49 protein-coding genes, 2 tRNA genes and 1 pseudogene are annotated in these 51376 nt (G+C 61.3%); 31 read left to right on the plus strand and 21 right to left on the minus strand.

Going from position 1 to position 51376, the window contains the following annotated elements:
- Positions 1-156: 156 nt before the first annotated feature.
- Positions 157-1542 (plus strand): glycosyltransferase family 87 protein, encoded by a 1386-nt coding sequence (locus tag DVO78_RS06530; protein ID WP_157983898.1) that lies wholly within the window; start codon positions 157-159, stop codon positions 1540-1542.
- Here the strand turns inward: DVO78_RS06530 and DVO78_RS06535 are convergent.
- Complete coding sequence (locus tag DVO78_RS06535) at positions 1512-1835, minus strand: DUF4333 domain-containing protein (protein WP_120004019.1); 324 nt, start codon at positions 1833-1835, stop codon at positions 1512-1514. The genes DVO78_RS06530 and DVO78_RS06535 overlap by 31 nt on opposite strands.
- Before the next feature lie 145 nt (positions 1836-1980).
- A complete protein-coding gene (locus DVO78_RS06540; RefSeq protein ID WP_120004058.1) occupies positions 1981-3405 on the minus strand; it encodes a CCA tRNA nucleotidyltransferase in 1425 nt (474 codons plus the stop codon).
- 42 nt (positions 3406-3447) lie between these two features.
- Here DVO78_RS06540 and DVO78_RS06545 point away from each other — a divergent pair, with 42 nt between their 5' ends.
- The 5 genes from DVO78_RS06545 to trxA all read left to right on the plus strand — a co-directional run bounded on the left by DVO78_RS06545 (position 3448) and on the right by trxA (position 8720).
- Positions 3448-3993 carry an NUDIX hydrolase gene (locus DVO78_RS06545; RefSeq protein WP_420799063.1) on the plus strand — a complete coding sequence of 182 codons (546 nt, stop codon included), beginning with the start codon at positions 3448-3450 and terminating at the stop codon, positions 3991-3993.
- 25 nt (positions 3994-4018) lie between these two features.
- Positions 4019-5815, plus strand: a complete 1797-nt coding sequence (gene murJ / locus DVO78_RS06550; protein WP_120004020.1) for a murein biosynthesis integral membrane protein MurJ — start codon at positions 4019-4021, stop codon at positions 5813-5815.
- A gap of 74 nt (positions 5816-5889) precedes the next feature.
- Positions 5890-7257, plus strand: a complete 1368-nt coding sequence (locus tag DVO78_RS06555; protein WP_120004021.1) for a hypothetical protein — start codon at positions 5890-5892, stop codon at positions 7255-7257.
- A gap of 70 nt (positions 7258-7327) precedes the next feature.
- A complete protein-coding gene (gene trxB, locus DVO78_RS06560; RefSeq protein ID WP_120004022.1) occupies positions 7328-8347 on the plus strand; it encodes a thioredoxin-disulfide reductase in 1020 nt (339 codons plus the stop codon).
- A 46-nt stretch (positions 8348-8393) separates the two neighbouring features.
- Positions 8394-8720 carry a thioredoxin gene (gene trxA / locus DVO78_RS06565; RefSeq protein ID WP_120004023.1) on the plus strand — a complete coding sequence of 109 codons (327 nt, stop codon included), beginning with the start codon at positions 8394-8396 and terminating at the stop codon, positions 8718-8720.
- Between the two features lie 291 nt (positions 8721-9011).
- Here the strand turns inward: trxA and DVO78_RS06575 are convergent, their stop codons facing one another.
- The 8 genes from DVO78_RS06575 to rpmH form a co-directional block, all read right to left on the minus strand.
- Positions 9012-10256: a ParB/RepB/Spo0J family partition protein gene (locus tag DVO78_RS06575; RefSeq protein ID WP_120004025.1), complete on the minus strand. Its 1245-nt coding sequence runs from the start codon at positions 10254-10256 to the stop codon at positions 9012-9014.
- Positions 10257-10372: 116 nt separating this feature from the next.
- A complete protein-coding gene (locus DVO78_RS06580) occupies positions 10373-11260 on the minus strand; it encodes a ParA family protein (RefSeq protein WP_120004026.1) in 888 nt (295 codons plus the stop codon).
- A 91-nt stretch (positions 11261-11351) separates the two neighbouring features.
- Entirely contained in the window at positions 11352-12083 is a 732-nt protein-coding gene (rsmG, locus tag DVO78_RS06585; RefSeq protein ID WP_120004027.1) for a 16S rRNA (guanine(527)-N(7))-methyltransferase RsmG, read from the minus strand.
- 14 nt (positions 12084-12097) lie between these two features.
- Positions 12098-12673: a Jag family protein gene (locus DVO78_RS06590; protein WP_120004028.1), complete on the minus strand. Its 576-nt coding sequence runs from the start codon at positions 12671-12673 to the stop codon at positions 12098-12100.
- Entirely contained in the window at positions 12670-13683 is a 1014-nt protein-coding gene (gene yidC / locus DVO78_RS06595; RefSeq protein WP_120004029.1) for a membrane protein insertase YidC, read from the minus strand. Before yidC ends, DVO78_RS06590 begins: the two co-directional genes overlap by 4 nt.
- Positions 13684-13785: 102 nt before the next feature.
- Positions 13786-14235: a membrane protein insertion efficiency factor YidD gene (gene yidD, locus DVO78_RS18235; protein ID WP_120004030.1), complete on the minus strand. Its 450-nt coding sequence runs from the start codon at positions 14233-14235 to the stop codon at positions 13786-13788.
- The gene (rnpA, locus tag DVO78_RS06605) at positions 14232-14606 is read right to left on the minus strand and encodes a ribonuclease P protein component (RefSeq protein ID WP_120004031.1); all 375 of its coding nucleotides are present in this window, start codon (positions 14604-14606) and stop codon (positions 14232-14234) included. Before rnpA ends, yidD begins: the two co-directional genes overlap by 4 nt.
- Before the next feature lie 87 nt (positions 14607-14693).
- Positions 14694-14831 carry a 50S ribosomal protein L34 gene (gene rpmH, locus DVO78_RS06610; protein ID WP_120004032.1) on the minus strand — a complete coding sequence of 46 codons (138 nt, stop codon included), beginning with the start codon at positions 14829-14831 and terminating at the stop codon, positions 14694-14696.
- A gap of 227 nt (positions 14832-15058) precedes the next feature.
- On the opposite strand from rpmH, the gene dnaA reads away from it, so the two are divergent.
- The 10 genes from dnaA (at position 15059) to DVO78_RS06655 (ending at position 26331) form a co-directional block, all read left to right on the plus strand.
- Positions 15059-16558, plus strand: coding sequence for a chromosomal replication initiator protein DnaA (gene dnaA, locus DVO78_RS06615; protein WP_120004033.1), 1500 nt, complete (start codon positions 15059-15061; stop codon positions 16556-16558).
- 538 nt (positions 16559-17096) lie between these two features.
- Complete coding sequence (gene dnaN / locus DVO78_RS06620; protein ID WP_120004034.1) at positions 17097-18224, plus strand: DNA polymerase III subunit beta; 1128 nt, start codon at positions 17097-17099, stop codon at positions 18222-18224.
- 20 nt (positions 18225-18244) lie between these two features.
- Complete coding sequence (recF, locus tag DVO78_RS06625; RefSeq protein ID WP_120004035.1) at positions 18245-19465, plus strand: DNA replication/repair protein RecF; 1221 nt, start codon at positions 18245-18247, stop codon at positions 19463-19465.
- Positions 19462-20151 (plus strand): DciA family protein, encoded by a 690-nt coding sequence (locus tag DVO78_RS06630; protein WP_238385176.1) that lies wholly within the window; start codon positions 19462-19464, stop codon positions 20149-20151. Before recF ends, DVO78_RS06630 begins: the two co-directional genes overlap by 4 nt.
- A 205-nt stretch (positions 20152-20356) precedes the next feature.
- Entirely contained in the window at positions 20357-22441 is a 2085-nt protein-coding gene (gene gyrB / locus DVO78_RS06635; RefSeq protein ID WP_120004036.1) for a DNA topoisomerase (ATP-hydrolyzing) subunit B, read from the plus strand.
- A 70-nt stretch (positions 22442-22511) separates the two neighbouring features.
- Positions 22512-25151, plus strand: coding sequence for a DNA gyrase subunit A (gene gyrA, locus DVO78_RS06640; protein WP_420799064.1), 2640 nt, complete (start codon positions 22512-22514; stop codon positions 25149-25151).
- Positions 25152-25310: 159 nt separating this feature from the next.
- Positions 25311-25904, plus strand: coding sequence for a DUF3566 domain-containing protein (locus DVO78_RS06645; protein ID WP_120004062.1), 594 nt, complete (start codon positions 25311-25313; stop codon positions 25902-25904).
- A 147-nt stretch (positions 25905-26051) separates the two neighbouring features.
- Positions 26052-26125: transfer RNA gene (locus tag DVO78_RS06650), tRNA-Ile, on the plus strand.
- Between the two features lie 2 nt (positions 26126-26127).
- On the plus strand, positions 26128-26247 hold the full coding sequence (locus DVO78_RS17950) for a DLW-39 family protein (protein ID WP_238385181.1): 120 nt from the start codon (positions 26128-26130) through the stop codon (positions 26245-26247).
- An 11-nt stretch (positions 26248-26258) separates the two neighbouring features.
- A tRNA-Ala gene (locus DVO78_RS06655) sits at positions 26259-26331 on the plus strand.
- Positions 26332-26809: 478 nt separating this feature from the next.
- Here DVO78_RS06655 and DVO78_RS06660 read toward each other — a convergent pair.
- Entirely contained in the window at positions 26810-27571 is a 762-nt protein-coding gene (locus DVO78_RS06660; protein ID WP_157983899.1) for an alpha/beta fold hydrolase, read from the minus strand.
- A gap of 113 nt (positions 27572-27684) precedes the next feature.
- Between DVO78_RS06660 and DVO78_RS06665 the strand changes: the two genes are divergently transcribed.
- The 3 genes from DVO78_RS06665 (at position 27685) to DVO78_RS06675 (ending at position 30046) form a co-directional block, all read left to right on the plus strand.
- Entirely contained in the window at positions 27685-28344 is a 660-nt protein-coding gene (locus tag DVO78_RS06665; RefSeq protein ID WP_202912112.1) for a TetR/AcrR family transcriptional regulator, read from the plus strand.
- Between the two features lie 137 nt (positions 28345-28481).
- On the plus strand, positions 28482-29309 hold the full coding sequence (locus DVO78_RS06670) for an undecaprenyl-diphosphate phosphatase (protein WP_120004039.1): 828 nt from the start codon (positions 28482-28484) through the stop codon (positions 29307-29309).
- 74 nt (positions 29310-29383) lie between these two features.
- A complete protein-coding gene (locus DVO78_RS06675) occupies positions 29384-30046 on the plus strand; it encodes a hypothetical protein (protein WP_120004040.1) in 663 nt (220 codons plus the stop codon).
- Positions 30047-30161: 115 nt separating this feature from the next.
- Here DVO78_RS06675 and DVO78_RS06680 read toward each other — a convergent pair whose 3' ends face one another.
- Entirely contained in the window at positions 30162-30950 is a 789-nt protein-coding gene (locus DVO78_RS06680; protein ID WP_238385177.1) for a rhomboid family intramembrane serine protease, read from the minus strand.
- Between the two features lie 77 nt (positions 30951-31027).
- Complete coding sequence (locus DVO78_RS06685) at positions 31028-31573, minus strand: peptidylprolyl isomerase (protein WP_120004041.1); 546 nt, start codon at positions 31571-31573, stop codon at positions 31028-31030.
- A gap of 60 nt (positions 31574-31633) precedes the next feature.
- Between DVO78_RS06685 and DVO78_RS06690 the strand changes: the two genes are divergently transcribed.
- Entirely contained in the window at positions 31634-32404 is a 771-nt protein-coding gene (locus tag DVO78_RS06690) for a hypothetical protein (protein ID WP_120004042.1), read from the plus strand.
- A gap of 219 nt (positions 32405-32623) precedes the next feature.
- Positions 32624-35929, plus strand: a complete 3306-nt coding sequence (locus tag DVO78_RS06695) for a S41 family peptidase (protein WP_120004043.1) — start codon at positions 32624-32626, stop codon at positions 35927-35929.
- A 3-nt stretch (positions 35930-35932) separates the two neighbouring features.
- Here DVO78_RS06695 and DVO78_RS06700 read toward each other — a convergent pair whose 3' ends face one another.
- Entirely contained in the window at positions 35933-36232 is a 300-nt protein-coding gene (locus DVO78_RS06700) for a cell division protein CrgA (protein ID WP_120004044.1), read from the minus strand.
- An 81-nt stretch (positions 36233-36313) separates the two neighbouring features.
- On the opposite strand from DVO78_RS06700, the gene DVO78_RS06705 reads away from it, so the two are divergent.
- From DVO78_RS06705 to DVO78_RS06720, 5 genes are all read left to right on the plus strand, one after another.
- On the plus strand, positions 36314-37198 hold the full coding sequence (locus DVO78_RS06705) for a class E sortase (protein WP_120004045.1): 885 nt from the start codon (positions 36314-36316) through the stop codon (positions 37196-37198).
- 2 nt (positions 37199-37200) lie between these two features.
- Positions 37201-37365 (plus strand): hypothetical protein, encoded by a 165-nt coding sequence (locus DVO78_RS17725; RefSeq protein WP_202912113.1) that lies wholly within the window; start codon positions 37201-37203, stop codon positions 37363-37365.
- A 9-nt stretch (positions 37366-37374) separates the two neighbouring features.
- On the plus strand, positions 37375-38004 hold the full coding sequence (locus DVO78_RS06710; protein ID WP_120004046.1) for an anthranilate synthase component II: 630 nt from the start codon (positions 37375-37377) through the stop codon (positions 38002-38004).
- A gap of 519 nt (positions 38005-38523) precedes the next feature.
- Complete coding sequence (locus DVO78_RS06715) at positions 38524-39243, plus strand: SDR family NAD(P)-dependent oxidoreductase (RefSeq protein ID WP_120004064.1); 720 nt, start codon at positions 38524-38526, stop codon at positions 39241-39243.
- On the plus strand, positions 39236-40192 hold the full coding sequence (locus tag DVO78_RS06720) for a 3-hydroxyacyl-CoA dehydrogenase (RefSeq protein WP_120004047.1): 957 nt from the start codon (positions 39236-39238) through the stop codon (positions 40190-40192). The genes DVO78_RS06715 and DVO78_RS06720 overlap by 8 nt, the downstream gene beginning before the upstream one ends.
- A gap of 88 nt (positions 40193-40280) precedes the next feature.
- On the opposite strand, the gene DVO78_RS06725 is transcribed toward DVO78_RS06720, so the two are convergent.
- Genes DVO78_RS06725 through fabG form a run of 5 tightly spaced genes read right to left on the minus strand, consistent with a single transcriptional unit; the run spans position 40281 to position 45396 of the window.
- Positions 40281-41510 (minus strand): acetyl-CoA C-acetyltransferase, encoded by a 1230-nt coding sequence (locus DVO78_RS06725; protein WP_120004048.1) that lies wholly within the window; start codon positions 41508-41510, stop codon positions 40281-40283.
- On the minus strand, positions 41510-42010 hold the full coding sequence (locus DVO78_RS06730; protein ID WP_120004049.1) for a MaoC family dehydratase: 501 nt from the start codon (positions 42008-42010) through the stop codon (positions 41510-41512). Before DVO78_RS06730 ends, DVO78_RS06725 begins: the two co-directional genes overlap by 1 nt.
- Positions 42011-42015: 5 nt before the next feature.
- On the minus strand, positions 42016-42903 hold the full coding sequence (locus tag DVO78_RS06735) for a hotdog family protein (protein ID WP_202912114.1): 888 nt from the start codon (positions 42901-42903) through the stop codon (positions 42016-42018).
- Positions 42904-42917: 14 nt separating this feature from the next.
- Entirely contained in the window at positions 42918-44669 is a 1752-nt protein-coding gene (locus DVO78_RS06740) for an AMP-binding protein (protein WP_202912115.1), read from the minus strand.
- Positions 44653-45396: a 3-oxoacyl-ACP reductase FabG gene (gene fabG, locus DVO78_RS06745; RefSeq protein ID WP_120004051.1), complete on the minus strand. Its 744-nt coding sequence runs from the start codon at positions 45394-45396 to the stop codon at positions 44653-44655. Before fabG ends, DVO78_RS06740 begins: the two co-directional genes overlap by 17 nt.
- A gap of 265 nt (positions 45397-45661) precedes the next feature.
- On the opposite strand from fabG, the gene DVO78_RS06750 reads away from it, so the two are divergent.
- The 4 genes from DVO78_RS06750 (at position 45662) to DVO78_RS06765 (ending at position 49767) form a co-directional block, all read left to right on the plus strand.
- The gene (locus DVO78_RS06750; protein ID WP_120004052.1) at positions 45662-46354 is read left to right on the plus strand and encodes a GntR family transcriptional regulator; all 693 of its coding nucleotides are present in this window, start codon (positions 45662-45664) and stop codon (positions 46352-46354) included.
- A 334-nt stretch (positions 46355-46688) separates the two neighbouring features.
- The gene (locus tag DVO78_RS06755; protein ID WP_120004053.1) at positions 46689-47672 is read left to right on the plus strand and encodes a tripartite tricarboxylate transporter substrate binding protein; all 984 of its coding nucleotides are present in this window, start codon (positions 46689-46691) and stop codon (positions 47670-47672) included.
- A gap of 41 nt (positions 47673-47713) precedes the next feature.
- Positions 47714-48193, plus strand: coding sequence for a tripartite tricarboxylate transporter TctB family protein (locus DVO78_RS06760; RefSeq protein ID WP_120004054.1), 480 nt, complete (start codon positions 47714-47716; stop codon positions 48191-48193).
- Between the two features lie 50 nt (positions 48194-48243).
- On the plus strand, positions 48244-49767 hold the full coding sequence (locus DVO78_RS06765) for a tripartite tricarboxylate transporter permease (RefSeq protein WP_120004055.1): 1524 nt from the start codon (positions 48244-48246) through the stop codon (positions 49765-49767).
- A 2-nt stretch (positions 49768-49769) separates the two neighbouring features.
- On the opposite strand, the gene DVO78_RS18240 is transcribed toward DVO78_RS06765, so the two are convergent.
- Together DVO78_RS18240 and DVO78_RS06775 are read right to left on the minus strand one after the other, a co-directional pair.
- The gene (locus tag DVO78_RS18240; protein WP_120004056.1) at positions 49770-50333 is read right to left on the minus strand and encodes a transposase; all 564 of its coding nucleotides are present in this window, start codon (positions 50331-50333) and stop codon (positions 49770-49772) included.
- Positions 50334-50526: 193 nt separating this feature from the next.
- Entirely contained in the window at positions 50527-51114 is a 588-nt protein-coding gene (locus DVO78_RS06775; protein ID WP_202912116.1) for a group II intron maturase-specific domain-containing protein, read from the minus strand.
- 71 nt (positions 51115-51185) lie between these two features.
- Here DVO78_RS06775 and DVO78_RS17480 point away from each other — a divergent pair.
- Positions 51186-51376: pseudogene (locus DVO78_RS17480) on the plus strand (hypothetical protein); the annotation flags it as partial.

Raw genomic sequence — 51376 nt, forward strand, 5'->3', positions numbered from 1 at the left:
GACCTCCTGGTCCTCCGGGGCATCCTTGTAGTACTCGACCCCCTGAACCAGGGAAGCAGCACAATTGCCAACCCCCACCAAAGCCACACGGACTGGACTCTCTGCCACTGAACGTCTCCTTCAAAGAATGCAACCTATCCATCATAGAGTGGAAAGGTGACCGAGAACGACCGCCCCTGTACTGGTGGCATGCCTGGGGCAACCGATCCGTTGGTCCGTCATCTCTCAGATCGGTGGGGAGGCCCGGCCGGCAGCAGGCTGGCCACCCCGCGCCGAGGGTTCTGGACCATCCCCCGGATCTTGACCGCGCTGACAACCCTGGGGGTCCTGCTGGCGGTGCTGAGCTCGCAGTACTGCCGGATCAACGGCTGGGGCGGCACGGGCGTCTACCACTGGGGCTGCTACTCCGATGTCGCCGCGCTCTGGGGTTCCCGGGATTTCGCGCAGCACCCGTGGGCGCCCTTTCTGGAGAGCTATTCGAGTTTCGAGTATCCGGCACTGACCATGTTCCTGGCCTCCGCCCTGGCGGCCGCCACTTACGGGGCAGATGCTGTCTTCGGCGGTACTGCGCTGGACTACTGGGGTGAACGCACTGGGCTGCTGTACTGGGATCTGACCTTCCTGCTGGGTGCGCTGAGCTGGTTCGTGCTCACCCTGGCGGTGATGAAGGCCGCCGGGGCCTGCCCCTGGAGGGCGGCGATCGTCGCGCTGTCCCCGGCGATCATCCTGGGCGTCGGGATCAACTGGGATATCTTCGCCGCCGCAGCGCTCGGACTCGCCGTGCTGTTCTGTCTGCGCCGGCAGTGGTGGCTGGCCGGAGTGCTGGTCGGCGTCGGCGTCTCCGTCAAGCTCTATCCGCTCTTCCTGCTGGGCGCGGTGTTCACCCTGGCACTGCGCCAGCAGTGGAGGCCTGAATCCGGCCCGGGCCTCCGGTGGGCAGACTTCGCACGGCTCACCGCAGCCGGGGCACTGACCTGGGCGGCGCTGAACGTCCCGGTGATGCTGATCAGCTTCGACGCCTGGGCGGAGTTCTACGTGTTCTCCGCTGATCGCGGTGCCGGATGGTCCTCCATCTGGCAGGTCTGGGGTGTGCTGACCGGGTCCCCGTTGAGCGCTGAGACCGTCTCCACCTGGAGCTTCCTCATGTTCGCCGCCAGCTGCCTGGCTGTGCTGCTGATCGGGCTGACCGCTCCGCAGCGTCCTGGCCTGGTGCAGCTGCTGCTGCTGATCGTGGCGGCCTTCTTAGTGTTCAACAAGGTGTATTCGCCGCAGTTCATGATCTGGCTGGTGCCGCTGATCGCACTGGCCGGGCTGAAGATGCGCGATGTGCTGATCTGGCACGGGTTCCAGATTCTGCACTTCTGGGCGATCTGGATGCATCTGGCCGCGCAAATCAGCGCCTCGGAACCGCAGCACCTGTTCGACGAGAATCTCTATGTCGCCGCAGTGTTCGGCCACGTGGCCTCCACGCTCTATATCTGCGCCATGGTCATCCGGGACCTCTACCGGCCTCAGTCCGAGCCGTCAGCGGTGGGCTCGTAGTCCACTTCGACCGCCTCGTATTCGATATCGCTGCCGTCGACATCTATGATCCGCACCTCGACCGCACCCGCCCCATGGGCGTCAGTGAAATCACAGGTCATCTGCTCGTCCTGCTCGGCCTCCATGCTGCCGGGGCAGTCCACCTCATGGGGTGCGTCCTCCGGAAACTGCTCGTCGAAGGCGGATGCCACCTCATCCTCGACCTCTGACTGCGACCAGCTGCCTCCGCAGGCGGTCAGAGCCAGGCCGGAGAGGGCGGTCAACGTGATCGTGGCGCGGGTCCGGGTGTGCATCGTGTACTCCCTCTTTGTCTCAGCTGCCGTGCCGCTGTCTTTCAGCGACGTCACCACCTCATCGAATTATTCTGGAGGTCAACTGGGCATACACTGATCACTGCGTCGGTGGACAGTGCATAAGCAGGGCCGGGCGTTCAGTGCCTCACAGGTTCTCCGCGGCCCACTGCCTCAGGAGGGCGGCGGCGTCGTCGTACTCGACGGGACCATGCTGCATCCGGTGCTCCAGCAGGAACGAGTACGCCTTGCCCACCTGCGGACCTGGAGGGATCTCCAGGATCTCCATGATCTGCTGGCCGTCCAGATGCGGACGGATCTTGTTGAGCTCCTCCTGCTCCCGCAGTTCGGCGATCCGTGCCTCCAGATCGTCATAGGCCCGGGCCAGCCGCGCAGCCTTCTTCCGGTTGCGGGTGGTGACATCAGAGCGGGTCAGCCGGTGCAGCCGCTCCAGCTGGTCCCCGGCGTCGGTGACGTACCGACGGACCGCCGAATCCGTCCATCCCTGGTCCCCGTAGCCGTAGAACCGCATATGCAGCTCCACCAGGTGAGAGACGGCCCGGATACTCTCCTTGTCGAACTTCAGCGCCTGCATGCGCTTGCGGGTCAGCTTGGCCCCGACCACGTCATGGTGCCGGAAGCTGACCCCGCCGCCGGACTCGAAACGGCGAGTCTTCGGTTTGCCCACATCATGCATCAGTGCTGCAAACCGCAGGATGAAGTCTGGACCCGGCACCGGCCCCCCCGGATCGGTCTCCAGCCCGGCTGCCTGCTCCATGACCTGCAGCGAGTGCTGGTAGACATCCTTATGCCGGTGGTGCTCGTCATCGGTGAGCTTGAGCGCCGGCACCTCCGGCAGCACCATCTCGGCCAGGCCGGTCTCCACCATGATGTCGACCCCGGCACGCGGATCGGCCCCGCAGATCAGCTTCACCAGCTCTGCCTGAATGCGCTCCGCGGAGATGATCCGCAGCCTCTGCGCCATGCCGGTCATCGCCGCACGGACCTCATCGGCCACGGTGAGCTGCAGCTGAGAGGCGAACCGTGCCGCACGCATCATCCGCAGCGGATCGTCGCTGAAGCTCTCCTCAGGCGTAGCCGGGGTGCGCAGCAGGCCGCTGTGCAGGTCCCGCACTCCACCGTGGGGATCCACCAGTGTGAAGCCGGGCAGGCGCAGGGCCATGGCGTTGACCGTGAAATCCCGGCGGACCAGGTCTTCCTCCAATGAAATGCCGAACTGCACCTGCGGTTTTCGTGACGCGGGGTCATAGGCCTCGGACCGGTAGGTGGTCACCTCCAGGGTCTGGCCGCCCCGCCGGATACCGATAGTCCCGAACGCCCGGCCGATGTCCCAGTGCGCATCCGCCCAGCCGTCCACCGCCGCCACGATCTGATCCGGGGTGGCATCAGTGGTGAAGTCCAGGTCGGGAGAGACCCGCCCCAGGAACAGGTCACGCACCGGTCCGCCGACCAGCGAGAGGTCATATCCAGCGCGGGAAAACACCTCGCCGAGCTCGACGACGACCTCAGGCAGTTCGGCCCCGGCGGGGAATCCTTGGGGAAGTGAAACCATCACGCTGAACAGTTTTGCACAGACCACAGTTAAAGTAGGTACATGACCAATGCAGGAGCCGACGGCGAGCGGCGCACCCCGTTGACGGTGTCAATGGGTGCTCGCCGTGCCAGCGGCTCCTTCTCCGGGCGGGCCAATGGCCACCTGCCCACAGTGGAGGAGGTCAGTGCCGGCGGCGTCGTCATCACCCCCGCCTCCAAGGGCTTCGATGTGGCCATCATCGCCCGCTACAACCGGGGCGGTCGGCTGGAATGGTGCCTGCCCAAGGGACATCCCGAGGGGAATGAGACCTACCAGGAGGCTGCGGTCCGCGAGGTCGAGGAGGAGACCGGGATCGCCGGCTCCATCCTCACTGATCTGGGCAGCATCGAGTACTGGTTCACCGTACCCACTCACCGGGTGCACAAGACAGTCCACCACTTTCTGCTGGAAGCCGTGGGCGGTGAACTGACCATCGAGAAGGATCCCGACCATGAGGCGGTGGACGTGGCCTGGGTGAATCTGGATGAGCTCGACCGGATTCTCTCCTTCCCCAATGAACGGCGGATCGTCCAGACGGCACAACAGGTCATCCAGGACTCGCTGTAAGCCGGGCGCGATAAAGTCACCACCGATGACCCCTACACCTTCCCCCTACCGACCGCGTCACCGGGGCGCAGCCGCCACCCCGGCTCCCACCGTGGAGCAGGGGACGACGGCGCCGGCTGCAGAACCCGCCACACCCGCAGTCCCTGCCCATGTCCCCACCTCCGGCATGGCCGCGGCATCAGCGCTGATGGCCGCAGGCACCATGGTCTCCCGGGTGCTGGGATTCGTCCGGGCAGCCCTGCTGGGGGTGGCTCTGGCTGCGACCTCCACCATGGCCGATGTGTTCGAGAAGGCGAACTCGATCCCGAACATCATCTACGTGCTGCTGGCCGGGGGCATGTTCAACGTGGTGCTGGTCCCGCAGCTGATCAAGGCGGCGAAAGCCCCAGACCGCGGAGCCGAGTACACCTCCCGGCTGCTGACCCTGACCGTGGTGGTGCTGGGGGCGGCCACACTGGTGGTCACCGCAGCCGCGTACCCGATCATCGTGGCCCTGACCTACAACTGGTCGGAGGCTCAGCTGGCACTGGGCACCGCCTTCGCCCTGTGGACCCTGCCGCAGATCTTCTTCTACGGGCTCTATGCGGTCATCGGACAGATCCTCAACGCGAATGCGAAGTTCGGCTGGTACATGTGGGCCCCGGTGCTGAACAATGTGATCGCCATCGGCTTCATTCTGGTCTACATCATCACCTTCGGCGCGTACTCCGCAGACGAAAACCAGGCAGCGGAGTGGACCACCAGTCAGACGGTGATCCTTGCCGGCGGCCACACCCTGGGGGTCATCCTGCAGGCGGCTCTGCTGCTGTGGCCGCTGTCCAAGCTGGACATCCGGCTCAGGCCAGCGTTCGGCTTCCGCGGTCTGGGACTGGGTCAGACCGGCACCATCGCCCTGTGGACGCTGATCACCATGATGGCCGGGAACTTCTCCACTCTGCTGCATATGCGCCTGGTCTCAGGTGCCACTGCTGCCCGGGAGCAGATGGAGGAGGGTGCAGCTGTGCCCGGTGAGACCGCTGTAAACATCGCCGAGCTGGTCATTCTGCTGCCGCATTCGGTCTTCGTCCTCTCCCTGGCCACAGTGCTGTTCAATCAGCTCACCGCAGCCATGCAGGCTGATGACATCGTGACTGCGCGCTGGACCCTGAACCGGGGCCTGCGGATCTTCGCCATTCCCATCATGTTCTCCACCGTGGTGTTCGTGGTGCTGGCCGGGCCGATCGGCCGGCTGTTCAGCGGGACCTCTGCAGAGGCTATGCTCGGCGGTGCGGCCATCGGTCAGCTGGTCCTCATCTATGCGGTCGGGCTGCCCTTCCGCTCCGCCCAGTTCTACCTGATGCGGACCTTCTACGCAGCAGAGGATGCCAAGACTCCCATGGTGGTGACCCTGCTTCTGGCGCCGATCGGGCTGGCCATCACCTATACCTCTGCGGTGTTTCTGCCTGATCACTACCTGGCCTATGTGGTGGTCACCCTGTTCAGCGCCTTGAACATCGCCCGCAGCGTGATCTTCCATCTCATCGCTGTACGCCGATGGGGCGATTACGGACTCTCCAGCGTGCTGCACGCCTATATCAGCTCCGGGTACGCCGCAGTGGCCGCCGGCTGTGCCGGGTTCCTGGTCCTGGCACTGCTGGGCGGGTTCACCTGGGGCTTCGCCTGGAACTCCATCGGCACTGCGGCGGTGAGCTGCCTCGGCGTGGTCACGGTGATGGGCCTGGTGTACCTGGTGGTGCTGCGGGCGGCCAAGGTCCGTGAGTTCGGTGAGTTCATGGAGCCGGTCTCCCGCCGGATCCCCGCACTGGCCAGGCTCGCCCCGTAGGCACTGCGCAGTCCTCAGGTCTGGCCGGTAGGCTTAGCCGTCAGAGACTCATAGCATTTTGGGAGGAACAGCTCGTGCCCCAGCCGTTCGGCATCGGTGATGTGGTCGGCGGCCGCTATCGGATCACCCACCACGTGGTGACCTCGGCGGATCAGGACATCGTCTTCCAGGCCACCGATCAGGTCCTCGGACGTCAGGTGTCGGTCCTGCTGGCCTCCCGGGCCAATGCCAAGCAGGTCGCCACCTCCGCCAAAGAGTTGGCCGCCGGCGCCCGCCACTCACAGGTCGAGGTGCTGGACCTCGGCCTGGCAGAGGACCGCACCTTCCTGATCTCCACCATGGTCGACCCCAATCAGCTGCTGGATCTGGTGGTCCCGGACACCGCGCCCTACGTGGAGCCCTATTACACCGACTCTCTGGGCTCGGAGCTCTTCGGTCAGTCCCGTGAGATAGCGCCCCAGACCTATGACGACGACGCCGAGTACTACGCCCGGCTCGGCGGACTGGCCGGAGGGGAACCCCAGCAGCGACGACGCGCCCGCCGCCCGGCCTTCTTGGACAAAGTAACACCCGGCCACCGGCGGACCGCGTCCACCGATGAGCCCTCCTATACCCAGGAGGAGCTCGAGTCTGAGCTGGAGTCGGCGGGCAACGCCCACGGACTCAGCATCTCTCAGGAGATTGCTCATGTCAGTTTCTCTCTGCGCAGCGACTTCGATGAGGTGGAGGCCAACCCCGCCGCAGACAGCGAAGAAGACCCGATTGAAGCGATCAGCTTTCGTCCCGGCGGCGGGGGAACCCCGCTGGCACCTGGACCAGCCGCCGGCGAACCACTGGCGTCCGGGACCCGTGTTGACGCCGAGCGCTCACGCCGGCCACGTCAGGAAGCGCCGGGCTTCACCCCTGAGGCAGCTCCACCCCGGACCTCAGAGGAACCGGCAGCCGATGTCTTCGGAGCCTCACTGCCCGGAGGTCCCTTGGTGGAGAGTGCGCCGTCTGCTCCGCTCCCCACTGTGACCGTAGGCGGCGGACCTCGTTCCCATGCCCCGGTGAAGAGCGATGAACTGCTGGCCGAGGGCGAAGAGGTGGTCGATGATCCACCGTCTGAACCTGATGCGTTCTATGACCGGGCCGCTGTCCCGGAGACCTCGGCTCCGGAGGCCGCCGGGCACCCACCGACTCCTCAGGTTGAGCCGCTAGACTCCGGAGCAGGTGCGGCCATGTGGCAGGAACCAAGCAGCTTCACCAGTCTGATCAGTGCGGTTCCCTCACGAACACCGACGGCGTTCCCCGCCGCTGATGACTCTCACACATCCAGCGGCACTGGTGCTGAGCGTGATCAGCACACCAGCGTGACCTTGGGCCGTTGGATTGCCATCAGCACTCTTGGGGTGCTGATCCTCGCAGCTGCCATTGTCGTCTTCGTTGTCCTCACCGGCTGAACGGAATATCCGGTGCCCCCACAATGTTCGACACATCGAAAGCCATCGATACCCTGAGGAAGAACTTACTGTGACTGACCAGACCCCAGACCAGGTTCACGACGTCATCATCATTGGCTCGGGTCCAGCCGGATACACTGCTGCGATCTACACCGCCCGGGCGAACCTGAACCCTATTGTGCTGGCCGGTTCGGTCACCGCCGGCGGCGAGTTGATGAACACCACCGAGGTGGAGAACTTCCCCGGGTTCCCTGAGGGGATCCAAGGTCCAGATCTGATGATGAACATGGAGGCTCAGGCCAGACGGTTCGGCGCTGACATTCGGCATGAGGACGCCACTGAGCTGACCCTCGATTCTCCCATCAAGGAGATCACTCTTGGCTCAGGGGGTGTTCTGCATGCCCGGGCGGTGATCCTGGCGACCGGCTCTGCCTACCGTGAGCTGGGCGTGCCTGGTGAGAAGGCACTCTCCGGGCATGGGGTCTCCTGGTGTGCCACCTGTGATGGTTTCTTCTTCCGTGATCAGGTCATTGCCGTGGTCGGCGGTGGCGACTCTGCGATGGAGGAGGCACTCTTCCTCACCAAGTTCGCCGCCAAGGTCTATGTGGTTCACCGCCGTGATGAGCTGCGTGCCTCCCAGATCATGGCTGACCGGGCAAAAGCGCACGAGAAGATCGACTTCATCTGGAACACCGAGGTCACCAGTGTCCACGGTGCGGATAAGGTCAGTCAGCTGGGCCTGCGCAGCACGGTGGACGGCACGGAGTCCACTCTTGAGGTGACAGGTCTGTTTGTTGCTATTGGTCATGACCCGCGCGTGGAGCTCTTCCGCGATCAGCTTCAGCTGACCAGCGACGACACCGTGCAGGTTCAGGGCAGGACATCCAAGACAAGCCTGCCGGGGGTCTTCGCAGCCGGTGATGTCCTCGACCCCCACTACCGGCAAGCCGTCACAGCCGCCGGATCCGGTTGTGTGGCCGCCCTCGATGTCGAAGAGTACTTGGCCGATACCGCCGACTCCGATGCCAAGGAGACCACCGCGGCGCAGCACCGGTCCACCGATCCGACACCACAACCGGCAGCAGTCTGAACAACGTCAGCACTAACCTCAACAGTTTCCGAAAGGAGCGGGCGCCATGTCCGATCTCAAAGCAGTCACCGATGCAAGCTTCGAAGCCGATGTGCTCAATGCCAGCAAACCTGTCCTGGTCGATTTCTGGGCCGAGTGGTGCGGGCCGTGCCGCGCACTGACTCCAGAGCTGGAAAAGCTTGCCGCAGAATATGCGGACAAGATCGAGGTCGTGAAGGTCAACGTCGATGAGAACCCCGGGACCGCCGCAAAGTACGGCATCACCTCCATCCCCGCAGTTTTCGCCTTCAAAGGCGGAGAGAAGGTTCAAACATCCATCGGCGCCAAGCCCAAGCCAGCCCTCGAACAGGAATTCTCCGACCTGCTGGCCTAATCTGAGTCCCGTTTCACGTGAAACGCCCCTGTGGCCGATGATCTGGTCACAGGGGCGTTCTGCATCTGGGGCGAGCACCCAACGGCAGAGCCGCTGACCATCACACCTGAAAGAACCACCTCACCGCTGCACATACGCACCCATCTGTGCTCTGCACTCCCGCTGGCGGGGAAACCCGCCCAGTCCCTGACCTGGCCCGCCCACACGCTGCGCGTCTGCACGGGTCCCCGAGGTCAGGGGTCCGCCTCGGCCGGCTGCAGAGGCGCCGGCCATCACACCTAAAGACCCACCTCAACGCCCCACATACGCACCCATCTGTTCCAAGATCCGCTCGAGGTCGTCGAGGGAGGCGAAGTCGATGGCGATCCGGCCCTTCTTCGCGCCAAGACTGATCTTCACCTGCGTGTCCAAGCGATCGGTGAGCGCTTCGGCGTACTCGTCCAGTTCCTGAACCCGGCTCGCTGAGGGAAGGCGATTCGTTTCACGTGAAACGCTGGTCTTCTCCTCTCCCCTCTTGATCAGTGTGGCCTGCTCCTCGGCACCGCGCACCGACAGGCCTTCTGCGACAATCCGCTGAGCAAGGTCTTCCATCTGAGACTCACTCTCCAGACCCAGCAATGCACGAGCGTGCCCGGAGGACAGCACCCCTGCCGCCACCCTGCGCTGCACGGCCGCCGGGAGCCTCATCAAGCGCAAGGTATTGGAGATCTGCGGGCGAGAACGGCCGATGCGTTGTGCCAGCTGCTCCTGGCTGATGCCGAAATCGTCCAGCAGCTGCTGGTATGCCGCAGCCTCTTCCAAAGGATTCAACTGTGACCGGTGGATGTTTTCTAGAAGGGCGTCTCTCAGCAGATTCGTATCTGCAGTATGTCGGACCACGGCGGGGATGGTCTCACGCCCTGCCGCCTTCGAGGCTCTCCACCGTCGCTCACCCATGATGAGCTCGAACTGGTTGGACTCCACAGGGCGCACGACAATGGGCTGCAGGACACCTATCTCCCGGACAGAATGGACGAGTTCGGCCATATCGTCCTCGTCAAAGACCTCACGGGGTTGTTTCGGGTTAGGCCGAATCAGTCCTACGGGAACATCCAGGAATTCAGCACCTGGGGATGATGCCGGGGGTGTTTCACGTGAAACCACTTGATCCTCAGCAACGGTGCCTGAGCTTCTGCGCCCGACCTGCCTCGGCTCCCGTACGCCCAGAACATCTGGCATCTCTGCCCGCCGAGTTCCGTGACCGCGCCTGGGAGTCGTCGAGCTTCTTGGTGCTCTTCCAGCGGTCGCCGCGGAGTCGGCTGTGGTTTCACGTGAAACGCGCTGGGTGGCCAAGTGTGATTTAGCGGAAAAGAAGACATCGATCGGTCGCTCGATACCTCCCGTTTCACGTGAAACGTCCACCGGTTCGGCCTCAACCGCTGGTTCGACAGGCGGAACCGCGTGAACTGCAGCTCCCGCGACAGGGTTTTCCTCGGCGTCGCTGTTGATCAATGCTCCCAGGCCGCGGCCAAGTCCACGCTTCTTACGCTCCGACACAGCAGTCCTTCCACGGTTCACAACACATTGTCATCAATTGTAGAGCCGAGAGCTGAGAACACTGTCCGGTCCCGAGGTTTCACGTGAAACCGCGAAGACGGAGAGCACCGCAGAGTCTAAGATCGCCGGACCAACTCAGCGGCCGCCTCCAGATAAGATAGCGCCCCGGTCGAGGAGCGATCATAGGTGATGACCGACTGCTGATAGCTCGGGGCCTCCGCAATACGGACGCTGCGCGGAATCTTTGACTCCAGCACCTCATCGGGGAAGTGCTGTTTGACCTCTTCGACGACCTGAGCAGCCAGATTCGTGCGGGCGTCGTACATCGTCAGCAGGATCGTCGAGACCCTCAGGACCGGATTGAGATGCTTCTGGATCATGTTGATGTTGTTGAGCAGCTGACTCAGTCCCTCCAAGGCGTAATACTCACACTGAATGGGAATGAGAACCTCCTTGGCCGCCACAAAAGCATTGACGGTCAGCAGGCCGAGGCTTGGGGGACAGTCAATGAAGACATAGTCCAGACGCTCCATCTCCTGATGCTCCCGGTACCGCATATACTCTTCAAGCGCACGCTGGAGCCGCTGTTCCCTGGCCACCAGCGAAACCAGCTCAATCTCCGCACCAGCAAGGTGGATGGTCGCCGGAATCACGGAGAGCCCGTCAATGTCCGGACAGTCAGCCACCACATCTGCGAGTGTCAGATCATCGATCAGCACGTCGTAGATGGAGTCCGTCTCTGCCGAATGGGGGACACCCAGGCCGGTGGAGGCATTGCCCTGCGGATCGATGTCCACCACCAACACGTTGAATCCGTGGTCTGCCAACGCCGCGGCCAGATTGACCGTCGACGTCGTCTTACCCACTCCGCCCTTTTGATTAGAGACAGTGATGATCCGTGTCTCCGGGGGCCTCTCCAAGGACAGTTCAGAGAGCTTCTTCCGGCGCTGCTGCTCGTCCTTCACCTGAGCGGCCAGCGGGGAGTCAGACAGAGATTCAGTCATAGGACAACACTAACCCTTAGTCGGAGATTCTTGAGTCACGCGCAGAGAGGTCTCCCGAAGCGGGCGCACGTTCAGCGGCGGCCGCACACTCTCACTGGCGGCGAATCCGCACCACAGTGGTGGGCTCTTCCAGAATCTCCTCCCCGAGCAGCTGAATCTCCGGCGGGTTCAGCCTAAAACGCCTGAGGACCTTCTGCGCCGCCTCGATCTCCGCTCCAGCGGAACGTCCCTTGAGGAAGAGCAGCTCGCTCTCGTCGTCCAGAAGTGGAAATGTCATGGGTATCAGCTTCTTCAGAGCTGACACAGCCCGGGCAGTCACCACATCCGCCAACACCTCATCACCCACCTCTTCGGCACGGGCGCGGATCACTCTCACATTGCTGATCCCCACATCCCTGACCACGGTGTCCAGCCACTCCACCCGACGCTCCATGGGCTCGATCAGGGTGAACTCCACATCGTCGCGGACCAGGGCCAGAGCGAGCCCCGGCAGGCCGGCCCCAGAACCCACATCCGCCACTGTGCCGCCTGCGGGCAACTCCGGGCCCAGCACGGCGCAGTTGAGAACATGCCGTCCCCAGATCCGTGGCACCTCCCGGGGACCCAGCAGGCCATGGCTGATCCCTGTGGTGCAAAGGTGCTCAACGTACTTCACCGCCTGCCGCAGTCGATCTCCGAAAAGGACATCAGCTGCCTGACGCTCCGCGTCGTTCAGCGCAGGCACCGCCTCTCCCTCAACGACATCAGCGGTGACGGGCAGGCGCTGCTGATCATCAGGGTGACCGGCTTCCCCGGCCGCCGGATCTGGCACTGAGTCGCTCATGTCACGGCTGCCGTCTATTCGCCAGAGACGACGACGTGGCGGCGCTTGCCTTCGCCCTCCGATTCGGAGACAAGACCCACCTCGGCGACGAAATCGTGGACGATCTTACGCTCATAGGCCGTCATCGGATCCAGATGGACCTCTTCATCAGTCTCCCTGACCTTCGCCACGGCAGTCTGCGCCAGCTGCTTGAGCTCCTCATGACGGGCAGCACGGTGACCGTTGATATCCAGCACCAACCGAGTCCGGTCACCCGTGGCAGTCAGAACAGCAAGCCGGGTCAGCTCCTGGAGAGCATCCAGGACTTCACCCCGGGGCCCAACCAGTTCCTGCAGCTCCTCACCGCCGTCCTCTGCCTGGATGGAGATGAAGGTCCTCTCACCACGGATCTCAATCTCGATATCACCGTCGAGATCCACAATGTCCAATAACTCTTCAAGGTAGTCCGCCGCCACATCACCCTCATCGGCACCTGAGTCAGCGGCGGCGTCGTGCCCTTTCTCCTGCAGGTCAAGGTGCTGGTCAGCATCGGGATCCACGGTCTGCGCACCGTCTTCAACGATCTGTTCTGAGGTGGTCTGTTCGTTCATCGTTGTCCCTTTTTCTTCTTCTTTTTCTTCTTCTTGGGCTGGGAGGTCTGACCCTTGTGCTCGCCCTTGGGCTTCGCAGCCTCCTCGCGGGCCTTACGGGCATCCTCGCCCACCGGCGGAAGCCCCTTGGCCGCCCGGCGCAGGTTCAGCTCCTTCTCAGCCAGCGATCCCGGGGTGGGGTTGTTCCTGATGACCCACCACTGCTGACCCATGGTCCAGAAGTTGGTGGCGGTCCAGTAGATCAGCACCCCGACCGGGAAGTACACACCGCCGAAGACGAAGACCAGCGGCAGCACATAGAGCATCATCTTCTGAGTCTGGGCGAACTGCCCCTGCAGGGCGGCCTCGGACATGTTCTTCGACATCAGCTGCTTCTGGGTGAAGAACTGCGTGCTGACCATCAGAACGATCATGGTCGCCGTCAGTGCGATCACTGCGACGGTGCCGCCCATCAGGCCCGGATCTCCCTGGACCGCACCGAGGAAGGTATCGGGCATGCCCACACTGAGGAGCCGTGATTCGGCGAAGCTGACCACCTCGGACGGGGACAGGGCAAAATAACCCTCGGCCTGGTAGTCGGTGTCGGTGGTTCCCCATCCGATGCCGCCGCCGATCCGGTTCAGACACCAGAACAGCGCCAAGAAGATCGGCATCTGCGCCAGGATGGGCAGACAGGTCATGAACGGGTTGACCTTATGCTTCTTGAACAGCGCCTGCTGTTCAGAGACCATCGCCTGCCGTGAGACCGGATCCTTCTTGCCCTTGTACTTGGCCTGGAGCTTCTGCAGCTCAGGCTGGACAATCTGCATTCCGCGCTGGGACTTGATCTGACGGACGAACAGCGGGATCAGGATGATCCGGATCACCAGCACCAGCAGAACGATGGACAGAGCCCAGTTCAGGCCGGACTCTTCGGGCAGGCCCAGCAGGCCCAGCACGTTGTGCCACAGGCTGAGGATGAAGGACACCGCCCAGCTGAAGGGCCACATGATTGTGTCGAGGAAAGCCATTACTCTCTCAGGGGTCAGGTTCGGCGCCGAGCCCCTTGTCTGCAGGGAATGTTGTGTGCCGAACGCGTGGAGTGTGAGAAAACCAACCTTCAGGGTACTTGATCAGTCTGGATCACGCGGAATCGGCGGATGGTTCAGTTTCACGATCGGTGGCAGCTCCTGCTCCGGCCAGACCCGTGAGGAGGCGGGAATGTGATCAACTCCCCCGCCGGTGAAGGGGTTGCAGCGCAGGATGCGCCACCCGGTCAGCACGCTGCCCCTGACCAGTCCGTGGACGGTGACTGCTTCGAGCCCGTAGGCAGAACAGCTCGGGTAGAACCCGCAGACCTCCCCGTAGAGCGGGGAGATCATCTTCCGCCAGAAGAGGATGAACCAGATCAGCGGGTACGACGGCGCCCTCCGCCACCAGTGCCAGTAGTTCCGTGCTTGTTCCGGAGACGGGGAGACCCCGTGGCCTCCCCGGGTTCCTGAGGCGGCGGAGTCTTCCGGCGGTGGTGGAGATGCGCTGAGGAATTCCTCAAGGTAAAAATCGCTGTGGCGGATCCATGTCATGGGCGCACAGCCTTGGCCAACGCCCGGCGCAGAGATGATTCCACATCCGCATACAGCACGGTGTGGTCGGCTGCAGGCGCTTGGGGCAGGGCGCGTATCACCATATCCGCGGCGAAGCCCTCAGGCAGTTCTACGGCCCGACTGCGCATCAGGTCAGCCACAATATGACGCAGTCTGCGGGTGGTCCTGTGCCGCACCACGGCATTGCCCACAGCTTTGGACACGATGAATCCGCAGCGCCAGCGGGGTCCAGTCGAGTGCGAGACCAGGCGAACGTTGACCACCACGGTCGCACTGCCGGCACGCAGTCTCCGCCCCATCACAGCAGAGAAGTCCTGTGCCGAGGTCAGCCGGTGGGGTGCAGGCAGCATAGGGGTCACTCAAGCTCTCTGGGCGGAGCCGCAGAAACAACAATGGCCCGCAACCAAGGCTGCGGGCCGTCGTCGTACCTGCTGCGCTCAGGCAGACAGCTTCTTGCGTCCGCTGCGGCGGCGGGTGGAGATGATCGACCGGCCGGCGCGGGTGCGCATGCGTGATCGGAAGCCGTGCTTGCGGCTACGGCGGCGGTTGCTCGGCTGGAAAGTCCGCTTGCTCACTGTGTACTCCCAAGATAATGGTTGAAGTCTGGTTGGCCATTTTGGGCGCGCGTGGATGCGCCATGCCCTTGGCGACTGGTCAACGTTAGTCCCATTACCATACAGCGGTCAAATTGACGGCGGCACTGTAGGTGATTCCCCAGAATTCACAGAACTTATCCACAGTTCTTGTGGAATACTGTCTGGACAGGTTTGCCCGTCCACCAGCCACCAGAGGAAGCAGCAGCGTGTCCGCCGATTCCGAATCCTCCGTCTCCACCCAATGGCAGCAGGTTCTCACTGAGCTGAGAGAAAACCACGGGATCACCGGCCTGAAACTCGCCGATGTGGCCCGCGCAGTCCCCCAATCTGACCAGCTGATCGGCGACACCCTTCTGCTGGCCGTCCCCCATGAGCGAGTCAGACAGCTTCTGCACTCCACACTCCAGGCGGAACTCTCCCACGCACTGCACACCGTCTTCGGCAAAGACATCCTCTGCGCCTATGTGATCGACCCGGAGTTGGCGAAGGCACAGCGTGAGAAGGACGACGGCACCAGTCCGGTCTCCACCGACCCCGTCCGGGCGCACCACCCCACTCAGATGCCCACCGCCTACACCGCAGGGACACCTGAGACCTCCCCGCAGCCGGTGAGCCCGGCGGTGCCGATGGCCTTCACCCCTGATGGGACCACCTCACCGCATACCGGGAACTTCGAAACCTCGCGCCTGAATCCGCGCTACACCTTCGACACTTTCGTCATCGGCTCCTCGAACCGCTTTGCCCATGCCGCAGCCAACGCCGTGGCCGAGGCACCGGCGAAGGCATACAATCCACTCTTCATCTACGGCGATTCAGGACTGGGCAAGACCCACTTACTGCACGCCATCGGCCACTACGCCCAACGGCTCTACTCCGGCATCAGAGTCCGGTATGTGAACTCAGAGGAGTTCACCAATGACTTCATCAACTCCATCCGTGATGACGAGGGAGCCAGCTTCAAGCACCTCTACCGAAACGTCGACATCCTGCTGCTGGACGATATCCAGTTCCTGGCGGACAAAGAGCGGACCGTGGAGGAGTTCTTCCACACCTTCAACACGCTGTACAACAACAACAAGCAGGTGGTCATCACCTCCGATGAACCGCCCAAACAGCTCTCCGGGTTCGAAGAGCGGCTGCGTTCACGGTTTGAATGGGGGCTGATCACCGACATTCAGCCCCCAGACCTGGAGACCCGCATCGCAATCCTGCGCAAGAAGGCCAACGCCGAGAACTTCTCCTGCCCCGATGATGTCCTGGAGTACATCGGCTCCAAGATCTCCACCAACATCCGTGAGCTGGAGGGCGCGCTGATCAGAGTCACCGCCTACGCCGCGCTCAACAAGCAGGAAGTCAACCTTCTGCTGGCCGAACAGGTCATGCGCGACCTGATCTCCGATGATCACGCCAAGGAGATCACCGCTCAGCAGATCATCAACGCCACCGCCGACTACTACGACTTCACCGTCGAGGACCTGATGTCGAAGTCGCGCAGCCGAAACCTGGTCACCGCACGGCAGATCGCGATGTATCTGCTGCGTGAACTGACCGAGATGTCACTGCCGAAGATCGGCCAGGAGCTCGGCGGCCGCGACCACACCACCGTGATCTACGCCGAACGAAAAATCCGCGAACTCATGGCGGAACGCCGAGCGGTCTTCAACCAGGTCACCGAACTGACCAACAAGATCAAACAGGGCAGATAGACCCCACCGGTCACACCTGTGGAGAATGCCCTCATACACATCTCACACTGATGTAGTTCCGCAGGATCAGCGCCCACCGGACGAGTTGACACTAAGGTAATCCACAGTTTTACCCACATATCCACAGGCAGTGGTGCAGAACAGCGGATCACGGTCACACACCTGTGGATAAACCAGTGGAAAATCCGGTGAACAGACCACCATTCCTGTGCATAACTCCCGGATTCCTGGGGAAACCATTGCACAGCACCCGAAAATCCTCCCCGTGTAGTTCACAGCGGCACCGGGCGCACTTCACCGCTAACTACACAGGCAGATCGCCACAGGCACCGGGATCGGCATGGTTATCCACAGAATCCACACCTGTTACTACCACTTCTGTTCTTTAATCCATATGCTTCTTCCATAATCAACAGCTTGCCCCTCCAGCCCAAGATGTTGTGGTCCAGACAGAGACTTTCGGCATATCTGGTGAAGACGGTAAGCTCATCCCTCAGACACACCTGCCGAATCGCTTGACATGTGAGGGAGTCCCACAGTGCAGTTCACCGTAGACCGTGACGTTTTGTCCGAGGCGGTGTCTTGGGCTGCCCGCTCACTCTCACCACGCCCGCCTGCACCGGTGCTTTCCGGCCTGCTGATCACTGCAGACTCCCAGCAGGTCAGCATCTCCAGCTTCGACTATGAGGTCTCTGCCCAGCTGAGCGTCGAGGCAGAGGTCGCCGAGCAGGGCACAGTGCTGGTCTCCGGCAGGCTACTCAACGATATTGTGAAATCACTGCCCCATGCGCCGGTGACCTTTTCCCTGGAAGAGACCAAAGTGGTGGTGACGTGTAAGTCCTCCACCTTCACCCTCACCACCATGCCGGTGGACGAATACCCTGACTTACCTGCTCAGCCGGAGGTCTCCGGTGTGGTCGAGGGGTCGGTGTTCGCCCGAGCGGTCTCTCAGGTGATTTCGGCAGCCGCTCGAGATGACACCCTGCCGCTGCTGACAGCGGTCAAGCTGGAGATCGAAGGCGAGACCATCACCTTCTTCGCCACCGACCGGTACCGCCTGGCCATGCGGGAGATCACCTGGCGTCCTTCTGACCCCTCCATCTCCACCTCACTGCAGATCAAGGCCAAAACCCTCAACGAGGTGGCCAAGTCCCTGGCCGGGGCAGGGGACCTGGCCATCTCCATCTCCGACGACGACGCCCTGGTCGGCTTCTCCTCCGGGGGCCGGCGCACCACCAGCACCCTGGTCGACGGCGATTACCCCAAGATTCGGCAGCTCTTCCCGGAAGAGACTCCGATCCACGCGGTGGTCAACACCGCCGAACTGATCGAGGCCGCCCGCCGCGTCTCCCTGGTCTCAGAGCGCAACGGCTACATCCGACTGCAGTTCACCGAAGAGAACTACGTGACCCTGGACGCCGGAGTCGACGACAACGCCTCGGCATCCGAAGTGGTGGCAGCTCAGCTGACCGGCGAGCCGATCACTGTGGGATTCAACCCCGCCTACCTCAATGAGGGGCTGAGCGTCTTCGACACCGACTACCTGCGTTTCAGCTTCGTCTCAGCCCCCAAACCCGCCATGGTCACCGGACAGGCAGAGGAGGACGGGGAGAACTCCACCGACTTCCGCTACCTGCTGATGCCCGTTCGCCTGCAGGACCGATGACAGTCCGGCCCTGAACTGCTGTGCGGCTCTCCCACCTCGTTCTCCAGGATTTCCGCAGCTATGCGCAGACCGAACTGGTGCTGCAGCCGGGCCCCAATGTCCTGCTGGGGTTCAACGGTGTGGGAAAGACCAATATTGCCGAGGCCATCGGATATCTGAGCAGCCTCTCCTCCCACCGGGTCCCCCAGGACGCTCCACTGATCCGGCACGGGGAGTCCCAGGCCATCATCCGGGCACAGGCCCACCGCGGAACCCGGAGCGCCTTCTTGGAACTGGAGATCAACCCCGGGAAGTCCAACCGGGCCAGGATCAACCGGGGGTCCGCGGTCCGGGCCACCGAGATGCTGGGCATTCTGCGCAGTGTGCTCTTCGCCCCCGAGGACCTGGAGCTGGTCAAAGGCCCACCCACCCTGCGGCGGCGGCTCTTCGACGTGCTGGCCGTCCAGCTGCGCCCGGCCCTGGGGCAGCTGCGGCAGGACTACGACAAAGTGCTGCGGCAGCGCAACGCGCTGCTGAAGTCCATCCGTCACGAAGGATTCACCCCCACCCATGAATCCACCCTGGAGGTCTGGGATACCCAGCTCTCCCAGGCAGGCGGCCGGCTGCTGGGGGCCCGGCTGGATATGCTGGCAACGCTGCGGCCGCATCTCAGCCAGGCCTACCAGGACCTCTCAGACTCTGTGCGCACCGCACGAATGCGCTACCTGTCCTCACTGACCGGCCATGATGAGGATGACGACGACGGCGCAGACACCTCCTTGGACCCGGCCACTGACGTCTCCGCCTTGGAAGGGGCCACGACGGAGGAACTCACCGAACAGCTCCACCAGGGACTGCAGTCTGTGCGCAAGCGCGAGCGGGAGCGCGGAATGACCCTGATCGGCCCGCACCGCGACGACGTCCACTTCAGCCTGGACGCCACCCCGGTGAAGGGCTACGCCTCCCACGGGGAAACGTGGTCGTATGCGCTGGGACTCCGGCTGGCCAGCTACCGGGTGATGCTCGATGACGACCCCGAGCCTGGCGCTGAGCCGATCTTGATCCTCGATGATGTCTTCGCGGAGCTGGATGCGCGCCGCCGCCGCCGGCTCGCCGAGCTCGCCATCGGAGCTGAGCAGGTGGTGGTCACTGCTGCGGTGGATGACGATGTTCCCGAGGCCTTGCTCAGCAATGCCTACCGGGTGGAGTCTGTTGACCAGATCAGTCAGGCCACCCTGATGGAACCCGGTGAGACGCAGTGACCGACAATGAATCTTTAGGTGTGAAGGCCGGCGCCGCTGCAGCCGGCGGAGACGGACCCCTGAGGTCTGGGACCCGTGCAGACGCGCAGCGTGTGGGCGAGCCACGTCAGGGACCAAGCGGGGTTTCCCCGCCGGCGGGACAAGCAGCAGATCTTCCCGATGCCGCCGAGGTACTGTTCAACCGTTTCCGCAAGGCGGCTGAGGAACGCGGTGACCGGAGACTGCGCCGTCCGCCGAAGAACGCCTCACTGAGCGCCGATCCCCGGACGGTCTCACAGTCGGCCCGCCAGGAGAGCAGCAGGCGGGGCGGCAGCCCCGGCCCTGACCTGCGAGACCCCAAACCGCTCGGTGAGACGCTGAGAACGCTGGTGCGCAGCCGTGGATGGTCCGCCCCGGTGGCCGTCGGTTCGGTGATCACCCGCTGGGACCAACTGGTCGGCGAGGCCATCGCTGAGCACTGCAGGCCCTCCACCTTCGAAGACGGCACCGTCCAGGTGGTGTGCGACTCCACCGCCTGGGCCACTAATCTCAAGCTGATGAAACCCAAGATCATGGAGGTCTTCGATCAGGAACTGGGCAAGGGAATCGTCACCGAGATCGACATCTGCGGCCCGCAGGCTCCGAACTGGAAGAAGGGCCGCTATTCAGTCCGCGGCGGTCGCGGCCCCCGTGACACCTATGGATGACCGGACTTGCTGAGGAGGTGATGGCCGGTGGCGGGACCGGCTCAGTCGCCATATACCGCATCGTCAGCCGTGGAGATGATCCTTCCCCCATATGACGGTCTGCAAATCAGTCCCAGAGGCCCTCTGAAGTCTCCTAGCGGCAATGTCTGGGGTTCAAACCCCGCAAAAGTACGGAGAATGGCCGCTTTCGCTGTAGAATAGGGGAGTGAGCGAACAGGACACTACATACGGCAACTATGGCGCATCTGATATTACCGTCCTGGAGGGGCTCGAGGCGGTGCGTAAGCGTCCCGGGATGTACATCGGCTCCACCGGTGAGCGCGGACTGCACCACCTGGTCTACGAGGTTGTCGACAACTCTGTCGATGAGGCACTGGCCGGCTACTGCTCACAGATCAAGGTCACCCTGCAGAATGACGGCGGTGTCCGGGTCGAAGACGACGGCCGCGGCATCCCGGTGGACATGCACCCCACCGAAGGGATGCCCACGGTGGAGGTGGTCATGACCGTGCTGCATGCCGGCGGCAAGTTCGGCGGCGGCGGCTACGCCGTCTCCGGCGGCCTGCACGGTGTGGGCATCTCTGTGGTCAACGCGCTCTCCTCCAAGGTGGAGACCAGGGTGCGTCGGCAGGGACATGAATGGAGCATCTCCTTCGCTGAGGGCGGCACCACCGTCGCAGGACTGTCTAAGGGAGCCGAGACCTCCGAGACTGGCACCACACAGGTCTTCTACCCGGACCCGGAGATCTTCGACAGCGTGGAGTTCAGCTTTGAGACGCTCCGGGCCCGCTTCCAGCAGATGGCCTTTCTCAACAAAGGTCTGCGTATCACCCTGCGCGATGAGCGTCAGATCGACGAGAACCAGGTCGTTGAGGATGAGATCGTCGACCAGCACGAGCCCGCCGAGGCGCAGCTCTCTGAGGGGGAGGAGCCGGCGCCGGCCGAACCGGGTGAGCACCAGGAGGCCTTCGCTGAATCGCCCAAGGGCCGGGTGGTCACCTATCAGTACGACGACGGCCTGCTCGACTACGTCAAGCACCTGAACTCCACCAAGAAGTCCGAGAACGTCCACGATGACGTCATCGCCTTTGAGGCTGAGGACACCGGCCGCGGCATCGCCGCCGAGATCGCCATGCAGTGGACCCTGACCTACTCGGAGTCGGTGCACACCTACGCCAACACCATCAACACCCATGAGGGCGGCACTCATGAGGAGGGCTTCCGTTCAGCTCTGACTGCGCTGATCAACCGGTATGCGCGGGAGAAGAACTACATCAAGGACAAGGAGGAGAACCTCACCGGCGAGGATATCCGCGAAGGACTCACCGCGGTGATCTCGGTGAAACTCTCCGAACCGCAGTTCGAGGGTCAGACCAAGACCAAGCTGGGCAACTCGGAGGCCCGCGGATTCGTCCAGGGTGTGGTCCATGAGCATCTGGGCGACTGGCTGGAGCGCAACCCCGGCCCGGCCAAAGACATCATCCGCAAAGCCCAGTCCGCCGCCCAGGCCAGGCTGGCCGCCCGCAAGGCCCGGGAGCAGGCGCGTCGCAAATCCCCGCTGGAGACCTTTGGGATGCCCGGCAAACTGGCCGACTGCTCATCCAAGGACCCCTCCATCTCGGAGATCTACCTGGTGGAGGGCGACTCGGCCGGCGGTTCAGCCAAGCGCGGCCGCGACCCCAAGACCCAGGCGATCCTGCCGCTGCGCGGCAAGATCCTCAACGTGGAGCGCGCCCGGCTGGACAAGGCGCTGTCGAACAACGAGGTCCAGTCGATGATCACCGCCTTCGGCACCAACATCGGTGAAGAGTTCGACATCGGGAAGCTGCGCTACCACAAGATCGTGCTGATGGCCGATGCCGATGTGGACGGCCAGCACATCACTACGTTGATGCTCACCTTGCTGTTCAGGTACATGCGCCCGCTGATCGAGCACGGGCACGTCTTCCTGGCCCAGCCGCCGCTGTACAAGATCAAATGGTCCAACGGCGAACCCGACTATGTGTTCACCGACGCCCAACGCGAAAAGGCCCTCTCCACCGGACGGTCTGCGGGCAGGAAGCTGCCCAAGGAACTGGGCATCCAGCGCTACAAGGGCCTGGGCGAGATGGACTACTCCGAGCTGTGGGAGACCACCATGGACCCGCAGAACCGGACCCTGCTGCAGGTCTCCATGGAGGATGCCGCAGCCGCCGATGAGATCTTCTCCATCCTCATGGGCGAAGACGTCGAATCCCGCCGGAACTTCATCCAGCAGAACGCCAAGGACGTCCGTTTCCTCGATATCTGACCGCCCTGGCTGCCAAGGTGAGTATCAGGCGTCGTTGTGAAGCCGTTGAAACCTCGAAGGAAGAGATTACGTGAGCGATAACACCCCAGAGAACCCGGACGCTGCCGCACAGGGCGCTGGCGGAGCTGAGGCTCTCAGTTCTGCTGCTCCGCTGGCCGGCGTCGACGTGGACCGGGTGCAGCAGGTGGACCTGCAGACCGAGATGAAGCGGTCCTACCTGGACTACGCCATGGCGGTGATCGTCGGACGTGCCCTGCCCGATGTGCGCGACGGCCTCAAGCCGGTCCACCGAAGGGTGCTCTACGCCATGTATGACGGCGGTTACCGGCCGGACCGCTCTTTCAACAAATGCGCCCGCGTGGTCGGCGATGTGATGGGCTCCTATCATCCGCACGGCGACTCGGCGATCTACGACGCCCTGGTCCGGCTGATCCAGGACTGGGTGATGCGGTATCCGCTGGCCGCTGGGCAGGGGAACTTCGGCAACCCGGGGGACGACGGCGCGGCCGCCCCCCGGTACACCGAGACCAAGATGGCCGCCCTGGCCATGGAGATGGTCCGGGACATCAACGAGGACACCGTCGACTTCCAGGACAACTACGACGGCAAGCAGCAGGAGCCGGTGGTGCTGCCGGCACGGTTCCCCAATCTGCTGGTCAACGGCTCCTCCGGCATCGCGGTGGGCATGGCCACCAACATCCCGCCGCATAATCTGCGCGAGGTCGCCTCCGGTGTGCAGTGGTACCTGCAGAACCCGCAGGCCAGTCGTGAGGAGCTGCTGGAAGCCCTGCTGGCCCGGGTCAAGGGACCGGACTTCCCCACAGGAGCCCAGATCCTGGGCACCCGGGGGATCGAGGACACCTACCGCACCGGGCGGGGCTCCATCACCATGCGGGCGGTGGTCAACGTCGAGGAGATCCAGGGACGCACCTGCCTGGTGGTCACTGAGCTTCCGTACCATGTGAACCCCGACGCCCTGGCCCGGAAGATCGCCGCCCTGGTCAAGGACGGCAAGATCGGCGGCATCGCTGAGATCCGTGATGAGTCCTCGGGCCGGACCGGTCAGCGCCTGGTGATCGTGCTGCGTCGCGACGCGGTGGCCAAGGTGGTGCTGAACAACCTGTACAAGCACACCCAGCTGCAGGAGAACTTCTCGGCCAATATGCTTGCTCTGGTGGACGGCGTGCCGCGCACCCTGAGCCTGGACGCCTTTGTCCACCACTGGGTGGTCCACCAGATCGAGGTCATCGTCCGGCGCACCCGCTTCCGGCTGGCCAAGGCCGAGGCCGAGGCGCATATCAAAGTCGGGCTGCTCAAAGCACTCGATGACATCGACCGGGTCATCGAGACCATCCGCGGCTCAGCCAGTGTCGATGAGGCCCGCGAGGGGCTCAAGGCGCTGCTGGAGATCGACGACGACCAGGCCACCGCCATTGTGGATATGCAGCTGCGCCGCCTGGTCGGCCTGGAGCGGCAGAAACTCCAGGGCGAGTACGACGAGCTGATGCGCATGATCGCCGACTTCAAGGAGATCCTGGCCAGCGAGGACCGCCAGCGCACCATCGTCGGCGATGAGCTGGCCACCATCGTGGACAAGTTCGGCGATGAGCGCCGCACCCACGTGCTGCTGGGCTACGACGGTGACATGTCGATCGAAGATCTCATCCCCGAAGAGGATGTGGTGGTCTCCATCACCCGTGACGGGTACGTCAAGCGCACCCGGATCGACAACTACCGGGCCCAGCACCGCGGTGGCAAGGGAGTCCGTGGTGCCCAGCTGCGGGCCGACGACGTCGTCGAGCACTTCTTCGTCACCACCACCCACCACTGGATCCTGTTCTTCACCAACCATGGCCGGGTCTACCGCACCAAGTGCTATGACCTGATGGAGGCCGGCCGGGACTCCAAGGGCCAGCATGTGGCCAATGTGGTGGCTTTCCAGCCTGAGGAGACCATCGCCGGGGTGCTGGCGCTGAAGGATTACCAGGTCGCCGACTATCTGGTGCTGGCCACCAAGTCCGGCCTGGTGAAGAAGACCAAGCTCACCGACTACGATTCCCCGCGGCAGGCCGGGGTGATCGCCATCAACCTGCGGGAGGACGATGAGCTGGTCTCGGCCAAGCTGATCTCTGCCGAGGATGACCTGGTGTTGGTCTCCCGCCACGGCCAGTCGCTGCGGTTCACCGCCACCGATCAGGCGCTGCGGCCCATGGGCCGGGCCACCTCCGGGGTGACCGGCATGAAGTTCCGCCAGGAGGATGAGCTGCTCACCGCCGATGTGGTGACACCGGACTCCTATGTCTTCATCGTCACCGAGGGTGGCTACGCCAAGCGCACCCATGTCGACGACTACCGGGTGCAGGGGCGCGGCGGCCTGGGGATCAAGGTCGGCAAGTTCGTGGAGGACCGCGGCAATCTGGTCGGTGCGATGGTCGTCGAGGAGGACGACGAGGTGCTGGTGGTGATGAACTCCGGCAATGTGGTCCGTTCAGCAGTTGCCGGAGTTCCCCCGCGCGGCCGGGATACCATGGGAGTGATCTTCGCCAAACCGCGGAAGAACGATCGCATTCTCAAGGTCGCCAAATCCTCCGGTGCAGCCTTGGCTGCTGCTGGTGAGGAAGCCGGTGAAGACGGTGCGGAGGCCGTTTCCGTTGATAACGAACCGGCAACACCTGAAGCTCAGGTTCAGGATTCTGAGAACTCCGAGTAGTCACATGCAGTACCGTGGTCTCTCGATGCACACGACTTGTCACGCCCATGGAGGTCTTTTGTGAGCGAAAGCAACGACGGCCAGGCGGGCCAGAACGGCTCTACGGAAGCCAAACGGCGCTTCCCTGCGCCCCGGCCACGCGGTGCCACACTGACCAACATGCCGGCGATCAAGGAGGAGATCGCGACTGAACCGCAAACAGGTTCAGTGGCTTCGGGCAAGTCTGCCGTCCCTCGGCCGGCGGCTCCGCGGCCGCGGCCCAGCTCCGGTGCGCAGCCGACGCGTCCGCAGGGCCGCCCCCAGCCGCGTCCGCAGCCCGGGGCCCGCCCGGCCGGCGGAGTCCGAACCGGTCAGCCGCTGGTGCGCCCCACCCCGAAGGCCAAAGTGCGCAAAGCGCGCCTGCTGATCTCCAAAGTGGACCCCTGGTCTGTGCTGAAGATGAGCTTCCTGCTCTCGGTGGCACTGGGCATCATGCTGGTGGTCTGCGCGGTGACCCTGTGGTCGATGATGGATCTGACCGGCATCTTCGACCGGGTCAATGACTTGGCCCAACAGATCCTCGGCGCTGACGGGCCCGGAGGGTCATTCCAGCTCGAAGAGATGGTCACTGTGGGTCAGATTGCCTCCTTTGCGACCATCATCGCGGTGGTCAACGTGGTGCTGCTGACGGTGCTCTCCATGCTGGCCGCGGTGCTTTACAACCTCTCGGCCTCTCTGGTCGGAGGCATCGGCGTCACCCTCACCGACGACTGATCCTTCCTGCCAACCCGAATCCCCGCTACCAACAGGTATTCCCGTTGGTACAGGGACAATAGTGTTGGCAGCGCGGATTTGTGAGGCGTTCAGCCGGTGATGTAATGTGTAGAGGTCGCTCTTCGGGGCGGCCCTTGAAGAGGTTTCGGGCGTATAGCTCAGGCGGTTAGAGCGTCACACTGATAATGTGAAGGTCCGTGGTTCAAGTCCACGTACGCCCACGATGAAAAGAATTCTTCTGGCAACTGCTGCTGTGGCGGGCTTTTTGGCGTACCGCGAGTGGAAGAAGTCTGAAGAGACGCGTCAGGTCTGGGACCAGACCACCGACGCTGTGAAGAACTGAATACCCATCACGGGGCCTTAGCTCAGTTGGTAGAGCGCCTGCTTTGCAAGCAGGATGTCAGGAGTTCGAGTCTCCTAGGCTCCACCCAATGCTCGTGACGGGAACAGACGACATCAGCAGATGTGGCTTGTTCCCGTTTCGTTTCTCCGCGTGTTCTAGTACTTCGGGCGCATAAGGCGAAGAGGTGACGGTTCGGGCGTCGTCGTGAGTGGTTCTCAGGTCGGCGGAACCGGTGTCGTGCCACAGCAACACTACGGACAGAGAGTCGAGTGGCCACGACGACCGCTCCGATCATGGTTGCCAGGGCAAGCAGCAGCGTCAGCAGGACGTTTTTCGGTCAGATTTGGCGCGGTAGTTGTTCTGGTGGCGCTGCTTCTGCTGACGGTGGGTCCGGGGGACGGCGAGGTCTGCTGGAAGTTCCGACTTCCCCATCTGCGCGATCACCTCACCTCCAATCTGATTGATACCAGGCCGAGGACTGAGTGAGGACCATCCCGATCACGGTCCGGAGCGACTCGGTGAGGACGAGTCGGCCGTCTTTGAGATCATCGGATTCCTCAGGTCACTGGACTATTCGGGTTGATGTCTGCGGTGCTGTGCGCCAGATTCTGAGCAGCAGATCGTTGAGCGGAGGGCCGGTGAACTGGATGTCGTGACCAGCCCCCTTGACTACGGAGCGGGAGGCACCGATATGGCGAGCCAGCTTGTCGCAGATGGCCTCGAAGCCGTCGCTGTGCCCTCCGGAGACGACGTGCTTCGGGAAAGCTGCGGAGGCCAGTTGGCTCAGGGGCAGGTGGCTCTCCCAGGGTGGACGGCCGCGCCGGACCAGCGGCACCCGTGCGACCACCTCTTCGCGAGCCTCCGGGGGAATGACGTCCGGAGCGGTCCCGACCGCCTGGAGAAAGCGCACCAGCCACTCGTCGTCGGAGAGGTCAAGATGCCACATGGTGCGGACCGCAGTGAGCAATGTCTCGGCGGGACCCGTGGCAGCTATGAAGGCCGGTGGCTCGAGCAGCGTCAATGACTGTATCGAGTCGGGCCGTTCAACGGCCGCGAACATGGCGCTGAGACCGCCGTAGGAGTGGGCGACGACGTGGCTTCCCTCATCGAGTAGTTCGACGAGGTCTTCAGCGTCGCGGAGGAAGTCCTCGCGGTCGATCACCGGACTGCTTCCGTAGCCGCAACGGTCGGGGATCACGAGGCGGAAGCCTTCATCGGCCAAGGGCAATTGTGCTTGCCATTCCTCGGCTCCGGTCGTCAGAGAGCCGTGGACCAGCACGATCTGGTCGCCGCGCCCGATGGTCTCGGCGTGAAGCTTGCCCATCTCCATCCTCCTTCGGATTCATGAAAGTCAACTGAGTGGTGCGAGAACTCGTGTGCGAGTAGATAGCACGACCGTGCCATTAAAAATCGCACGGTCGTGCTAATATGTCAAGGGTGTCTGAGCTGCCGTCTGCCGCTGGTTCCCCGCGACGCTCTGACGGCGAGGCCACGCACGCCGCCATCTTGAAGGCGGCGATGCAACTGGCCTCGGTCGAGGGCCTCGGAAGCTTGACTATCGGGCGCCTGGCCCGTGAGCTCGGTATCAGCAAGAGCGGTGTCTTCGCCCATTTCCGGTCGAAGCAGCGCCTCCAGCAGGAAACCATTGCGGCCGCAGAGGCGATCTTCACCCACGAGGTGGTCGAACCGGCGCTGGCCGCACCGGAGGGCAGAGCCCGCGTCGAAGCCCTCTGCGCGTCGTATTTGAGCTATGTGGAACGCGGCGTCTTCCCGGGTGGGTGCTTCTTCGCCCAACTCCTTGCCGAGTTCGACGGTCCATCGGGTGGGATTCATGACCAGGTGGTGATCGGCCAGCGTGGCTGGATGGGCCTGGTCAAAGAACTCATTGCCACAGCGCAACACCGAGGTGAGCTCGATGCAGATATCGAGGCTGATCAGCTCGCCTTCGAGCTCTATGCCCACCTCGAGCTCGCCAACTACCTCTCCACTCTTTACCGTGACACTTCGCTGCTCGATCGCGGCCGCCGTGCCGTCGCCTCTACGCTCACAGCAGCTTCACCGCGGGGCATGCGGGCCAGTGAAGAGCCCTCCGCATGACTGCCTATAGCCGCCACAGGTTCTCAGCTTGAGCCCAGCGGCTGGTTCGACGCCTCCCCAGGCCCGCTCGCCGATCAATCCATGCAGACCCAGTGCTCAATACGGCCACAGCGGTCGAAGAGCGCTAAACTCTGTTCGTGCTATGGCTTGAAGCTGTCATCCTGGGTCTGGTCCAGGGCCTCACTGAATTTCTCCCGATCTCATCCTCTGCGCATCTGCGGATCGTCGGTGAGTTCCTTCCCGGTGCCCATGACCCGGGCGCCGGATTCACTGCCATCACCCAATTGGGCACTGAGGCCGCAGTGCTGGTCTTCTTTTGGCGTGACATCGTGCGTATCCTCAAAGCCTGGTTCAGCGCCGTCTTCGGCAGTGGATCACACAGTGACCCTGATGCGCGCATGGGATGGCTGATCATCATCGGCACGGTGCCCATCGTGGTGCTGGGTCTGCTGCTGGAGAGCTATATCGAATCGACCTTCCGCAGTCTTTGGCTGGTGGCGACCATGCTGATCGTCTTCGGCATCATCCTGGGCATCGCCGATAAGGTCGGCAAACAGGCCAAGCCGCTGGAGAAGCTCACCATCCGCGACGGCATCATCTACGGTTTCGCCCAGGCCATGGCGCTGATCCCCGGGGTCTCTCGCTCCGGCGGGACCATCACCGCCGGGCTGCTGATGGGCTACACCCGCTATGCCGCGGCCCGGTACTCCTTCCTGCTGGCCATTCCCGCAGTCTTCGGATCCGGGTTCTACAAGCTTTACGGCGCCATCGGAGAACAGTCAGGGCCCTACACCATGGGCCAGACCATGGTGGCCACCGTTGTCGGTTTCGTGGTCGCCTATGTGATCATCGGCTGGTTCCTGGACTACATCTCTCGGAACACGTACTGGCTGTTCGTCGGCTACCGGGTTCTGCTGGGCCTCTTCGTCTACATTGTGCTGAGCTTCGGCATCATCAACGCGTAGCCTCATCCCTCGGTTGCGGGGATATCCGCCGAAAGACTGATCCCTTCCCCGTGACCGGTGGTTAGTGTGTAGGCATGTTCAAAGACTGGCGGCGGCACCGTGCCCAGAAGAAGGTCACAGCAGGGGACGGCCGGGCGCTGAGGCGCTTCCGCTGGTGGCAGCCCTTCTCCCGGGTGCTGTTCTACCTGGATCTCCGGGACGACGACGGCGCTCTCCGGCGCTATGCCGTCGACCTCAGCTACTGGGAGTACCTGGTCGGTGAGGCCGAAGCCCACCTCTACCTTGAGGGCAGACATCACGCGGAGTCCGCACTGCCCGCCGTGTTCGAGGTGCCGGGCGGTCGCATCCAGGTGGCCATGGGTGTCATGGGACTCAAACGCTGTCACTACTTCGGTGATGACGGCACCAGCCGGCAACTGACCCCTGACCCGGATTCCGCAGAGGGTCACCGGGCGCGCCTGGAGCAGAATCATCCGGTACTGAGCCGCTGGATCGGCATCAGCTCGCTGGTGGTACTGCTGGCGGCATTCCTGCTGGGCGTACCGCAGCTTCTGGAAATGGTCACCCACTGGGACGTCGTCGCGCAATACACAGGAACCTTCACCTCACCGATCCAGCTGCCAGACTGGCTCAACACCGCATTAATCTTCGCTGCCATCGCCGCCAGCACCGAGCGCGCCCTGAGGCTGCGCTACAACTGGCTGCTCGACGGAGCAGACTTCGACCTTGACTTCTGAGCGGTTATCCACAGGAGTTATCCACAGTGTGAAAAACTACATCGGTGTAACTTGAGTTTTTCACGGGTTTTCCACAGAACCTTGTGGAGTTTGGGGATATGTGCAGCAGGTCGCGTCAGGGAAGCGGTACCCCCTGCACACCGAAGGCGGTGAGTATCAGCAGCACAGCGCCCAGCCCGGCCAGTCCCAGGCTCTGCCACAACACCCGGTTCTTCCGGGGCGCTTTGGCGATGATCAGTGCCACCAGTGCCCCGGTGATCAGTCCGCCCAGGTGACCCTGCCAGGAGATGTTCGGCACCAGGAAGCTGACCACCATGTTGATCAGCAGCAGGGCAACGATCCCGCCGGTCTGACCGCCGGAAGAGCGCATCAGAATGAACAGCGCCCCGAAAAGCCCGAACACAGCACCGGAGGCTCCCACCGTGGCGCCGAATGGATGACTCAGTCCCAGCACTGAGCTGAAGAGGATCGCCACAGACCCGCCGAAGGCCGAAAGCAGCAGCAGCACGGCAAACCGCGTTCTGCCGATTTCCGGCTCCATGACCCTGCCCACGAACCACAGTGCCAGCATGTTGAAGGCAATGTGCATAGCATTGCCCGGGTGGTGCAGCAGCGCTGAGGTGAGCATCCGCCACGGTTCGAAAAAGGGATTCCAGGCGGCGGTGAACGCCGGAATATAGGAGAACTGGTTGGTCAGATCCGGCAGCACACCGGCCAGTGGACCCACATAGCCCGGCAGGATCTGGAAGAGGTACACCACCAGGCAGGCGGCGATCACCGTGTAGGTGACCACCGGCTTCCCGTTTCCGGCACGTGCGCCGAAAGACGTCCGTGGGATGGGGCGGCGCCGGCGTGCCTCATCGATGCAGACCGGACACTGGAAGCCGACCGGTGCCTCCACCATGCAGGCAGAGCAGAGAGGCCTATCGCAGCGCTGGCACTGCACATAGGCCTCTCTGTCAGAGTGCTGGAAGCAGGCTCTCAGAGTGTGACCACTTCGATGGCCTCGATTACCACGTCCTCCTTCGGACGGTCACGCCCGTCGGTGCTCACCGAGTTAAGCTGGTCCACCACCTTCTGACTGGCGGCGTCGCGCACCTCACCGAAAATGGTGTGCTTGCCCTGCAGCCACGTGGTGGGCACCGAGGTGATGAAGAACTGTGAACCGTTGGTGCCGCGTCCTGCCTGGATCCCGGCATTGGCCATGGCGAGCTTATAGGCGGAGGTGAAGTCCAGCTCCGGGTGGATCTCGTCGTCGAACTGGTAGCCGGGCCCGCCCACGCCCTGACCCAGCGGATCGCCGCCCTGGATCATGAAGTCTTTGATGATGCGGTGGAATACCGTACCGTCGTACAGTGGAGTGCCTGTGTTGTCCTCCCCGGTCTCCGGGTGCTTCCAGGGCTTCTCCCCGGTGGCCAGCCCGACGAAGTTCTCCACGGTCTTTGGAGCGTGGTGACCGAGGAGTTCGACGACGATGTCACCGGCATTGGTCTTAATGGTCGCTTGATGAGTGGCTATAGCAGTCATAGTGGCTATTGTTCCATGTACTCTAGACACAGCAATGAACCTGATTCGGAAGGCATATGCATGTTCGGTAAGAAGAAGAAACCGAGCCACACCTGGGGGCACAAGGTGCTCGCCGGAATTGACACTGCTCAGGACTGGGCTGCGCCGAAGCTCGGCACCGCTGCTGACTGGGCAGAGGACACCTACCGCAAGGGCGCTCCGAAGGTTCAGGATGCCTCGGCCAAAGCGCTGCATGCGGTCAATGACGGTGCCGCTGTGGCCGGTGCGAAGATCAAGGAATACTCCTCAGCAGCCGGGGACGGCATCGCCGCCCAGTACGACAAGCTGCCGCCTAAGGCCAAGAAGAAGGTCAAAAAGGCCCTCGACAAGTACGACGACGCCAAGTCTGACTTCACCAAGAACACCATTCCTGCGGCCTCGGCGAGATTGGGCGGCTACGCGGATAAGACCGCCAAGCTGATCCACAAGGCTGAGGTTGATCCGCGGGTGGAGAAGGCGCTGATCAAGGCCACCGGTGATAAGAAGATCGTCAAGAAGCTGCGGAAGAACTCGGAGAAGGCGGCGAAGAAGGCCTCCAAAGAGCTCAAGAAGCAGCAGCGGTCCAAGTCGCGCAAGAAGGGTCTTCTGGTCTTCGGCCTGGTGGCAGCCGGTGTGACCGCAGGCGTTGCCGCCTGGCGGGCCTCCCGTCCGGTGGAGGACCCGTGGAAGAAGCCGGAGCCGGTCGCTTCCACGGTGCCGGCCGATTCACCCAAGCCGGCGGCTCAGGCTGAGACCAACACTGATGCCAAGCCCGCTGAGACTGAGGTTCCCTCACCCAAGCCCGCCGCCTGAGGCTCGGTACGCCCAAACTAGAGGAGCGGACCCGCACCGTGTGTGCCGGTCCGCTCCTCTGCGTCTGGGGCGTCTCAGTTCTCCTGGAGCCCGAATGTGACCCACCGGTGGGAGGTCAGCATGCTCTATGGCTGGCTGGAATCCCCACACCATGCTGACCATGTGCGCCCCGCGGGGGCATCAGCATGACAGGCCTGAGCGCTGTGTAGGCTTGAGCAGATGAGCTCTGAACCGTATCTGCGCTACCCGCATCTGCACGAGAACCTCATCACCTTCACCGCCGCCGCCGACGTGTGGCTGGCACCGGCCCACGGAGGCCGGGCCTGGCGGCTGACCAGGGACGGCGCTCCGGTGAAGCAGCCGCGGATCTCCCCGGACGGCACTCAGGTGGCGTTCATCTCCAGCAGGGACGGTCATCACGAGGTCTACGCCGTGAGCATCGATTCCGGCGAGGTGCGCCGTCTGACATGGTGGGGCAACCGCCGCACCGCCATTCTCGGCTGGGCCGACGACGACAGGCTGTTGGTGGCCACCAATGCCGGTGAGGTCCACCGCCATCAAGTGGTCCGCGCACTGGCCATGGACGGCAGCTGGGAGAGGCTCGGCTACGGATCGGCCACGGGCCTGGCGATCAGCGGCTCCGGGACTGTGGCACTGACCACCGCCGAATACCGAACACCCGCCCACTGGAAGCGCTACCGCGGGGGCACCGCCCCCAAACTGTGGCTCGACGCCAAAGGCACAGGCGACTGGGAGCAGCTGCTGTCGGAGGAGACCGCCGGAATCGTGGACCCGATGTGGATCGGGCAGAAGCTGCTCTTCGTCTCCGACCGTGCTGCCAGCTTTCCGGCAATGGCCGATCAGCAGGCCAATCTCTGGGCCTGGGACAAGCCTGCGGCCAAGAAGCACAAGACGCTCAAGCAGCTCACCTTCCAGGATCAGACACAGGGGTACGTCCGCGATGCCACCACCGACGGGGCGCGCATCAGCTGGCACAGCCGCGGTGACATCTGGATCCTGGACGGCCTCCAGGCCCAGCCGCGCCGGCTGGAGGTGACCCTGCCCGGCACCGCACCGGCCCCGGTCAGCCTGAAGCCCACGCAGAATCTCCATGCACTGGTGCCCGACCACGGAGCCGACGCCAGTCTGGTCTCCTGGCGAGGCAAGACCTTCTGGCTGACCCACCGCGATGGACCCGCCCGCGCTCTGGCCGCCGACTCCGGAGCGCGCACACGTGAGCCCGTGCTGCTGGGCCGCACCGGCCGGGCCGCCGTCGTGACCGACGCCGCCGGTGAGGACAGCCTGGAGATCCACACCCTGGACGGTTCGGCACCGCCGGAGCGGCTGCTCACCGGGAGGCTCGGTCGAGTGCTGCACCTGGCCGCAGACCCGAGGGGAGAGCGGCTGGCGACGATCTCCCACGACGGGTGGATACGGCTGATCACCCTGGAGACCAAGAAGGCGCTGCGCAAGGCAGCGCCGGAGGTGCGGGACATTCTCCGCTCCAGCTTCGGGGAGCCGAAGTCACCGTCCTTCTCCCCGGACGGCCGTTATCTGCTCTGGTCCCATCCCACCGCAGGGGAGAGCCAGATTCATCAGCTGATGGTCCTGGACACCAGCGGCGACCATGATCCGGCGGCACTGACCGATGACCGCTTCCACGACTTCTCCCCGGTCTTCACCCGGGACGGGAAGTACGTGGCCTTCCTCTCCAACCGGACCTTCGACCCGCACTACGACACCTACGAGTTCGCCCTCTCCTTCACCGGAGCCACCCGACCCTGGCTGATCCCGCTGGCAGCCTCTGAGCCGCCGCCCTTCGGCCCCAGCGCAGAGGGCTGGCGGCTTTCTCCGACCGATGAGCAGAACAACGGTTCCGAAGCTGATCAGTCCGGGCACCCCGGCCAGAAGACTGCGCAGAAGACCGTCTCCACAGCTGTCGACGCCCCTGCCAGCCCGGATCTGGACATTGACGGTGCCGAGGAGCGCATCGTCCCGTTCCCGGTGCCCTCGGCCGAGTACCGGGACCTCACAGCAGTCAAGGACGGCCTGCTGTGGGTGAAGGTCAACCAGGAGACCGGAGTGCTCGGCGCTCGCCGGGCTGGAGTCCCCGGGGAGAAGCCCGCTGATCAGCTGATCCGATGGGACTTCGCCCAGCGCAAGACCAGCAGCATCGTGGAAAAGGTCACTGACTATGCGGTCAGCGGCGACGGCGAACGCCTGGTGGTGCGCCACAACGGCACTGTCAGCGTCCAGCCCTCCACTACGCAGGTGAAGGACGACGACGCCGAGAAGGTCAGCGTGGACCTGACCAGGCTGCGCTTCCAGCTCGATCAGCAGCAGGAATGGGCCCAGATGTTCGCTGAGACCTGCCGACTGATGGCTCAGCAGTTCTGGCGCGAGGATATGGACGGAGTGGACTGGGAGGCGATCGCCGCCCGCTACCGCCCCTTGGTGAAGAAGCTGCGCAGCCATGATGACTTGGTGGACCTGCTGTGGGAGACCGTGGGCGAGCTCAACACCTCCCACGCCTATGTCATCCCGCAGGGACAGGGTCCCGGGGAGGGGCAGAAGCTTGGCCTGCTCGGTGCCGATCTCTCACCAGCCGAAGGCGGCTGGCGGATCGACCGCATCCTGCCCACCGAATCCTCCGAGCCGCAGGCCCGCTCGCCGCTGCAGGCGGCCGGTGTGGACGCGCGTGAAGGGGACGTGATCACCGCGGTCGACGCCCACCCGGTGGATCCTGTGGCCGGGCCAGCCAAGCATCTGGTCGGCGCATCGGAGAAGCCGGTGGAGCTGACCCTTCTGCGCCGTGGGCAGAGCCGCCGCGTCGTCGTCGTTCCCCTGGCCGATGAGTCTCAGCTGCGCTACCAGGACTGGGTGCGCTCCCGCCGGAAGTATGTGCTGGCCAAGACCAGCGGCCGGCTGGGATACCTTCATGTGCCGGACATGATGTCCACCGGGTGGGCACAGCTGCATCGGGACCTGCGGCTGGCTTCCAAGGCCGAGGGGCTGATCGCCGATGTCCGCTACAACGGCGGTGGCCACACCTCGCAGCTGGTGATCGCCCGGCTGGCCCAGCGTGTGGTGGCCTGGGCCCAGGCCAGGCATGAGGAGGAGTTCATCAGCTATCCAGACAGTGCTCCGCGCGGTCCGGTGGTGCTGGTGGCCAATGAGAATTCCGGATCCGACGGCGACATTGTCAACGCGGTGGCGCAGGCCCTGGACGTCGGACCCGTGGTGGGTACGCGCACCTGGGGCGGTGTGATCGGCATCGACGGACGCTATGACCTGGTGGACGGCACCTCAGTGACCCAGCCGAAGTACTCCTTCTGGATCGAAGGCAAGGGCTGGGATGTGGAGAACTACGGTGTGGCCCCGGACATTGAGGTGGTGCACAGCCCAGACCAGCTCTTCGGCCAGGCCGATCCGCAGCTGGACCGGGCGATTCAGGAGGCCTACGCCCGGCTGGATGGGTCCCCGGCCGCGGAGCCGCCGCAGCTGCCGGACCCCAAGGTCCGCTGAGGCTTATTTCCAGCGCATGGTCATGAAGAACCCGACCATCACGATGCTGAACCCGATGATGATGTTCCAGCCGCCGGCGGCGCTGACCGGAAGATCGCCGGAGGTGACGTACCAGGTGATCAGCCACAGCAGCCCCACGATCATCAGTCCGAACATGATGGTCTTGTACCAGGTGGACAGTGACTCGTTGTCCTCCTCGAGATCGTCGAAGCCGAACTGCTCGGCACCGCTCAGCGGGGAGGTGGACTCGCTCGGCTGCTGGCCGCGGGGGGCGCGGTTCTTCCGGCGCTTGGACTCTGGCACGTGGCACTCCTGAGTATTGGGTATCCTATGGACGACTGAAGTCTTCCGCGCCATTCTACGCAAAGCGAGACAGTAACGACGATGACGCCCCCCCTACCGCGCCACGCTGACCCGGCTCAACGGTCAGTTGCCGCTGCCACCCGGCGCCAGCGCCGCCGCCGGCCCCTGGGCGCGAAGATCATGGGCGGATTCGGTGAGATCCTCATCACCCTGGGGGTGCTGGGTCTGCTGTTCGTGGTCTGGGAGCTGTGGTGGACCGGCATCGAGGCGGAGTCCGACCGGCAGGACTCGCTGGACGAGTTCTACGCCAATATGCCCGCACGCCCTGCGGTCTCCGATGGTGATGACGGTGACAATGACGATGACGGCCCGAACCCGGCAGACTTCGAGGTCTGCTACACCCTGGACGACGGCACAGAGATCGGCTGCGCGGACCATATGCGCGCACAGACCGGGTCCGAGCAGATCATGGGCACTGTCTACGCCCCGCGGCTGGGCGAGAACTGGGCCGCTCCCATCCGGTACGGGGTCAGCGCCACTCAGATCGACCGCGGCGGTGTGGGGCACTACCCGAACACCCAGTGGCCCGATGAGCCCGGCAACTTCGCCTTGGCCGGTCACCGCAACACCAACGCCTCCATGCTGGGCAATCAGGACAGCCTGCAGATCGGGGACCCCATCTACGTGGTCTCCTATGACGGCATCTATGTCTATGAGGTTCGTGAGCGCCAGGTGGTGCTGCCGAATCAGACGGAGGTCCTGAACCCGGTGCCCAGTGATTCGGCAGCGGAGGCGGAGTTCGGTGTGCTGACCTTCACCACCTGTCATCCGATGTTCTCCAACCGGGAGCGGCTGATCCACCATGCCGAGATCGTGGACTTTGTGCCGATCGGCGCAGAGGCCCCGGCGGATCTGGTTCACCATGAGCCGATCACCCAAATGTTCTACGCAGGGGGGGCTGGCTGATTATGTACGCCTGGTTCTTCAGAGAGCTGCTGCCCGGCCCGCTGTGGGTGCGAATCATCCTGACAGTGGTACTGCTGGCTGCCGTGGTCTACGGGTTGATGGAATTCGTCTTTCCCTGGTTGAGCGAGTACAGCCCATTGGGCGATGTCACCCTTGAGGACGGATGAGTGGCCGCTATGACTCGCATTCTGGTCATCGACAACTACGACAGCTTCGTCTACACCCTGGTCGGCTACTTACGTGAGCTCGGTGCTGAAACCACGGTGATCCGCAATGACGATCTCAGCCTCACCGAGGTCACGCAGCTGGCATCCGAACATGATGGAGTGTTGATCTCACCAGGGCCGGGCACTCCCGCCGAGGCAGGCGTGTCTGTGGAGCTGATCCGGTGGTGCGAGCAGGCGAGCTCACCGATGCTCGGGGTGTGCCTGGGGCATCAGGGGCTGGGCGAGGCCTTCGGCGCCACCGTGGCCCATGCCGAGCAGCTGATGCATGGCAAGACCTCGGCGGTGACCCATACCGGGCATGCCTCCTTCGCCGGGCTGCCGGAGACCTTTGCCGCCACCCGCTATCACTCACTGGCGGTGAAGCCGGAGACTGTCCCGGAGGTCCTGGAGGTCACGGCCACCACCGCAGACGGAGTGATCATGGGCTTGGCGCATCGCAGCGCACCGCTGTGGGGCATGCAGTACCACCCTGAGTCGGTGCTCACCGAGGGCGGGTACCGGATGCTGGGCAACTGGCTGGAGTCCCTGGGCCATACCGGTGCCGCCGCCAAGGCTGTCGACCTCAATCCAATTCGCTGAATCAGCAATATTCGCGCTGGCTGTGTCATCGGCACTTTTTGGGAATACCACATGGCGTTTGAACCGTACTGGGTTTTATTCCCCTTGTGAAGTGTTCTGGGTTTGGTTCCCTTCGGTTGTGAGAATCTTACACAACCCCTTTAGGAGGAAACATGCCCAGGACACACCGTCGCGTGCTGCCTTGATCAAGTCCCCGGGAAATGAACCTAGCTACGCGGGGACTTCCCAGGACCCTCGTCGCGTCTTGGACAAGCATAGAGTGAATGCGTAAGAATAGCGTAGTGAGTAAGATCATTGTGAGCCAAAGCACGTCTAGCCTTCATTGGGTTAAACATCCGGTCCCATCTACCTGGGGTGGCGTCATGAATAATCCACTCGGAAGCATCAACCTGCCCAGTGCTCACCCCGCTGCTTCTGCCGGGTGCCATCGGTTCACCGGAGAATCCCAGCACCAGCATCTCGACCCAAGCGCTCCACCGCCCTGGACAACATCCCCTGTATTATACTCTGAGGTACTCTGTGTCACCGACCACCACCCCACCTGGACGTGTCCTGATCACTGGAGGCGCCAACGGCATCGGCGCAGCTATCGCCGAACGTTGCAGTGGGGACGGCTACCAGCCGGTGGTGCTGGATCGTGAAGGCCACAACGCCATTCACTGCGATCTAGCTGATCCGTCCTCCACCATTCAAGCCTTGGAAACCGCGCTGGAGGACGGCCCCATCACCCGGTTGGTGAACAACGTGGGTGCGGTATTCCCCAACGCACTAAGCGACCAGTCCGTAGAAGAATTTGAGGCCGCCTTTGCGCTTAACCTGCGCAGTGCCTTCATCTGTGCTCAGACCTTGCTGCCACACATGCGCGAAGCCGGATTCGGGCGCATCGTCTCTATGTCATCCCGTGCCTCATTAGGCAAGAAGCTACGCACTGCTTACTCGGCCACCAAAGCCGGGCTGCAGGGAATGACTCGCACCTGGGCTCTCGAGGAAGGTAGTCACGGGATCACCGCCAACGCGGTGGCTCCAGGACCCATCGCGACTGACTTATTCGCTCAGGCCAATCCAGCCGATGCCGCGGCTACTCACGCCATTATCAACAACGTTCCAGTGCAGCGTATAGGCACCCCAGAAGACGTCGCACATGCTGTGAGCTACCTGCTAGATGAGCGCTCTGGTTTCTTCACCGGGCAGACGCTCTATGTGTGTGGTGGCGTGACCGTAGGAGCTTATCGTGACTGACCGCACCACACCCCTGCACACCGCAGTTATCGGCGGAGGTTCCATAGGAATCGGTTTTGCCGTGGTCTTCGCCCGCGCCGGATTTACCGTAGCGGTGATGGACCCTGACCCTATACGGCGCGAGATAATTCCGAGTGAGTTCGCCGCCAAGCTGCGGACCCTAGCCAGCCACGGTCTGTTACAGGAGTCGCTAGAAGTCCTAGAAGCACGGTTCGCCGTCCACGGGGACCTGGCGGAAGCAGCGTTGGGAGCACAGCTGATTCAGGAGTGCGTGCCCGAGCGAGTCGAACTGAAGCAGGCCCTATTCGCCTCCTTAGCCGGGCTGACCGACGAAAAGTGCATCATCGCCTCATCCTCCTCCTTCATGCCCACCTCGGTCTCCGCGAAAGACACCGGAGTCGAGCAGCGCATCTTGGTGGCCCACCCAGGCAACCCGCCGTATGCTATCCCCGTCATCGAGCTGGTACCGAACCAGCTCACTGACCCAGCGATCGTCCAACGAGCCCACTACATCTACACCCAGGCAGGAATGTCCCCTGTCATGGTGAACAAGGAGATCGAGGGCTTCGTGTTTAACCGTTTGCAAGGCGCATTGCTGCGGGAAGCCTACGCGCTGGTCCGTGATGGCGCTGCCTCAGTTGACGACATCGACACTGTTGTCCGCGACGGCCTAGGACGTCGGTGGACCTTCATGGGTCCGTTCGAAACCGCAGATCTGAACACCCGAGGTGGTATCGCATCGCATGCTGAGAAAATGGGGCCCTCCTATCACCGGATGGGCGGAGAACGTGGAGATACCTCCGAATGGACTCCCGAGTTGATCGCCCAGGTCGAGGCTGAGCGCCGAGCTATGCTCCCTTCAGACCAGTGGGATGATCGGACGGCCTGGCGCGATGATCAGTTACTACGCCGGCTAGCTGCTGCCGAAGCGAACAAGTCCGTCCTGTGAAATGCCCTGATCAAGACACAAGATTGGCTCTTAAACTCGGCAACCAGCTCTCCCTGCCGCGCCCTTCCTCACGCATCTCGCGACGGGGTCAAAGGCGCTCGAAGATCATAGCCATTCCCTGACCACCAGCGGTGCACATGGTTTCCAGTCCATACTGCTTATCGGTGAATTCCAGGCCGTTAAGCAGGGTCGCCATGATACGAACACCGGTCATTCCGTAGGGGTGTCCTACTGCAATGGCTCCGCCGTTAATATTGAGTCTGTCCTCTCCTAAGCCCAATTCACGCGCACAGCCGATAACCTGGGCAGCGAAGGCCTCATTGATCTCTACCAGGTCAATGTCCTTCATCGTCATTCCTGCGTGGACCAGCGCCTGCTTCGATGCCTCAATCGGACCCAACCCCATGATCTCAGGGGAAAGGCTCGAGACTCCCGTGGAAACGATGCGAGCCAAGGGCTTGAGTCCCAGCTGTTTCGCCTTGGCGCCGCTGACGATAACTGAAGCTGCAGCTCCGTCGTTGAGTGGACAAGCGTTTCCAGCCGTTACCGTTCCATTCTCCCGAAACACAGGCTTGAGTTGGCTGACTGCTTCAATGGTAGTTCCGAAGCGTGGGCTATCATCCTGGGCAACCACGGTGCCGTCTGGAAGGGTCAACGGGGTGATTTCACGCTCGTAGAAGCCAGCTCTGATGGCCGCTTCAGCGCGATTCTGACTCTGCACCGCCCATTGATCCTGCTCCTGGCGGCTTATACCCAGAAACTGCGCAACGTTCTCAGCAGTCTGACCCATGGAGACATATGCATCAGGCCGCAGACCTTGCTCTCGTGGTTCTGACCATGTACCTTCACCCCTAGCGAGAGACTGAGTACGTTCGGCGCCCTCGGCAAAGATAGGGTTCTTGGTGTGGGGCCAAGAATCTGGAGTTCCTTTGTGAAAACGCGAGACAGCTTCCACACCGGCTGAGATGAACGCATCGCCCTCCCCGGCTTTGATGGCGTGGAATGCCATCCTGCTGGTCTGCAGAGATGAAGCACAATATCGCTGTACCGTAGTAGCTGGAACCCAGTCCATGTCCAGTATTTCAGCGACGATGCGCCCAACGTTAAAACCATTTTCGCCTCCAGGCTGTCCACACCCCATCATCATGTCGTAGAGATCATGAGTATCTAGTTCTGGGACCTGATCCAATGCGGCCCGAACCATTTGGGCTGCCATGTCATCGCCACGCATACCCGTGAGTGAGCCTTTTCTCGCACGACCGATCGGCGAGCGTGCGATGGAAACGATCACCGCATCGTTCTTGTGAAAGCTACTCATTATGCTTCACCGTGCTGTATCAGTCGCGTACCTGGAATCACGCTGATGAACTCCGTAATGCACACAGGTTTCACGATACCTTCGGCCTCAACCCGCACCTCAAACTTCAATTGGATACCGCTGGAAGCTTGGGCAAATGATTTCAAAGTGGTGAAGCCACGAAGGACGGAATCTGTTGGAACGGAAGCGGGGAACCGCACTCGATCAAGACCGTAGTTGAGTCGGCTCGGAGCATCCTCAATGTTGAGCAATTGCTGGTTCATCCCGGCGGTCAGCGAAAGCACCAGGAAACCGTGGGCAATGGTGGTTCCGACTGGGGTGCTTGCTGCTCTTTCCGGATCGGTATGAATCCACTGCCAATCACCAGTGGCTTCAGCAAACAGATTAATGCGTTCCTGAGTCATCGTGATGGGCTCAGATGGTCCCAGCTCGACATCGATAATCTCGTTGAGCTGAGCAATCGTGATGGTTTTCTTCAGGAGAGGGTTTTCTCTAGTCATGGTGCTTATTCCTTCACCAGGTTATCTGCCGAGAGGGGACCATCGGCTTGGGCAACGAATACAGTTCTGCCACTTTCCGTGTGTGCTTCGATGGCGCAGAGCACCCGCGGGGACTCACCCGGAATGACTCGCTGAAAAGTAGGAACCAGCGTGACGGATTCACCGGTAATGCTGCTGCCGGTGATCTTGGCAACCAGTCGCCCAGAGGACATCCATTCAAGAGGTGAGGACAGACGGGTCATGACTTGAGAAGCCAGTTCAAAAAGATACATCCCCTGCAGGATGGTCCCGCCGAAGAACTTCTCTGCCACCACCGGATCAGTGTGAATTGGGCCATCCGTGGCGGTGACACGCCCAAAATCATCCAGCAACTGCTGTTCAACGGTGAACTCGACCGGCACCATGTGCAGTTCCGGAATCGTTTCGTCGGAGTTCTTTCCCCCATCGAAGAGCCCGAATTCGAAGGTCTTCGGCGCTGTCGAATCACGTTCATCAACCTTGCCCGGAATAACAAAGCTCTTGTAAGCAGTCAGCACATGATCGTCTCCAGTGAAGACACGATATTCAAGGGTAAAGTTGCGCTTTCCTCGACGTACGCTCCGATCGCCCACGACTATGAGAACTCTCACCGGAAGTTCTGGATTGGAAAGACCATGAAATTCCACGGCTTCCTTAGCATGCACTGTTCCTTGAGGCATTCTCACATAGGCTTTGACGGCGTGCAGGGTGTCATAAGCCAAAGTAGCGAAAACAGTTTCGTCGTACACCTGTCCTGCGGGATCGACAATGCTTTGAAATTCTCGTACATGATCAACATCGAATATCGGGTGATACTCCCCAAGCACGTCACCGACGATCAAGTTATCCCACGAGAGCAGTTGTTGTAATTCCATTCGTTTTGTTCCACTCACCTTGATGAAGAAATACTGTCTGGTTGCGGTAGATCGGCTTTCCGAATCTTGCCTGTGGCTGTTTTAGGAAGTTTTTGCATCAAATGGATCGTAGGAACCTTATAGGTGGCCATGTGCTCACGACCCCACTGTTCCAGCTCCTCAGCCGTCACGTCCGCCTCTGAGCGCAACTGAACGAAAGCATGGACACTCTGACCCTTCTTATCGTCGGGATGCCCGACGACGGCTACTGTCTCCACTTCAGAGTGACGAGCCATCAACACCTCGACCTCACTGGGGAAGACGCTCATGCCGTTGACTTTGAGCATCTCCTTTTGTCGCCCCAGATAATGCAATGCACCTTCAGGGGAGATCTTTCCGATGTCCCCTGTCAATACCCAACCATCTCTCAGCGATTCTTTGGTTTTCTCATCCGCTTGCCAATATCCATTGAAGTTCGATGGTGAGCGCAAGGCGATCTCTCCTGAGTCACCGATCGGCAGAGGCTCGTGGGTCTTCGGATCGATGACCAAAAAATCCGTTCCCGGCATGGGAAGCCCCACAAAAATCGGCTCACTGTGCAGGTCAAAGTCATCAATGTCGAACCCTGTGGTAAAGGTATTGGAAGTATGAGTCTCAGTCGCGCCGAAACCAGACTCCCGAAGAACACTGTTGCCACCGGTCGCTTTCTCCCACTGCCGCCGAATTTCCTCGGAGAGTCGGCGCGAGAAAGACATAGCTCGCAAATGACGTAGAGAACCGAGCTGACGGGCAGGGTCTTCAGCTCTTTCCAACAATTCCAGATAACTCTCGACAACACTGCTCATCGCTGTCACCTGATATTCTTCGATAGCCTGCAGTGCAGTGACGACGTCCCAGCGTGCCAGCAGCACAACGGTGGCTCCAGAAAACAACGGTGCAAGAATGCCGTTGTTTTCACCTGAAATCCAAAAGACCGGGGTGAATGCGAGTACTACTTCTCGCTCCTCAGCTTTCTTACCGATCAGGCCCCATGCAAAGGCACAATTGTGGCCAGCCACTACCATGTTTCCTTGCGTATGCATGCACCCTTTGGGAACACCAGTTGTCCCGCCTGTGTAGTTCAAAGCGGCCAGCGCGCTCGCATCATCCCGAATCGGGTGCAGCGCAGGGCCAGCGATGAGCTCAGTCCAATCGCTGTGAGTCAGTTCCTCAGCATCATCCGGCTTTAGGATCTTAGGAAGCCGCATGATGACATCACCTGAGATCAATTCTCGGATTTCCAGGACCACAACATGCTTCACTGTCTCCAAGTCAGAAGTTTGAACGATGTCCAGCAGGAAATTGGGACTGATGATGACACTGATGCCGGCATCGTTTGCTTCGTATTCCAGCTCAGCACGCTTAAACATCGGGTTGATCGGAACATGGACAGCTCCCGCTTTCAGGGTGCCCAGCATCAGGACGATGAACTGCGGACAGTTCGGCAAGAACAGACCGACCCTGTCTCCACGTTGCACCCCCTTGCGCTGTAACCATCCAGCAAAGTTATCGCTCCATTGGTCCAGCTGTGCATAGGTGATGGTAGTTCCATAGAACTCGATAGCGGGATGATCCGTGTACTTCTTGACATTCGTTCGAAAAATCTCGACGAATGTTCTCTCGCTGATCTCCTCAGGAAAATCCCGGGGGACATGCTCCGGCCAGCTCAGCTCTTGCCGCATGCGAAGTTCACGTCGCTGAGTTTCGACCCGCTCACTCCAACTCTGCTGATTAGATGTGACGGCCACCGGCAACCTCCAAAACCACTCCAGTTATGTAGCTGCTCAAATCCGAGCCCAAGAATAGAGCCGCATTGGCGATATCGCGTGGATCACCAGCGCGACCCAGCGGGATCTCCTGCTCACGCTGGGTAAAGATGTCTTCAGGCATAGCCATCGTCATCGCGGTTTTGATCAGTCCAGGTTGGATGGCGTTGACACGCACTCCCTTGAAACCGACTTCCTTGGCTGCGGCTTTGGTCAATCCGACGATGCCGGCCTTGGCAGCCGCATAATTGGTCTGGCCGATGTTTCCGACCTTGCCAGAGATGGACGAGAGATTCACAATAGCGCCCTGGCCCTGCTCACGCATGACGTCAGCTGCGCTTTTGGTCCCAAGCCAGCAACCTAGCAAGTGAACCTGGATCACTTGGTTGAATTCGGCAAGAGTCATCCGGCGCATGGTGGCGTCTCGGGTAATTCCCGCGTTGTTCACCATGACATCGATAGAGCCGAACTTCTCCACCGCACCATCAACTAGGACGTGCATCTCTTCGGGAGACGTCACATCGCACCGTATTGCAGATGCCGTAAAACCAGCAACGTCGAGTTCGGCTGCAGCATTCTCTGCACCTTCTCCGTTGATGTCGGATACCACCACTGAAGCTCCCTGTTCGGCAAAGACCTGGCAGATCTCACGGCCGATACCTTGGCTACCACCAGTGACGACAGCTACTCTTCCATCCAGCAATTTCATGAGATCTTCCTCTCGAAGGCATTACGCGTGCTACCGGCTAAGGATGCGATGATCACGACAGATCGTAATGTTGCTCACATCCATCACCTAAATATACAATATATTATTCCTACTGAAATAGGAATCCCCGAAATTTCCTGCTGGCACCCCTGGCATGCGAGCAAAGACACGCGCGACAGCCTCCTCGCTCAACTTTCCGCTGAGTAGCCGAAGGGCATGTTTGTGACGTTAGAATATTTGATATGCGATTCTGGAATGTGCCGTGATGCCAATCAACAACGCATCCGGCTTTCAGCGGAAACAGCTCAGCAATCACATTGCGGAGCACATTCGCGCCGAAATCTTGGAGGGCGTGCATCGGCCAGGTGAGTTCTTACGCCTTGACGACATCGCACAGAATCTCGGGGTCAGTGTCACTCCCGTCAGAGAAGCGTTCATGGCTTTGAGTGTGGAGGGGTTCGTTCGTCACGCGGAACGACGCGGCTTCCTCGTTTCCACGCTCAAGCGGCGTGACTTTGAAGACCTCTATGGCCTGCTGGCCCAAGTAGCTGCACGTTTAGCTGAGCGTGCCGCCACGGCAATCACCCACAAGGAAATCGACCAGTTACGGCATATTCACAGTCGATTGGTGGAAGCTGCACAAGCCGGAAGGTTCGACGAAGTGGAACAAGCCAACGACGAATTTCACCGGGTGATCAACCGCACCGCAGATTCCTCAAAACTTGCTTGGGTTCTCTTAGGAGTGCTGAAATATGTACCCAAACGGCTTTATGCCAACATCGCCGGCATGTCCGACATGCTCATTGAGCAGCACGGTCGAATCCTCAAGGCCCTCGAAGATCACGATCCGCTCGAAGCATCCACCGCAATGTATGAGCACGAAGAGAAATCTATGCGAGAAGTTGTTGAAAGCCTCGAGCAACGTGGCCTTTTCAAAGCAGACGGGTCGACAGACTGACTCCAAACGGGTCCGCGACAAGTGGACTCAGCGCTTCTTCATAGTTCCGGTAGAAGCAACCATCGTACTCTTCCGCGGCTCAGGCATCAGTCGCGCGTAGAGATGCCTGTCATGCGTGCCGTGGAAGTCCCTTGATCGTCTGCTCAAAGTTCACAAGCGCTGTCCGATGACCCAGCTGAACCTGACGCTCGTTATGCCACACTTTCGCTGAAGTTCTGAGCAAAACTCTCCACAGCCTTCCCTTCTCTCGAGTTTAATATATTGTATATTTATGGGATGTGGTGATCCAGGTCACCAATCGCTGACCGACTGACCCTTGACTGAGGAGAAACCCATGAGGAAGAAACACCAGTTGCCTGCATTCACGGCCCTAATGGTCACAGGAATGATCGTCACAGGCTGCGCAGCCGGAGATGATTCTGATGCAGAGTTCCCCAGCGACACCATTGAAATCATCGTTCCCTTCTCCGCCGGAGGTGCCAGCGATGTACAGGCTCGAGCCTTTGCGCAGGCCTATGAGGAGGCCAACGGCGATACCATTCTTGTCGTGAATCGACCCGGCGGCGGAACTTCAATTGGCACAATGGAAGCGGCCGGTGCTGACCCCGACGGACACACCCTGCTGCATTCAACTGCGTCCACGTTCATCTCGCTACCCCTCATGGAGGAGGTTAATTTCGACACAGAAGACTTCCGCTCCATCATTAGCTACGGCGACTTGCCAACCATCGTGCTTGCCAACGCCGACTCGGGATGGGAATCCCTCGACGATGTGTCGACGGACGCACAACTCACGATAGCCACTACAGCTCCGGGGAACGTGCTCCACCTCACCGTATCGAATTTCATCGATGAAGCCGGCGGCACCAGCACCTACCTACCCTTCGATTCCTCGAATGAAACAATCCAAGCCGTTGCCAACGGCAATGCTGACCTGGCTGGCGTGGATCCCGGACTAGCCATACCACGAATTGAATCCGGCGAAGTAGTGCCGCTGGCAGTTGCATCAACTGAACGGCTTGAAGCTCTGCCAGACGTTCCAACGTTCGAGGAAGAGGGATTCGAGCGATCGCATGATCGGTACTCACGTAGTGCGCTCACTGTGCCCGCAGACACGCCAGACGAAGCGGTCGAAGCGCTCAAAGAAGGGGCTGAGCGTGCATTCGAGACAGAGACCTGGCAGAACTACGTAAGCTCTACCTATATACATGAACCCGCTTACGAGGGCGAGGAATTCTTGGAAATCTTTGTTCCCAACGAAACCGAATGGACTCGTGAATCACTCGAATTCGCTGGAATCACGCCACGTGAACAATAGTCATCGATCGTAGTTCTGCAGACTAGAGAATAGGAACAGCCATGAACAGTCGATTGGTTGACATGCGTCAACAGTTACGTGACACCTGGGCACACGTTCTCGTTGTTCTTGTGCTGGCAATCATATTCGCGATCGCACTGTGGTCCGGCTATGCGTTGGGCACGGGCACCTTTGCGTCCCCAGGCACGGGATTGTGGCCAGTTCTTGCCTCATCTGCAGGGGTCGTGCTTTCACTGCTCGTCTTGATTCATCATACGCTGAGCGGGAAGGAAAAGGTCATACCCTCAAACGAACTGTTCAGTGACGTGTCTTGGCGGAAAGTGTTGGTCTTTTCAGCAAGTGTTACGGCGTTCCTGATCTTATACTCGCTAATTGGGTTTTTGTTGTCGGCAACGCTCCTGATATTTGTGCTACTGAAATATGCATTTGAAGCCCGTTGGGCGCTTTCAATCATCATGTCTATTGTCGCCCCTCTGCTGCTCTACGTAATCTTCACGGAACTCCTCAGTGTACGGCTTTAAGGGATATTTCTCATGACAATAAAAGATAGCTATAGACGGTAGGAGGAACCGTGGAGATACTTGACGGATTACTTTCGGGACTTAGCGTTGCGTTTTCCCCAATGAATCTGTTGTTCGTCGCCCTGGGAGTCACTCTCGGGACGGTTTTCGGGCTACTACCGGGAATTGGACCAACGGCAGCAGTAGCTCTTCTCTTGCCGCTCACTTTTACCATGGAGCCCGCTTCGGGCGTCATTATGCTGGCAGGAATCTACTACGGAAGTATGTATGGTGGGCGCATACCAGCTATTCTTATGAGATTGCCAGGAGATTCCTCTTCGGTGCTAACGACCCTAGACGGCTATCCGCTGACTCAACAAGGCCGAGCTGGCGCGGCATTGGGAATTACGGCGATTGGCTCCTTCCTAGGTGGGACCGTCGCGATTATTGGACTCACGATACTGGCTCCGACTTTAGCTCGTTATGCGAGTGTTTTTGCTCCCCCTGAGCTGTTCTTGCTCATGACCTTCGGCTTGTTGATGATTGTGCTCATCGCATCAGGAAACGTAGTCAAGAGCATTATCATGGCGCTGTTTGGAATACTCATAGCAACTATCGGCATGGATCCGATCACAGGCACCTCTCGCCTGACGTTCGGTTCCTATGAGCTGAGCGCAGGAATTGGAATCATACCGCTGGCGATCGGGCTCTTCGGCATTGGAGAAGTTCTCAACAACATGGCTAGCGGTGATAATAGACGTCAGTCGATTGGAAAAATGAATGGTGTTATGCCAACTTGGGCTGACTGGGTTGTCTCAAGAATGGCAATTCTTCGAGCTTCTATTCTTGGTTTCTTCATCGGAGTATTACCCGGAGGAGGAGGCACAGTTTCTTCTGTATTTGCTTATGGCGTCGAGAAAAAATTGTCGAAGAACCCAGAGAAATTCGGTAAAGGGGCTATTGATGGGCTCGCTGCGACCGAAACAGCAGACAATGCTTCGTCAAATTCTGCATTTGTGCCGCTGCTGACTCTCGGGGTGCCTCCGAATCCCGTGTTGGCATTGATCTTCGGAGCTCTTCTGCTACAGAACATCACGCCTGGACCACAGCTGGTGAATGAGCATCCTGACGTCTTCTACGGTGTGATTGCCTCCATGTACATCGGCAACATCATCCTACTGCTTTTGAATTTACCTATGATTCGCGTCTTCGTTTCCATACTTCGAATTCCGCAGTCACTCTTAGGACCGCTAGTAATACTCATCGCTATCTGTGGTGTCTATGCTGTAGCGAACAGCATGTTTGATGTCCTGCTGATGATGGTGTTCGGTCTTCTCGGATTCATTCTTCGCAGATTCGCTTTTGATCTCACACCTCTCATCCTTGGTTTTATTCTCGGTCCAATGCTTGAAGTCGAGTGGCGACGCACGATGATCATGTCCGGTGGTTCTATGGACATTTTTATGGAACGAACAGGTTCACTGATCATTCTGCTGCTATTGCTAACCACTGTGCTCTTAGTTGCGTTTAATGCAATGAAGAGACGGCGAAGCCTGATGCATCGTGTCAGAAACATCGCATCCGAAGAGATGTAGAACTAAACCGGCTCATCGCAGATGAGGGTGAAGCAAGGGCCCAAATCCTCCGGTATCCAGCAGTGCTCGGGTAATGTAGTTGGCCAGGTTTGAAGAACCCCAGGACGGTCCCACACAGGTGCTCCAGGGGACCGTTCATCGCTTATGCCGATCTTTCTGGTGTCGTCGCTGGTCAGCAGTGATTTGAGGCGTTCTTTGTCGGCATAGTCAGTCAAATGCCCACGTCGGCATTTGATAGCCTCTGTCCCGCCGTTGTTGGCCCGGGCGGTGGTGAAGTATGCCAGGATCTCGGTGCGCCAGCGGCGTAGGGTTCGGCCGAGTCTGGCGATCTCCGGGACTGGGCAGGACCGGAAAGACTCCAGGACTTTGATCGCGATCCTGCGTCCGGCGCGCAGGTCTTTGTGTTGGTTGGCGGCCCGGAGTTCTTGAGTGCATTGGAAGGCCAGGAAGACTTCCTCATGGCGGGGGTCAGCGGTGATGACTTCCTTGATCTTCTGGCATTGTTTCTCGGTGAGGTTCACGATGCCTGTCTGCAGCAGCCGGCGGATCCCGTAGAAGTGGATCACCCTTACGGCCCCGGTGTCCCCGGGGTCTGCTGTTGGACTCGGCGACGGACTTCATCAACGGCTTGGGTGCCGAGGTGAGATCGGGCCGGAGCGCCCTGCCCGCCATTTCGGTGGGTGGGTTTCTCCGGCCCGTCTCCCGAACCGGACGTGCGGCTTCCACCGCATCCGGCTCTCTACGGGTTCGTGCCGCTGGTCAGGCGGCGTCGGTGTTCGGTTCCCACGGTGTCGGGATCTTCGTTCCGCGGTAGCGGTAACGAGTGATCGGTACTGTCCCGCAGTTGAACAGTGAGACACCGTCGTGCTCTGGCCACCAACTGTTGGCCAGGTAGCGCCGTTTCAGCCACTTCCAAGTGGCACGTTTGTGTTTGCGTCGGAGCCAGTGCACGATCCGTTCCCAGGTGAACTGGTGCAGGTGAGCAAAGGTTCGGCTCGACACTCCGTGCCGGAAGTAGCCGGTCCAGCCTCGCAGCACCTGGTTGATGCCACGAAGCAACTCGGACAGGGGCTGGTTCGTGCCCATTTTGGTGATCGCCTTCACCTTCGCCCGGATCGAAGTCAGCGACTTCTTGGAGGGCCAGGTGTAGACGTATCGCTTGTTCGAGCCCTGCTGGCGTTGCCGTTGGATACGGAACCCCAGGAACTCGAACCCCTCGTCGATGTAAGCGGTCAGCGTCTTGTGCTCCGACAGGCGCAGACCCATCGGAGCGAGCACTGCTGCAACCTCGTCCCGCAGTTCCTCGGCGTGTGCCTCGTGGCGCGCGAAGTCGTCGGCGTAGCGCACAAGGCGATACGTGGCATCTCCATGATTTCGGCGGGTGAAGCGCCCTGGGTCTGGTGGAGGGATTTCATTCTGTGCCTGATCTGATCGAAGCGATTAAGGCCTCCTTGGCCGCGCACAACGACGAACCCAAGCCGCTGATCTGGACCGCGACCGCCGACGCGGTCCTCGAAAAAGTCACCCGAGGACGCGTCGCCCTCCAACCTGACTCGTGCCATTTTTCCATGAAGTCGGCTGGGACGGCCGTGGATCGGCTTGTTTCCGG

The sequence above is a fragment of the Nesterenkonia muleiensis genome, from assembly GCF_003600155.1.
GTDB classification, from domain to species: domain Bacteria; phylum Actinomycetota; class Actinomycetes; order Actinomycetales; family Micrococcaceae; genus Nesterenkonia; species Nesterenkonia muleiensis.

Bases quoted from the DNA above. Each gene is read 5' to 3' on its own strand.
- DVO78_RS06710 (WP_120004046.1), top strand. From the start codon at position 37,375: ATGACTCGCATTCTGGTCATCGACAACTACGACAGCTTCGTCTACACC.
- yidC (WP_120004029.1), bottom strand. From the start codon at position 13,683: ATGGCTTTCCTCGACACAATCATGTGGCCCTTCAGCTGGGCGGTGTCC.
- DVO78_RS06680 (WP_238385177.1), bottom strand. From the start codon at position 30,950: ATGGTGGAGGCACCGGTCGGCTTCCAGTGTCCGGTCTGCATCGATGAG.
- DVO78_RS06580 (WP_120004026.1), bottom strand. From the start codon at position 11,260: ATGACTGAATCTCTGTCTGACTCCCCGCTGGCCGCTCAGGTGAAGGAC.
- rnpA (WP_120004031.1), bottom strand. From the start codon at position 14,606: ATGCTGCCTGCACCCCACCGGCTGACCTCGGCACAGGACTTCTCTGCT.
- DVO78_RS06735 (WP_202912114.1), bottom strand. From the start codon at position 42,903: ATGGAATTACAACAACTGCTCTCGTGGGATAACTTGATCGTCGGTGAC.
- yidD (WP_120004030.1), bottom strand. From the start codon at position 14,235: ATGACATGGATCCGCCACAGCGATTTTTACCTTGAGGAATTCCTCAGC.
- rsmG (WP_120004027.1), bottom strand. From the start codon at position 12,083: ATGAGCGACTCAGTGCCAGATCCGGCGGCCGGGGAAGCCGGTCACCCT.
- DVO78_RS06705 (WP_120004045.1), top strand. From the start codon at position 36,314: ATGACGCCCCCCCTACCGCGCCACGCTGACCCGGCTCAACGGTCAGTT.
- DVO78_RS17950 (WP_238385181.1), top strand. From the start codon at position 26,128: ATGAAAAGAATTCTTCTGGCAACTGCTGCTGTGGCGGGCTTTTTGGCG.
- DVO78_RS06695 (WP_120004043.1), top strand. From the start codon at position 32,624: ATGAGCTCTGAACCGTATCTGCGCTACCCGCATCTGCACGAGAACCTC.
- DVO78_RS06660 (WP_157983899.1), bottom strand. From the start codon at position 27,571: ATGGGCAAGCTTCACGCCGAGACCATCGGGCGCGGCGACCAGATCGTG.
- DVO78_RS06730 (WP_120004049.1), bottom strand. From the start codon at position 42,010: ATGACTAGAGAAAACCCTCTCCTGAAGAAAACCATCACGATTGCTCAG.
- DVO78_RS06750 (WP_120004052.1), top strand. From the start codon at position 45,662: ATGCCAATCAACAACGCATCCGGCTTTCAGCGGAAACAGCTCAGCAAT.
- DVO78_RS06545 (WP_420799063.1), top strand. From the start codon at position 3,448: ATGACCAATGCAGGAGCCGACGGCGAGCGGCGCACCCCGTTGACGGTG.
- fabG (WP_120004051.1), bottom strand. From the start codon at position 45,396: ATGAAATTGCTGGATGGAAGAGTAGCTGTCGTCACTGGTGGTAGCCAA.
- DVO78_RS06690 (WP_120004042.1), top strand. From the start codon at position 31,634: ATGTTCGGTAAGAAGAAGAAACCGAGCCACACCTGGGGGCACAAGGTG.
- DVO78_RS06645 (WP_120004062.1), top strand. From the start codon at position 25,311: ATGCCGGCGATCAAGGAGGAGATCGCGACTGAACCGCAAACAGGTTCA.
- DVO78_RS06755 (WP_120004053.1), top strand. From the start codon at position 46,689: ATGAGGAAGAAACACCAGTTGCCTGCATTCACGGCCCTAATGGTCACA.
- trxA (WP_120004023.1), top strand. From the start codon at position 8,394: ATGTCCGATCTCAAAGCAGTCACCGATGCAAGCTTCGAAGCCGATGTG.
- murJ (WP_120004020.1), top strand. From the start codon at position 4,019: ATGACCCCTACACCTTCCCCCTACCGACCGCGTCACCGGGGCGCAGCC.
- DVO78_RS06590 (WP_120004028.1), bottom strand. From the start codon at position 12,673: ATGAACGAACAGACCACCTCAGAACAGATCGTTGAAGACGGTGCGCAG.
- DVO78_RS06685 (WP_120004041.1), bottom strand. From the start codon at position 31,573: ATGACTGCTATAGCCACTCATCAAGCGACCATTAAGACCAATGCCGGT.
- DVO78_RS06725 (WP_120004048.1), bottom strand. From the start codon at position 41,510: ATGAGTAGCTTTCACAAGAACGATGCGGTGATCGTTTCCATCGCACGC.
- DVO78_RS06540 (WP_120004058.1), bottom strand. From the start codon at position 3,405: ATGGTTTCACTTCCCCAAGGATTCCCCGCCGGGGCCGAACTGCCTGAG.
- DVO78_RS17725 (WP_202912113.1), top strand. From the start codon at position 37,201: ATGTACGCCTGGTTCTTCAGAGAGCTGCTGCCCGGCCCGCTGTGGGTG.
- DVO78_RS06675 (WP_120004040.1), top strand. From the start codon at position 29,384: ATGTTCAAAGACTGGCGGCGGCACCGTGCCCAGAAGAAGGTCACAGCA.
- DVO78_RS06535 (WP_120004019.1), bottom strand. From the start codon at position 1,835: ATGCACACCCGGACCCGCGCCACGATCACGTTGACCGCCCTCTCCGGC.
- DVO78_RS06760 (WP_120004054.1), top strand. From the start codon at position 47,714: ATGAACAGTCGATTGGTTGACATGCGTCAACAGTTACGTGACACCTGG.